55 protein-coding genes and 1 riboswitch (2 of these 56 running past the window's edge) are annotated in these 54964 nt (G+C 72.2%); of the genes, 31 read left to right on the top strand and 24 right to left on the bottom strand.

Annotated elements, in window-relative coordinates:
• The 5 genes from GPA10_RS02230 to GPA10_RS02210 all read left to right on the top strand — a co-directional run.
• A protein-coding gene (locus tag GPA10_RS02230) for an aldehyde dehydrogenase family protein (protein WP_157163962.1) crosses the window boundary here: on the top strand, positions 1-912 show its 3' portion. It extends 618 nt beyond the left edge of the window; the window shows 912 of its 1530 coding nt (coding positions 619-1530); its start codon lies off the left edge, out of view; it ends in the stop codon at positions 910-912.
• Between the two features lie 148 nt (positions 913-1060).
• Positions 1061-2596, top strand: coding sequence for a GMC family oxidoreductase (locus GPA10_RS02225; RefSeq protein WP_157163961.1), 1536 nt, complete (start codon positions 1061-1063; stop codon positions 2594-2596).
• On the top strand, positions 2593-3702 hold the full coding sequence (locus GPA10_RS02220) for a quaternary amine ABC transporter ATP-binding protein (RefSeq protein ID WP_058848204.1): 1110 nt from the start codon (positions 2593-2595) through the stop codon (positions 3700-3702). Before GPA10_RS02225 ends, GPA10_RS02220 begins: the two co-directional genes overlap by 4 nt.
• Positions 3702-5669 (top strand): ABC transporter permease, encoded by a 1968-nt coding sequence (locus tag GPA10_RS02215; protein ID WP_157163960.1) that lies wholly within the window; start codon positions 3702-3704, stop codon positions 5667-5669. Before GPA10_RS02220 ends, GPA10_RS02215 begins: the two co-directional genes overlap by 1 nt.
• 1 nt (position 5670) lies before the next feature.
• Positions 5671-6636, top strand: coding sequence for an ABC transporter substrate-binding protein (locus tag GPA10_RS02210; protein WP_157163959.1), 966 nt, complete (start codon positions 5671-5673; stop codon positions 6634-6636).
• 92 nt (positions 6637-6728) lie between these two features.
• Here the strand turns inward: GPA10_RS02210 and GPA10_RS02205 are convergent, their stop codons facing one another.
• Both GPA10_RS02205 and GPA10_RS02200 read right to left on the bottom strand, forming a co-directional pair.
• Entirely contained in the window at positions 6729-7463 is a 735-nt protein-coding gene (locus tag GPA10_RS02205) for an isocitrate lyase/PEP mutase family protein (protein ID WP_343040208.1), read from the bottom strand.
• Entirely contained in the window at positions 7460-8032 is a 573-nt protein-coding gene (locus GPA10_RS02200) for a carboxymuconolactone decarboxylase family protein (RefSeq protein ID WP_157163958.1), read from the bottom strand. The genes GPA10_RS02205 and GPA10_RS02200 overlap by 4 nt, the downstream gene beginning before the upstream one ends.
• Before the next feature lie 47 nt (positions 8033-8079).
• Here GPA10_RS02200 and pdxR point away from each other — a divergent pair, with 47 nt between their 5' ends.
• Positions 8080-9507 carry a MocR-like pyridoxine biosynthesis transcription factor PdxR gene (gene pdxR, locus GPA10_RS02195; RefSeq protein WP_157163957.1) on the top strand — a complete coding sequence of 476 codons (1428 nt, stop codon included), beginning with the start codon at positions 8080-8082 and terminating at the stop codon, positions 9505-9507.
• Positions 9508-9614: 107 nt separating this feature from the next.
• Here pdxR and GPA10_RS02190 read toward each other — a convergent pair whose 3' ends face one another.
• On the bottom strand, positions 9615-10370 hold the full coding sequence (locus tag GPA10_RS02190; protein WP_157163956.1) for an SDR family oxidoreductase: 756 nt from the start codon (positions 10368-10370) through the stop codon (positions 9615-9617).
• A gap of 89 nt (positions 10371-10459) precedes the next feature.
• Here GPA10_RS02190 and GPA10_RS02185 point away from each other — a divergent pair, with 89 nt between their 5' ends.
• From GPA10_RS02185 to GPA10_RS02165, 5 genes are all read left to right on the top strand, one after another.
• On the top strand, positions 10460-10933 hold the full coding sequence (locus tag GPA10_RS02185; protein ID WP_058848210.1) for an RrF2 family transcriptional regulator: 474 nt from the start codon (positions 10460-10462) through the stop codon (positions 10931-10933).
• A 318-nt stretch (positions 10934-11251) separates the two neighbouring features.
• Positions 11252-11629: a hypothetical protein gene (locus GPA10_RS02180; RefSeq protein ID WP_343040205.1), complete on the top strand. Its 378-nt coding sequence runs from the start codon at positions 11252-11254 to the stop codon at positions 11627-11629.
• A gap of 25 nt (positions 11630-11654) precedes the next feature.
• Entirely contained in the window at positions 11655-12848 is a 1194-nt protein-coding gene (locus GPA10_RS02175) for a glutathionylspermidine synthase family protein (protein ID WP_157163955.1), read from the top strand.
• Positions 12849-12954: 106 nt separating this feature from the next.
• Positions 12955-13593, top strand: coding sequence for a hypothetical protein (locus GPA10_RS02170; RefSeq protein WP_157163954.1), 639 nt, complete (start codon positions 12955-12957; stop codon positions 13591-13593).
• 131 nt (positions 13594-13724) lie between these two features.
• On the top strand, positions 13725-14681 hold the full coding sequence (locus tag GPA10_RS02165; RefSeq protein ID WP_343040203.1) for a LysR family transcriptional regulator: 957 nt from the start codon (positions 13725-13727) through the stop codon (positions 14679-14681).
• Here GPA10_RS02165 and GPA10_RS02160 read toward each other — a convergent pair.
• The 5 genes from GPA10_RS02160 to GPA10_RS02140 form a co-directional block, all read right to left on the bottom strand.
• A complete protein-coding gene (locus tag GPA10_RS02160) occupies positions 14669-15028 on the bottom strand; it encodes a hypothetical protein (protein WP_157163953.1) in 360 nt (119 codons plus the stop codon). The genes GPA10_RS02165 and GPA10_RS02160 overlap by 13 nt on opposite strands.
• Before the next feature lie 126 nt (positions 15029-15154).
• Positions 15155-15700 (bottom strand): Uma2 family endonuclease, encoded by a 546-nt coding sequence (locus GPA10_RS02155; RefSeq protein WP_157163952.1) that lies wholly within the window; start codon positions 15698-15700, stop codon positions 15155-15157.
• An 80-nt stretch (positions 15701-15780) separates the two neighbouring features.
• Positions 15781-16062 carry a DUF397 domain-containing protein gene (locus GPA10_RS02150; protein ID WP_157163951.1) on the bottom strand — a complete coding sequence of 94 codons (282 nt, stop codon included), beginning with the start codon at positions 16060-16062 and terminating at the stop codon, positions 15781-15783.
• Between the two features lie 57 nt (positions 16063-16119).
• On the bottom strand, positions 16120-16398 hold the full coding sequence (locus tag GPA10_RS02145; RefSeq protein WP_157163950.1) for a DUF397 domain-containing protein: 279 nt from the start codon (positions 16396-16398) through the stop codon (positions 16120-16122).
• Complete coding sequence (locus tag GPA10_RS02140; RefSeq protein WP_157163949.1) at positions 16395-17234, bottom strand: helix-turn-helix domain-containing protein; 840 nt, start codon at positions 17232-17234, stop codon at positions 16395-16397. The genes GPA10_RS02145 and GPA10_RS02140 overlap by 4 nt, the downstream gene beginning before the upstream one ends.
• A 124-nt stretch (positions 17235-17358) precedes the next feature.
• Here GPA10_RS02140 and GPA10_RS02135 point away from each other — a divergent pair, with 124 nt between their 5' ends.
• Positions 17359-17787: an ATP-binding protein gene (locus GPA10_RS02135; RefSeq protein WP_425505641.1), complete on the top strand. Its 429-nt coding sequence runs from the start codon at positions 17359-17361 to the stop codon at positions 17785-17787.
• A 72-nt stretch (positions 17788-17859) separates the two neighbouring features.
• Here GPA10_RS02135 and GPA10_RS02130 read toward each other — a convergent pair whose 3' ends face one another.
• On the bottom strand, positions 17860-18261 hold the full coding sequence (locus GPA10_RS02130) for a hypothetical protein (protein ID WP_157163948.1): 402 nt from the start codon (positions 18259-18261) through the stop codon (positions 17860-17862).
• 223 nt (positions 18262-18484) lie between these two features.
• Here GPA10_RS02130 and GPA10_RS02125 point away from each other — a divergent pair, with 223 nt between their 5' ends.
• Positions 18485-18832, top strand: a complete 348-nt coding sequence (locus GPA10_RS02125) for a hypothetical protein (protein ID WP_157163947.1) — start codon at positions 18485-18487, stop codon at positions 18830-18832.
• 49 nt (positions 18833-18881) lie between these two features.
• Here GPA10_RS02125 and GPA10_RS02120 read toward each other — a convergent pair whose 3' ends face one another.
• The 3 genes from GPA10_RS02120 to GPA10_RS02110 form a co-directional block, all read right to left on the bottom strand.
• Positions 18882-19748, bottom strand: a complete 867-nt coding sequence (locus tag GPA10_RS02120; RefSeq protein WP_157163946.1) for a polysaccharide deacetylase family protein — start codon at positions 19746-19748, stop codon at positions 18882-18884.
• A gap of 71 nt (positions 19749-19819) precedes the next feature.
• Complete coding sequence (locus GPA10_RS02115) at positions 19820-20413, bottom strand: NAD(P)H oxidoreductase (protein WP_058848221.1); 594 nt, start codon at positions 20411-20413, stop codon at positions 19820-19822.
• Complete coding sequence (locus GPA10_RS02110; RefSeq protein WP_157163945.1) at positions 20413-21432, bottom strand: NADP-dependent oxidoreductase; 1020 nt, start codon at positions 21430-21432, stop codon at positions 20413-20415. The genes GPA10_RS02115 and GPA10_RS02110 overlap by 1 nt, the downstream gene beginning before the upstream one ends.
• A 158-nt stretch (positions 21433-21590) precedes the next feature.
• Here GPA10_RS02110 and GPA10_RS43295 point away from each other — a divergent pair, with 158 nt between their 5' ends.
• A complete protein-coding gene (locus GPA10_RS43295) occupies positions 21591-25052 on the top strand; it encodes an AfsR/SARP family transcriptional regulator (RefSeq protein ID WP_157163944.1) in 3462 nt (1153 codons plus the stop codon).
• Here GPA10_RS43295 and rocD read toward each other — a convergent pair.
• Positions 25049-26251 (bottom strand): ornithine--oxo-acid transaminase, encoded by a 1203-nt coding sequence (rocD, locus tag GPA10_RS02100; RefSeq protein ID WP_343040202.1) that lies wholly within the window; start codon positions 26249-26251, stop codon positions 25049-25051. The two genes, GPA10_RS43295 and rocD, sit on opposite strands and share 4 nt — an antisense overlap.
• Before the next feature lie 100 nt (positions 26252-26351).
• A riboswitch (ZMP/ZTP riboswitch) is annotated at positions 26352-26442 on the top strand.
• A 41-nt stretch (positions 26443-26483) separates the two neighbouring features.
• Here rocD and GPA10_RS02095 point away from each other — a divergent pair.
• From GPA10_RS02095 to GPA10_RS02080, 4 genes are all read left to right on the top strand, one after another.
• A complete protein-coding gene (locus GPA10_RS02095) occupies positions 26484-27752 on the top strand; it encodes a serine hydroxymethyltransferase (RefSeq protein WP_157163943.1) in 1269 nt (422 codons plus the stop codon).
• 144 nt (positions 27753-27896) lie between these two features.
• Positions 27897-28910, top strand: a complete 1014-nt coding sequence (gene trpS, locus GPA10_RS02090; protein ID WP_157163942.1) for a tryptophan--tRNA ligase — start codon at positions 27897-27899, stop codon at positions 28908-28910.
• A gap of 110 nt (positions 28911-29020) precedes the next feature.
• Entirely contained in the window at positions 29021-29602 is a 582-nt protein-coding gene (locus GPA10_RS02085; RefSeq protein ID WP_058848226.1) for a 2'-5' RNA ligase family protein, read from the top strand.
• A gap of 64 nt (positions 29603-29666) precedes the next feature.
• The gene (locus GPA10_RS02080; protein ID WP_157163941.1) at positions 29667-30851 is read left to right on the top strand and encodes a hypothetical protein; all 1185 of its coding nucleotides are present in this window, start codon (positions 29667-29669) and stop codon (positions 30849-30851) included.
• A 49-nt stretch (positions 30852-30900) separates the two neighbouring features.
• Here the strand turns inward: GPA10_RS02080 and dprE2 are convergent, their stop codons facing one another.
• Positions 30901-31656 (bottom strand): decaprenylphospho-beta-D-erythro-pentofuranosid-2-ulose 2-reductase, encoded by a 756-nt coding sequence (gene dprE2 / locus GPA10_RS02075; protein ID WP_157163940.1) that lies wholly within the window; start codon positions 31654-31656, stop codon positions 30901-30903.
• A gap of 8 nt (positions 31657-31664) precedes the next feature.
• Positions 31665-33032 carry a decaprenylphosphoryl-beta-D-ribose oxidase gene (gene dprE1, locus GPA10_RS02070; RefSeq protein ID WP_157163939.1) on the bottom strand — a complete coding sequence of 456 codons (1368 nt, stop codon included), beginning with the start codon at positions 33030-33032 and terminating at the stop codon, positions 31665-31667.
• A gap of 143 nt (positions 33033-33175) precedes the next feature.
• Between dprE1 and GPA10_RS02065 the strand changes: the two genes are divergently transcribed.
• From GPA10_RS02065 to GPA10_RS02050, 4 genes are read left to right on the top strand one after another with little or no spacing between them, the layout of a single operon-like run.
• Positions 33176-33718 carry a phosphatase PAP2 family protein gene (locus tag GPA10_RS02065; protein WP_157164199.1) on the top strand — a complete coding sequence of 181 codons (543 nt, stop codon included), beginning with the start codon at positions 33176-33178 and terminating at the stop codon, positions 33716-33718.
• Complete coding sequence (locus GPA10_RS02060) at positions 33711-34691, top strand: decaprenyl-phosphate phosphoribosyltransferase (protein WP_157163938.1); 981 nt, start codon at positions 33711-33713, stop codon at positions 34689-34691. The genes GPA10_RS02065 and GPA10_RS02060 overlap by 8 nt, the downstream gene beginning before the upstream one ends.
• A gap of 5 nt (positions 34692-34696) precedes the next feature.
• Complete coding sequence (locus GPA10_RS02055; RefSeq protein WP_157163937.1) at positions 34697-35179, top strand: GtrA family protein; 483 nt, start codon at positions 34697-34699, stop codon at positions 35177-35179.
• Positions 35167-36159 carry a YihY/virulence factor BrkB family protein gene (locus GPA10_RS02050; RefSeq protein WP_058848232.1) on the top strand — a complete coding sequence of 331 codons (993 nt, stop codon included), beginning with the start codon at positions 35167-35169 and terminating at the stop codon, positions 36157-36159. The genes GPA10_RS02055 and GPA10_RS02050 overlap by 13 nt, the downstream gene beginning before the upstream one ends.
• Here the strand turns inward: GPA10_RS02050 and GPA10_RS02045 are convergent.
• Positions 36128-37369: a D-alanyl-D-alanine carboxypeptidase family protein gene (locus tag GPA10_RS02045; protein WP_058848357.1), complete on the bottom strand. Its 1242-nt coding sequence runs from the start codon at positions 37367-37369 to the stop codon at positions 36128-36130. The genes GPA10_RS02050 and GPA10_RS02045 overlap by 32 nt on opposite strands.
• 115 nt (positions 37370-37484) lie before the next feature.
• Here GPA10_RS02045 and GPA10_RS42145 point away from each other — a divergent pair, with 115 nt between their 5' ends.
• Complete coding sequence (locus GPA10_RS42145; protein WP_058848233.1) at positions 37485-37727, top strand: SCO4848 family membrane protein; 243 nt, start codon at positions 37485-37487, stop codon at positions 37725-37727.
• Between the two features lie 2 nt (positions 37728-37729).
• Complete coding sequence (locus GPA10_RS02035; protein ID WP_157163936.1) at positions 37730-39004, top strand: metallophosphoesterase; 1275 nt, start codon at positions 37730-37732, stop codon at positions 39002-39004.
• On the opposite strand, the gene GPA10_RS02030 is transcribed toward GPA10_RS02035, so the two are convergent.
• Both GPA10_RS02030 and GPA10_RS02025 read right to left on the bottom strand, forming a co-directional pair.
• On the bottom strand, positions 38970-40493 hold the full coding sequence (locus GPA10_RS02030) for a sensor histidine kinase (RefSeq protein WP_246258718.1): 1524 nt from the start codon (positions 40491-40493) through the stop codon (positions 38970-38972). The two genes, GPA10_RS02035 and GPA10_RS02030, sit on opposite strands and share 35 nt — an antisense overlap.
• Before the next feature lie 77 nt (positions 40494-40570).
• On the bottom strand, positions 40571-41326 hold the full coding sequence (locus GPA10_RS02025) for a response regulator transcription factor (protein WP_157163934.1): 756 nt from the start codon (positions 41324-41326) through the stop codon (positions 40571-40573).
• 219 nt (positions 41327-41545) lie between these two features.
• On the opposite strand from GPA10_RS02025, the gene GPA10_RS02020 reads away from it, so the two are divergent.
• Both GPA10_RS02020 and GPA10_RS02015 read left to right on the top strand, forming a co-directional pair.
• The gene (locus GPA10_RS02020) at positions 41546-42268 is read left to right on the top strand and encodes a carboxypeptidase-like regulatory domain-containing protein (protein WP_246258615.1); all 723 of its coding nucleotides are present in this window, start codon (positions 41546-41548) and stop codon (positions 42266-42268) included.
• Between the two features lie 332 nt (positions 42269-42600).
• The gene (locus tag GPA10_RS02015) at positions 42601-42819 is read left to right on the top strand and encodes a hypothetical protein (RefSeq protein WP_157163933.1); all 219 of its coding nucleotides are present in this window, start codon (positions 42601-42603) and stop codon (positions 42817-42819) included.
• 87 nt (positions 42820-42906) lie between these two features.
• Here GPA10_RS02015 and GPA10_RS02010 read toward each other — a convergent pair whose 3' ends face one another.
• The gene (locus tag GPA10_RS02010; protein ID WP_157163932.1) at positions 42907-43323 is read right to left on the bottom strand and encodes a VOC family protein; all 417 of its coding nucleotides are present in this window, start codon (positions 43321-43323) and stop codon (positions 42907-42909) included.
• A gap of 114 nt (positions 43324-43437) precedes the next feature.
• Here GPA10_RS02010 and GPA10_RS02005 point away from each other — a divergent pair, with 114 nt between their 5' ends.
• Positions 43438-43776, top strand: a complete 339-nt coding sequence (locus GPA10_RS02005; RefSeq protein ID WP_157163931.1) for a cupin domain-containing protein — start codon at positions 43438-43440, stop codon at positions 43774-43776.
• A 17-nt stretch (positions 43777-43793) separates the two neighbouring features.
• Here GPA10_RS02005 and GPA10_RS02000 read toward each other — a convergent pair whose 3' ends face one another.
• Entirely contained in the window at positions 43794-44819 is a 1026-nt protein-coding gene (locus tag GPA10_RS02000) for a tellurite resistance/C4-dicarboxylate transporter family protein (RefSeq protein ID WP_343040201.1), read from the bottom strand.
• 79 nt (positions 44820-44898) lie between these two features.
• On the opposite strand from GPA10_RS02000, the gene GPA10_RS01995 reads away from it, so the two are divergent.
• From GPA10_RS01995 to narI, 4 genes are read left to right on the top strand one after another with little or no spacing between them, the layout of a single operon-like run.
• Entirely contained in the window at positions 44899-48585 is a 3687-nt protein-coding gene (locus GPA10_RS01995; RefSeq protein ID WP_157163930.1) for a nitrate reductase subunit alpha, read from the top strand.
• A gap of 2 nt (positions 48586-48587) precedes the next feature.
• Positions 48588-50294 carry a nitrate reductase subunit beta gene (narH, locus tag GPA10_RS01990; protein WP_157163929.1) on the top strand — a complete coding sequence of 569 codons (1707 nt, stop codon included), beginning with the start codon at positions 48588-48590 and terminating at the stop codon, positions 50292-50294.
• Positions 50291-50899, top strand: coding sequence for a nitrate reductase molybdenum cofactor assembly chaperone (gene narJ / locus GPA10_RS01985; RefSeq protein ID WP_157163928.1), 609 nt, complete (start codon positions 50291-50293; stop codon positions 50897-50899). The genes narH and narJ overlap by 4 nt, the downstream gene beginning before the upstream one ends.
• On the top strand, positions 50899-51615 hold the full coding sequence (gene narI, locus GPA10_RS01980) for a respiratory nitrate reductase subunit gamma (RefSeq protein ID WP_157163927.1): 717 nt from the start codon (positions 50899-50901) through the stop codon (positions 51613-51615). The genes narJ and narI overlap by 1 nt, the downstream gene beginning before the upstream one ends.
• A gap of 3 nt (positions 51616-51618) precedes the next feature.
• Here narI and GPA10_RS01975 read toward each other — a convergent pair whose 3' ends face one another.
• From GPA10_RS01975 to GPA10_RS01960, 4 genes are all read right to left on the bottom strand, one after another.
• Complete coding sequence (locus GPA10_RS01975; RefSeq protein ID WP_157163926.1) at positions 51619-52227, bottom strand: Uma2 family endonuclease; 609 nt, start codon at positions 52225-52227, stop codon at positions 51619-51621.
• A gap of 152 nt (positions 52228-52379) precedes the next feature.
• On the bottom strand, positions 52380-53141 hold the full coding sequence (locus GPA10_RS01970) for a succinate dehydrogenase iron-sulfur subunit (protein WP_157163925.1): 762 nt from the start codon (positions 53139-53141) through the stop codon (positions 52380-52382).
• Positions 53141-54904 carry a succinate dehydrogenase flavoprotein subunit gene (gene sdhA, locus GPA10_RS01965; protein WP_058848246.1) on the bottom strand — a complete coding sequence of 588 codons (1764 nt, stop codon included), beginning with the start codon at positions 54902-54904 and terminating at the stop codon, positions 53141-53143. Before sdhA ends, GPA10_RS01970 begins: the two co-directional genes overlap by 1 nt.
• 23 nt (positions 54905-54927) lie before the next feature.
• A protein-coding gene (locus GPA10_RS01960) for a succinate dehydrogenase hydrophobic membrane anchor subunit (protein WP_058848247.1) crosses the window boundary here: on the bottom strand, positions 54928-54964 show its 3' end. The gene runs 458 nt beyond the window's last position; the window shows 37 of its 495 coding nt (coding positions 459-495); its start codon lies off the right edge, out of view; the stop codon is at positions 54928-54930.

Below are 54964 nucleotides of genomic sequence, written 5' to 3'. Positions count from 1 at the left end.
CTGCCCGAGGGTGTCGCCAACATCGTCACGGGCCCCGGCCACACGGTCGGCGCCCGCCTCGCCGACCACCCCGGCGTCGACCTCGTCTCCTTCACGGGCGGGCTCGTCTCCGGCACCAAGGTCGCCCAGGCCGCCGCCCTCGGCGTGAAGAAGGTCGCCCTGGAACTCGGCGGCAAGAACCCGAACGTCGTCTTCGCGGACGCCTGCGCCACCGACGAGGGCTTCGACACCGCCGTCGACCAGGCACTGAACGCCGCCTTCATCCACAGCGGACAGGTCTGCTCCGCCGGTGGCCGCCTCATCGTCGAGGAGTCGGTGCGTGAGCGCTTCGTCGCCGAGCTGGTCCGGCGCGCCGAGCGGATCCGCCTCGGCCGCGGCACCGAGGACGGCGTCGAGTGCGGCCCGCTCGTGTCGGAGGAGCAGCGCGAGAAGACCGAGGGATACGTCGCCTCCGCGCTGGCGGAGGGCGCCGTGCTGCGGTGCGGCGGCAAGCGGCCCGAGCCCACCGACGCGCGCCCCGCCACCGGCTACTTCTACGAGCCGACGGTCCTCGACCAGTGCCACCGCGGGATGAGGGTCGTCCGCGAGGAGGTCTTCGGTCCTGTTCTGACCGTGGAGACCTTCCGCACCGAGGACGAGGCCGTCGCCCTCGCCAACGACACCGAGTACGGGCTCGCGGGCGCCGTGTGGACCGCCGACTCCGGCCGCGGCCGCCGCATGGCCCGCCGGCTGCGCCACGGCACCGTCTGGATCAACGACTTCCACCCCTACCTGCCGCAGGCCGAGTGGGGCGGCTTCGGCAAGAGCGGCGTCGGCCGCGAGCTGGGCCCCGCGGGGCTCGCCGAGTACCGCGAGGCCAAGCACATCTACCAGAACCTGGCGCCGCAGCCGGTCCGCTGGTTCGCCGGCTGACCACCGGAACCACGCAACGAGACGCGCGGGGCGGGACACACCGCCCCGCGCGCGCCACGTTCCGAGCACCCCCCCCGCGCACTCCCGCACCCCCGCTCATTACGCGCGAGCACCTTGCACGACCTCGCAGGAAGAGGAGCACCCACGCATGTCTGACCAGACCGAGTTCGACTACGTCATCGTCGGCGGCGGCACCGCAGGATCGGTGATCGCGTCCCGCCTCACCGAGAACCCGGACGTCTCCGTCGCCGTCATCGAGGGCGGCCCCAGCGACATCGACCGGGACGACGTCCTGACGCTGCGCCGCTGGCTCGGCCTCCTCGGCGGCGAACTCGACTACGGCTACACCACCACCGAGCAGCCGCGCGGCAACTCGCACATCCTGCACAGCCGCGCCAAGGTCCTCGGCGGCTGCTCCTCGCACAACACGCTGATCTCCTTCAAGCCGCTGCCGTCCGACTGGGACGAGTGGGAGGAGGCAGGTGCCACCGGCTGGAACGCCGCGTCCATGGACCCCTACTTCGGCAAGCTGCGCAACAACGTCGTGCGCGTCGCGAAGAAGGACCAGAACCAGATCGCCACCGACTGGGTCGAGGCCGTCAAGTCCGCCCTGGACGTCCCCGAGGTCGTCGGCTTCAACGACCGGCCCTTCGAGGAGGGCGTCGGCTTCTTCGACCTGGCGTACCACCCGGAGAACAACAAGCGTTCCTCCGCGTCCGTCGCCTATCTGCACCCCCACATGGAAGCCGGTGACCGCCCCAACCTCCACCTCTTCCTGGAGACGTGGGCGTACAGGCTCCAGTTCGAGGGCAAGACCGCGCGCGGCGTCCACGTCCGCGCCAAGGACGGCGCGGAGCGGCTGCTGACCGCCCGCCGCGAGGTGCTCGTCTGCGCGGGCGCCGTCGACACGCCCCGCCTCCTGATGCACTCCGGCGTCGGCCCGGCGGGGGACCTCGAAGCCCTCGGCATCCCGGTCGTGCAGGACCTGCCGGGCGTCGGCGAGAACCTCATCGACCACCCCGAGTCGGTCATCGTCTGGGAGACGAACGGGCCGATCCCCGGCAACTCCGCGATGGACTCCGACGCGGGCCTCTTCGTGAAGCGGGACCCCGGCCACAAGGGCCCGGACCTGATGTTCCACTTCTACCAGATCCCCTTCACCGACAACCCGGAGCGGCTCGGCTACGAACGCCCCGAGCACGGTGTGTCGATGACGCCGAACATCCCCAAGTCCCGTGCCCGCGGCCGCCTCTACCTCACCTCCGCGGACCCCGAGGTCAAGCCCGCCATCGACTTCAGGTACTTCGAGGACGAAGGCGACTACGACGGGCGGACGCTCGTCGACGGCATCAAGCTGGCCCGCAAGGTCGCCGAGGCCGAGCCGTTCAGGAAGTGGCTCAAGCGCGAGGTGTTCCCCGGCCCGGAGGTCACCGACGACGCCGAGATCGGCGAACTGGTCCGCAAGGCCGCGCACACCGTCTACCACCCCGCGGGAACCTGCCGAATGGGTGCTTCCGGTGATGGACTCGCGGTGGTCGACCCCGAGTTGAGGATCCGGGGCCTGGAAGGAATCCGTATCGCGGACGCATCCGTCTTCCCGACGATGCCCGCCGTGAACCCGATGATCGGAGTGCTCATGGTCGGGGAGAAATGTGCCGAGATGCTTGGGGGTGACGGCCGATGAGCGCAGCCGTGGTGACGACGGAGGACAAGAGCGGGACGACCGGCGAGGGCCCCGTCTTCGCGGTGTCGAACCTCTGGAAGGTCTTCGGCCCCAAAGCTGATCGAATACCGGGCGACAGCGAGCTGACCGCCCTCGACCCGGCCGAGCTGCGCGAGCGCACCGGCTGCACCGCCGCCGTGCGGGATGTCTCCTTCGAGGTGAACAAGGGCGAGGTCTTCGTCGTCATGGGCCTGTCGGGCTCCGGCAAGTCCACGCTCGTACGCTGTCTGACCCGGCTGATCGAGCCGACCTCGGGCAGCCTCGCCATCGACGGTGAGGACGTCCTCGCCATGGACAAGGCCCGCCTGCGCGAACTGCGCAGGCACCGCGCCGCCATGGTCTTCCAGCACTTCGGCCTCCTGCCGCACCGCTCGGTCCTCGACAACGTCGCGTACGGCCTGGAGATCCAGGGCGTCGGCAGGGCCGAGCGCCGCGCCAAGGCCCTCGCAGTGGTCGAGAAGGTCGGCCTCGAAGGCCTGGAGCAGCGCAGGCCGGGCCAGCTCTCCGGTGGCCAGCAGCAGCGCGTCGGCCTGGCCCGCGCCCTCGCCGTCGATCCCGAAGTCCTCCTGTTCGACGAGCCGTTCAGCGCCCTCGACCCGCTGATCCGCCGCGACATGCAGGAGGAAGTCGTCCGGCTGCACCGTGAGGAGGGCCGCACGATGGTCTTCATCACCCACGACCTCAGCGAGGCCCTCAAGCTCGGCGACCGCATCGCCCTGATGCGCGACGGCCGTGTCGTCCAGCTCGGCACCCCCGAGGAGATCGTCGGCTCCCCGGCCGACGACTACGTCCGTGACTTCGTCCGCGACGTGGCCCGCGCCGACGTGATGAGCGTCCGCAGCGCGATGCGCCCCGTGGGCGAGGGCGAGGACACCCCGGGCGCCGCCCTCGCGCCCGACGCCAAGGTCGCCGAGGCCATCGAGGCCGTCGCCCGCTCCGGCTACCCGGTGCGCGTCATGGACGGCAAGCGCTGCCTGGGCGTGGTGGACCACGCGGGGCTGCTCGCGGTGGTCGCGGGCACGGACCCCGCAAGGCCCGCGTCCGCGCCGGGCGAGGTGGTCGCCTGATGGCCACCGCCACCGCTTCCACGCCCGCACGAGATACGGGAATCGGCGCGCTCCTGCGCCACCGCGCCGTCGGCAAGCTCCTGCTGCTCGCCGTCGCCGCGGCGGTCCTCGTGCCGATCGTCGACGCCAGGTGGGCCTCCGGCGCCTGGCCGGACGCCCTCACCGTCGACCTGACCGAGCCGCTGGGGAAGACCACCGACTGGATCATCGACAACCGCGACAGCCACTGGCTGTTCACCCACTTCCTCGGGCACGTCTCCAACGCCATCGTGCTGTCCGTGCGCGGCGTCTACCTCGTGCTGCTCGCCGCGGGCTGGGCCGGGGTGACCGTCGGCGCCGGCCTCGTCGCCTGGCGCGTCGCGGGTGTGCGGCTCGCGGTCCTCGCGTCGTCCGCGTTCGCCGTCTGCGGTCTGCTCGGCATGTGGGTGCCGACCATGCAGACGCTCGCCCTGATGATCGTGGCGGTCCTCGCCTCGGTCGTGATCGGCCTGCTCCTCGGCCTCGCGGGCGGCCTCAACGACCGGATCTTCCGCATCCTGCGCCCGGTCCTCGACACCATGCAGGTGCTGCCCGCGTACGCGTATCTGCTGCCGTTCGCCCTCGTCTTCGGCATGGGCGTGCCCGCGGCCATCATCGCGACGGTGGTGTACGCGGCTCCGCCCATGGCCCGGCTCACCGCGCTCGGCCTGCGCGGCGCCGACGGCGGCGTGATGGAGGCGGTGACCTCGCTGGGCGCGACCGGACGCCAGCGCCTGCTGTCCGCGCGTCTGCCCCTCGCGCTCAAGGAACTCCTGCTCGGCGTCAACCAGACCATCATGATGGCCCTTTCCATGGCCGTCATCGCCTCCGTCATCGGCGCGGGCGGCCTCGGCGACCGCGTCTACCAGGCCCTGTCCACCGTCGACGTGGGCCAGGCGCTCGCCGCCGGTATCCCCATCGTGCTGCTCGCCGTGGTCCTCGACCGTGTCACCGGTGCCGCCGGTGAGCGCGCCGGCGCCCCCGCGGACGACCGCTCGCCGCTGCGCGGCCGGCGCGGCTGGTCCTTCGCCGCCGCGGTGACCGTCGTGGCCGCGCTCGCCGCCCGCTTCGCGGACCGTGTGGACTGGCCGGTCGACTGGGTCGTCGACATCGCCCCGTCCGTCAACACCGCCAAGGAGTGGATGGTCGACCACATCTACACCGGTGTGCCCGTCGTCGGCGGCACCGCCGACTGGGCGGCGAACTTCACCACGTGGGTCCTCAACCCGGTCCGCGACGGCCTCCAGGGCCTGCCCTGGTGGTCGGTCCTCCTCGTCGTCGCCGCGCTCGCCTGGGTGATCGGCACCTGGCAGACCGCGCTGACCGCCGTCGCGGCGATGGCCGCCATCGGTGTCCTCGGGGTGTGGAACAAGTCCCTCGACACGCTCGCGCAGGTCCTCGCCGGTGTCGCCGTGACGCTGGTGCTCGGCTTCGCGATCGGTGTCGCCGCGTCCCGCAGCAAGCGCCTCGAACGCCTGCTCCGCCCGGTGCTCGACGTCTTCCAGACGATGCCGCAGTTCGTGTACCTGATCCCGGTCGTCGCCCTCTTCGGCATCGGCCGTGCCCCCGCGGTCGCCGCGGCCGTCGTCTACGCGCTGCCCGCCGTCGTCCGCATCACCACGCAGGGCCTGCGCCAGGTCGACGCCGCCGCGATGGAGTCCTCGCGCTCGCTCGGCGCGACCAGCTGGCAGCAGCTGCGCCAGGTCCAGCTGCCCCTCGCCCGGCCCGCCCTGATGCTCGCCCTCAACCAGGGCGTCGTCCTGGTCCTCGCCGTCGTCGTCATCGGCGGTCTCGTCGGCGGTGGCGCGCTCGGCTACGACGTCGTGTTCGGCATCGCGCAGGGCGACCTGGCGACGGGCCTGGTGGCCGGTGTCGCGATCGTCTGCCTCGGCCTGATGCTGGACCGCGTCACGCAGCCCACGGCGCGCCGCGCGAAGAAGGGAGCCTGACATGCGAGCCCGCACCCGTGTCACGAGTGCCGTCACGGCCGGCGTCGCGCTCCTCGCGCTCTCCGGCTGCGGCGCCGCCGACATGACCAAGCAGGCGTCGCCGTACGCGAACGCCGCCGGAGCCAGGACCGTGACCCTCTCGGTCCAGTCCTGGGTGGGCGCGCAGGCGGACGTCGCCGTCGCCGAGTACCTGCTCAAGAACGAGCTGGGCTACCGCGTCGACAAGGTCCAGATCGACGAGGTGCCCGCCTGGGACGCCCTCAGCCAGGGCCGCGTCGACGCGATCATGGAGGACTGGGGCCACCCCGAGCAGGAGCAGCGGTACGTCAAGGACAAGAAGACGATCGTCCCCGGCGGCGACGTCGGCGTGACCGGGCACATCGGCTGGTACGTCCCCACGTACTTCGCCGAGAAGCACCCGGACGTCACGGACTGGAGGAACCTCAACAAGTACGCCGACCGGTTCCGCACCTCCGAGAGCGGCAGCAAGGGCCAGCTCATGGACGGCTCCCCGTCGTACGTGACCAACGACAAGGCGCTGGTCGCGAACCTGGACCTGGACTACGAGGTCGTCTTCGCCGGTTCCGAGGCCGCCCAGATCACCCAGATCGAACAGTTCGCCAAGCAGAAGAAGCCCTTCCTCACCTACTGGTACAAGCCCCAGTGGCTGTTCGAGAAGGTCCCCATGACGGAGGTGAAGCTCCCCGCCTACAAGGAGGGCTGCGACGCCGACCCTGCCAAGATCAAGTGTGCCTATCCGCACACGCCGCTCCAGAAGTACTTCAACGCCGACTTCGCGAAGAACGGCGGGAAGGCCGCGGAGTTCCTCCGGAAGTTCAGGTGGTCCGAGGCCGACCAGAACGAGGTCTCGCTCATGATCGCCGACAAGAAGATGTCGCCGGACGACGCGGCGAAGAAGTGGATCGACTCGAACGAGTCGAAGTGGAGGGCGTGGCTGCCCGAGTAGCAGCCCCCGTCGGCGCTGCGCGCCTCGTCCTCGAACGCCGGACGGGCTGAGAATTCAGTCCCTCCGGCGTTCGAGGAGCGGAGCCCCGGGTCCTACCTCAGCCCCTCCGCGATCCCCTTCAGCGCCGCCATCGCCCGATGGTGCAGCCCAGGGCCGAAAGTGACCCGTGACGCCCCCAGTTCCCCGAGCTCCTCGGGCGACGGCCCGTCCGGCAGATGCACCACGTTGAGGGGCGCGTCGATCGCGTCCCGCAGCGCGGGGATCACGTCGACCGGCGCCAGGATGACGTACACGCAGTCCGCCCCGGCCGCGAGATAGAGCCGGGCCCGCCGCACGGTCTCGTCCAGGTCCGCCACCCCGCGCACATACGTGTCGACGCGCGCGTTGACGAACAGCTCACCCCCGGCGACCTCCCGCACCGCGGCGAGGAAGTCGGCCTGCTCCCGGGCGTCCTTGAGGTTCCCCACGGATGTGCCCTCGCGCCCCCAGGAGTCCTCCAGGTTGCACCCGACGACCCCGGCGTCGAGCAGCCGCCCCACCAGCTGCCGCGCCGGAAGCCCGTACCCGTCCTCGACGTCCGCGCTGACCGGCACCGACACGGCCCGCGCGATCCGCCCCACGGCCTCGAACATCTCCCGGGGCGGCACGGACCCGTCGGCGTACCCGAGACAGGCGGCGACGCCCGCGCTCGGCGTGGCCAGCGCGGGGAACCCGGCCTCCTCGAAGACGCGGGCGCTGGACGCGTCCCACGGTCCGGGCAGGACGAGCGGATCGCCGGGCGCCCGGTCCCGGTGCAGCGCGCCGAACGCCGCGGCCGTGCCGGTCACTCGGCGGGCCGGTGCGCGGTCGAGCCCGGCGTGTAGTGGCCCGGCACCATGCGGGAGGTCACCGCGAACCGGTTCCAGCCGTTGATGAGGGTGATCGCCGCGATCAGGTGCGCCAGCTCGGTGTCGTCGAAGTGCTTCGCGGCCCGCTCGTACACGTCGTCGGGCACGAAGCCGTCGGTGAGGACGGTGACGGCCTCGGTCAGCTCGATGGCCGCGATCTCCTTGGCCGTGTAGAAGTGCTTGGACTCCTCCCAGGCGCTGAGCTGCACGATCCGCTCGACGCTCTCGCCCGCCGCGAGGGCGTCCTTGGAGTGCATGTCGATGCAGAACGCGCAGTGGTTGATCTGCGAGGCCCGCAGCTGCACCAGTTCGAAGACGACCGGGTCGACGCCCTTCTTCGCGGCGGTGGCGAGCCGGATCATGGCCTTGTACGCCTCCGGGGCGTGCCGGGCGATGTCGAGACGGGGCTGGTGCTCGGGAAGGCGCTCGTCGTCGCGGACCGTGCCGCTCCCGGTGCCGCTCCCTGTGCCGCGCACAGTGCTTTCGGTGCCGCTGTCGGTGTTCGTCATGCGTACGACGCTACGACCCGATTAGCCCAGGGGTATGGTCCATTCCCATGGAGGATTCCTGGGCCACTCTGGGTGTGGACCTGCACCTGGAGACCCCGGCCGCGGCGGCTTCCGGCGGCCCGCGTTCCGGTGGCCCGCGTTCCGGTGTCCGCAAGGGCCTCACCGACGCCCTGCGCGAGGCGGTGCGCGGGGGCCGCCTCGCTCCCGGCATCCGGCTGCCGTCGTCCCGCACCCTCGCCAAGGACCTCGGCGTCGCGCGCAACACCGTCGCCGACGCGTACGCGGACCTGGTCGCCGAGGGCTGGCTGACGGCGCGGCAGGGCTCCGGCACGCGGGTCGCCGAGCGTGCCGTGCCGGGTCCGGTGGCGCCCGCGCGCCCGCGCCGGACGGGCGGGGCACCGGCGTACGACCTGATGGCGGGCACCCCGGACGTGGCGTCGTTCCCGCGTGCGGAGTGGCTGAGGTCGGCCCGGCGCGCGCTCGCCGCCGCGCCCGCCGACGCCCTCGGCTACGGCGACCCGCGGGGCCGCGTCGAGCTGCGCACCGCGCTCGCCGCGTACCTCGCGCGCGCCCGCGGCGTCCACGCCGACCCCGACCGGATCGTCGTCGTGCCCGGCATCGCCCACGGCCTGAGCCTCCTCGGCACCCTCCTGCACGAGCAGGGCCTCGGGCGGATCGCCGTGGAGTCGTACGGCCTCGATCTGCACTGGGAGCGCCTGGCCCGCGCGGGCCTGCGCACCGTTCCGCTCGCCGTCGACGACTGCGGTGCCCGCACGGACGGCCTCACCGGCCACGGGGCGGCCCTGCTGACTCCCGCGCACCAGTTCCCCCTGGGGGTGCCGCTGCACCCCGACCGGCGGGCGGCGGCCGTCGACTGGGCGCGCCGTGCGGGCGGTCTGATCCTGGAGGACGACTACGACGGGGAGTTCCGGTACGACCGGCAGCCGGTCGGCGCGCTCCAGGGCCTCGACCCCGACCGGGTGATCTACCTGGGCACGGCCAGCAAGTCCCTGGCGCCCGGCCTGCGGCTCGCCTGGATGGTGCTGCCCGCCGCCCTGGCCCTCGATGCCGCCGAGCTCAAGGACGCCCTCGGGGCGGCCAGCAGCGCGCTCGACCAGGTGACGCTCGCGGAGTTCATGACGTCCGGCGCGTACGACCGTCATGTCCGGGCCGCCCGGCTGCGCTACCGGCGGCGGCGCGACCAGCTCGTCGCCGCCCTCGCCGAGCGAGCGCCCGAGGTCCGCGTCACCGGCATCGCGGCCGGGCTGCACGCCGTCCTCGGGCTCCCGCCCGGCAGCGAGCAGACGGTGGTCCAGGCCGCCCACTGGCAGCGCCTGGCCCTCCAGGGAGTGTCCCGCTTCCGGCATCCCGGGGCGACGGACCCGCTTCTGGACGCGCTGGTGGTCGGTTACGGCACGCCGTCGGACCATATGTGGGGGGCGGCGCTGGAGGCTTTGTGCAGGGCGCTGCCTTGAGGGTTCGGTCCGCGGTATCCAGCCCGCCCTCGCAATACCCAGCCCGCCCCGGCGAAGTTTTCAGCCCGTCCGGCGTTTGAGGACGAGGCGCGAAGCGCCGACAGGCCCTAGGGGCGCCCCTGCGAGGCCAGCCACTCCTCGAACGAGGTGGGCATGATCCGGGCGCCCGCGCCAGGAAGAAGGACGGGACCCGCCATCGAGGTCCCGAAGATCCCCTCCCAGGTGGGCACCAGCTCGACCTCCCCCTCCCTGCCCTGCGCGAGGAGCGTGCGACGCGCCATGTCGACGAGGTCCTGCGGACCTGGCCCGGCGACGTCGGCGTACCGCCCCTGCGGGTCGCCCACGGCGACCTCCGCCAGGACGGCGGCGACGTCCTCGGGCGCGACGGGCTGCACGAGCAGCGGCGCGATCGTGGCCCGCCCGTTCCGCTCGGTCCAGCCCGTCACCATCGCGGCGAAGTCGTGGAACTGCGTGGCCGGGACGATGCTCCACGGCACGGGGCCCTCGCCGACGAGGCGTTCCTGCTCGCGTTTGCCCGCGTAGTGGGCGTTGCCGTCGACGCGGTGGATTCCGACGATGGAAAGCAGGACGTGGTGGCGGACCCCGGCCCGTGCGCCGGCGGCCAGCAGGTTCCGGGTGGTCGTACCGAAGTACGCCACCGTCTCCTTCGGGTCGGTGGCCTTGCAGTTGGTGCTGTCGACGACCGCGTCGACCCCGGTCAGCGCCGCGTCGAGGCCCTCGCCGGTCATGAGGTCCACGCCGAGCGAGCGGCTGACGCGGACGGTCTCGTGTCCGTCCTTCTCGAGCGCGGCGACGGTACGGGCTCCGATGTTGCCGGTGGCCCCGGCGACGGCGATGCGCATGGCGATGCCTCTTCTCTCGACGTGTGCTGAACGCCAAGGACGCTATCTCGGACTAAATAGATCCGCAATATCCAAGATAAGCTGATGGCATGAAACTGCCTGTGAGCACGGAGTGGGTACTGCACTGCGCCACGTCGCTGGCCCAGTTGGAGCCCGGGGCCACCGCGTCCGCCGCGCAGCTCGCGCGGTACTACGACCTGCCGCAGGCGTATCTCGCGAAGCAGCTCCAGCCGCTGGTGAAGGCGGGCGTCCTCGCCGCGACGACCGGCCCACGGGGTGGTTTCCGCCTCGCCCGGCAGGCGGCCGAGATCACGATGCTCGATGTCGTCGAGGCCGTGGACGGTGCGTCGTCCCCGTACGAGTGCCGCGAGATCCGGCAGCAGGGGCGCGGGGCGCTCCCCCCTGAGGAGTGCCGGACGCCCTGCCTCATCGCCGCGAAGATGGCCGACGCGCACGCGGCCTGGCGCGGCAGTCTGGGGGGCGTGTCGCTGGCCGACCTGCTGGGTGAACTGCCGTCGTGGGTGCCCCGGCGGACCCGGCAACGCCTGACGGGAACCGGCTGATCGGTTGCGGCTGCGGCGCCTTCAGGCCCTCCCGGCCTCCGGGGCCTCCCGCCGAGCCGAGTGCGCAAAGCGTCCCAAGAGTCACGAAGCGGCCTTGGGGGAGGGGGTGCGAGGGAGACCGGCGGGGCCGCCCCTAAGGTGGGTCGCTGATCGCGTACGTACAAGTACGTGGCCGACGAGCGCGTGGCCGACGAGTACGTGGCCGACGTACGACACGGGGGAGTGTCACCAGGCATGGCAGAGGGACAGGCAGAGGTACAAGCAGAGGTACAAGCAGAGGTACAAGCAGAGGTACAGGCAGGGGCACGGAAGGACCCGGTGCCGGTGCGTCGGCGGCGGGTGCGGTCCAGCACCGTCGTCCTCGGATCCATGGGCGTGCTCGCGGCGGCCCTCACGTCCTGCGGCTCCGAGCCCGACAAGCGCTGTGTCGACCGGGACAGTTACGACGTGCTGACCGGCTACAAGATCGTGAACGGCAAGCTGTGCGGGACCGGTGGCTCCTCGTCCACGTCCCGCAAGGGCGGCGGTCACGGCACCGGCAGCACAGGCAGCACCGGCACTTCCGGCGGGCGGGTCGACGCCGCCTGGTACTACGACCCCGACGTCTCCGGCCGCTACGCCGACGACGGCACCTTCAGCCGCAGCGAAGCCGTGGACCGCGACGGCTTCGGCTGCTCGGGCTCCGGCGGCGGCTGACCGGCCCGGTACGGAAGAGCGCGCCATGGAACGCCGCACCACCACCCCGCGCCCCGGCTGGCAGCAGACGGTCGAGGAGCAGGGCCTCATCTACCCGCTGACCCGCCACCCCGACGGCGAACTGCGCCCGTACTGGGACGAGTCCGCGTACTACGTCTTCTCCCTGCCCGAGGTCGAGGCCCTGGAGGAGGTCGTCGAGGAGCTCCACACCATGTGCCTGGCCGCGGCGGCGCACATCGTCGAGCACGACCGCCTCGCCGACCTCGGCATCACGGAACCGCACCTCGCTTCCCTGGTGACGGAGGCGTGGCGCCGCAGGGACGAACTCCCCTCCCTGTACGGCCGGTTCGACCTGCGGTACGACGGCAGCGGGGCGCCCGCCAAGCTCCTCGAATACAACGCCGACACCCCGACCTCCCTCGTGGAGGCGGCGAGCCCGCAGTGGTTCTGGATGGAGGAGCGCTTCCCGGGCGCCGACCAGTGGAACTCCCTCCACGAGCGCCTCGTCGACGCCTGGCGGAAGCAGGCCCCGCTGCTGCCGCCCGGCAGCCCCCTCTACTTCGCGCACTCCGCGGGCGACGAACTCGGCGAGGACCTGATGACGGTCGCGTATCTGCGCGAGACCGCCGACCAGGCGGGCCTCGCCACGGACGCCATCTCCGTGGAGGACATCGGCTGGGACCGCCTCTCGCGCCGCTTCGTCGACAAGAAGCTCCGCTTCATCCGCTCCTGCTTCAAGCTGTACCCCTGGGAGTGGCTGACGACGGACCGCTTCGCGCCGTACGTCCTGGAGACCCTCGACAACGGCGGCGGTACGGGGACGACGCTGTGGATCGAGCCCGCCTGGAAGATGCTGCTCTCCAACAAGGCGCTCCTCGCGGTGCTGTGGGAGCTGTACCCCGGGCACCCGAACCTCCTCGCCGCCCACCTCGACGGGCCGCGCGACCTCGCCACGACCACCGGGTACGTGGCGAAGCCGCTGCTCGGCAGGGAGGGCGCGGGCGTGACGGTCCACGAGCCGGGCCTCCCGCCCTCCGGGCCGCCCCGCCGGGAACCCTGCTGCTACCAGGAGCTGGCGCCCCTGCCCGACTTCGACGGCAACCGTGTCGTGCTCGGCGCGTGGGTCGTCGAGGACGAGGCGGCGGGGCTCGGCATCCGGGAGTCGTCGGGGCTCGTGACGGACGAGTACGCGCGGTTCCTGCCGCACGTGATCCTCTGACGCCCGGCCGCTCCTTCCGCGCGCCGCCCCCCTGGGAACCAACCACCCCCCCACACACACCCAGAACCAACCCCCCCCACACCCAGAACACAGGATCAGGAAACAGATGAGCAGCACTCAGCGCACGACCCAGTACCGTCGGCGCCTCGGCCTCGTGGCCGTCGCCGGCCTCACCGCCGTCTGTCTCGCCGCGTGCGGCAGCGGCTCCGGCAAGAAGAGCAGGTCCCACGGGTCCGGCGGAGCCGCGGGCGCGTCGGAGTCGAGCGCGGCGCCGAAGGGCCTCAAGCTCGGGCAGGCCGGCCCGGTGCAGGAGATCAGCAAGTACAAGAAGACCGGCGAGTTCTCCCTCACGCCGACGAAGGTCGCCCTCGGCAAGCCGGAGGACCTCGACGAGCTGAACGACAAGAAGAAGTACAAGGATCTGAAGGTCGCCTGGATCTACGTCAAGGCCCAGCACGTCGGCGGCTCCGCCGTGAAGGAGCCGACGGTGATGAGCGACGTGAGCGGTGAGACGTCCGCCGGCAGGCCCGCGACGAAGTTCATCCTCATCGGCGACCTCTCCAGCCGCCCCACCGACTGCGTCGGCAACGACGGCCGGAAGAGCCTGGAGGGCGACGACATCTGGAAGAAGGGCGAGACGCGCACGGTGTGCGAGCCGTACCTGATCCCGGCGGACGCGACGCTCAAGGCGGTGACGTACTCGCAGGGGTTCTACAAGGAGCCGATCAAGTGGGCGGTGCGCTAGCGCCGCCTTCAGGCCCTGCCGCCAGGCCTTGTGACCACCGCAATCCAAGCCGCGGAGCGCGAGGCCCGGCAAACAACAGGTGAGCACGAACGCACAACCAGCGGTTGTGCGGAGGGAGCTAGGCTTGCGGTGTGGATCTCAACGCCGTACGCACCTTCGTCGCCACCGCCGACACCGGGCAGTTCCAGGAGGCCGCCGTCGAACTGGGCGTCACCCAGCAGGCCGTGTCCAAGCGGGTGGCCGCACTGGAGAAGGACCTCGGGGTGCGGCTGTTCGACCGCACACCCCGGGGCGCGCGGATCACCATCGACGGGCAGGCGTTCCTGCCGCACGCCCGCGCGCTGCTCCTGGCCGAGGAGCGCGCGATGGCGTCCGTGCAGCCGGGGAGCCGGGCGCTGCGCGTCGACGTGGTGGGCCGCAGGGTCGCCACGGCCGGGCTGCTGCGGGACTTCCACCGGGCGCACCCGGAGACCGACCTTGACGTCGTGACCCTCTTCGGCGTCGACGCGGCGGTCGCCGCGCTCCAGTCGGGGGCGATCGACGCGACGTTCCGTGCGGTCACCATGCCGGGCAGTGAGCTGCCCGACGACATCGAGGCGGTACCCGTACTCGACGAGCCGATGAGCCTGTTCACCGGCCCGGCCCACGAGTTCGCGGGGGCCCGCTCGATCACCCCGGCGCAGCTCGCCGGGCACCGGATCTGGATGCCGGGCAACACGTCCGGGACGGAGTGGGCGGCGTACTACGACGAGTTCGCCGCCGTGTTCGGCTTCACCGTCGACGTCGTCGGCCCGAGCCCGCACTTCGGCATCGAGTCGCTGCTCGACACGATCGCGGACTCGGCGACCCTGTCCACGTTCCTGAGCGACCGCACCCCACTGGTGTGGCCCGCGGGCCATGACCTGCGCCTGATCCCCCTACGGAACCCGACGCCCGTCTACCCGCACTGTCTGCTCTGGCACAAGGACAACGCGCACCCCGGCGTCGCCGCGCTGCGCGAGCACCTCCTCGCCGCCCGGCGGGACCGCGCGGCCGGGGAGCCCGCGGAGACCTGGCGCCCGTCCTGGGCCACGTATCAGCCCAGGTAGCAGGCCGAGACGTAGCCGACCACACCCGTCCGCTTGTTCTGCACCAGCTGCCACGCCACCGTGTTGCTGCCGTCCGGACACTGCACGCGCGGGCCCGGGTCGGCCTGGTACCAGTACGCGCAGTCGCCCTGGTTCGCCCAGCCGACGTGGCTGCCGCCGGGGCGGTTGCGCATGTGGATGGCGGTGCCCCTGAAGTCGGTGTGGGGGCCGCCGGTCTCGCACGCGGCGAGGCGGGTGGCGGGAGCCTCGGGGGTCGTCGGGGTCGCGCTCGCGTGCCCCGCCGTGAAGGGGGTCAGGAGCAGGGCGGCACCCGCCAGGGCCGTGGCCGCAGTCGTTCGCTTCATCATGAACGCAACGGTCCCGAACGAGGCAGGGCGCCGACAAGGCGCCACGACCCGCACCTGCCTACGCGTGGGAGTGACCCACCCCGCCGCACGCCCCCTTCCGTCCACGGTCGCGCCCCCTGCCCGGGTTCAGGGCACGAGCCCGTCGAGGTCGATGTCGACGGGGAAGGGGACCGCGGTCGCCAACCGGCTCCGGTGGATGCCGGTGGCCACGTAGGCGCTGGTCATGACGTCGAGCTCGTAGGTGTGGACGGACGGGGAGCCGGCCTCGTCCTCGATGCGCCAGAAGTGCGGGATCTTGGCCTGCGCGTACTTGAAGGGCTTCAGGGACCGGTCGCGGTCGGCGGACTCCTCCGAGACGACCTCGATGACCAGGGTGACGTCCTCGGGCGCGTACCACGTGCGGTCCGGGTCGTACGGGGCGGTGGTGACCAGGATGTCCGGCTCGGGGCGGCTCTTCTTGTCGAGGCGGACGGTCATCTCCCGCTCGGCCTCCGAACCGGCGGGTGCCGCCTGCCGCAGGGCGAACGTCAGGTTCTCCACAAGCCGCGAGTGCCAGGACCGCTGCGGTGCCCTGAAGATCAGGGCTCCGTCGATGAGTTCGGTGTGCCGTGGAGCCCGGGGGAGGTGGTCGAGGTCGTCGGCTTCCCAGCCGCTCGGTCTGGGCGGAGCCATCCAGCCAGGGGGGCCGGTGGTCACGGTTCCCTCCGGGCGCGTCACTGTGCGGTGGCGGTGTGCCCCGCCCGTGCGTTCGCTTACTTCGCGTGACGGGCTATGAAGTCCGCCCAGGCGGTGGGCGTGAGGGTGAGGCGGGGGCCGTCGGGGTTCTTGGAGTCGCGGATGTGGACGGTGGAGGGGGTTGGGGCCACCTCGACGCACTCGGGACCGTCGCCCGTGCTGTGGGTGCTCTTGTGCCAGCCCACTTCCACGCACTCGGGGCCGTCGGCGGTGCTGTAACTGCTCTTGCGCCAGGCCACCTCGACGCATGACGGCCCGTCGGCCGTGCTGTAGCTGCTCTTGATCCACTCCAGCGTCATTGCTGCCCTTTCATCTTGTCGATGAGGCACTGTGACTCCTCTGGTGCGTGCGGGAAGCTATTTCACGTGTTCGAGGAAGCTGACCCAGGAGCTGGCTGTGACGGTGAGGTGGCGGGCCTCAGGGGTCTTCGAGTCGCGTATGCAGACGCTGCTGAGGGTTGTGGCGACTTCAAGGCAGGCCGGGCCGTCGTCCGTGCTGTGACTGCTCTTGCGCCAGCCCACTTCTACGCAGTCGGGACCATCGTCCGAGCTGTAACTGCTCTTGCGCCAGGCCACCTCGACGCAGTCCGCTCCGTCGGCCGTGCTGTAGCTGCTCTTGAACCACTCCGGTGTCATGCCTCTCCCCGCAGTTTGTCGATAAAAGCGAGCGACTCCCGAGGCCTGAGGGCCTGCGCCCGGATCATGCCATAGCGCACGTCGAGGATCTGGACCTCTTTCGGGTCGGAGATCACCCGGCTGGTGAGCTGGGCTTCGCTGTGCGCGACTGTGCTGCCGTCCTTCAGCTTGAACAGCTTGAACGGCCCACTCAGGCCTGCGTTCTCTTCCAGATCCAGGGGGAGGACTTGGAGATTCACATTGCGCAACCGGGCGAGCTGCAACAGGTGTTCGAGCTGTGCTTGCCTGACCATTGTGCCCCCGAGGGTGCGTCGGAGAGTCGACTCGCACTGGACGAAGCTGAATACGGGCGACGACTTCGACGCGTCGATGATCGCAGTCCGTGCCATCCGTGCTGCCAGGCGTGTGTCCAACTCGTCCTGAGAGAAGGGCGGTCGTCGACACCCAAACACCGCTGCCGCGTAGCCGGGGGTTTGCAGTAGCCCTTCGATGACGGAGTTGTTGTAGGCGCACACCTCGACGGACCTGGCTTCCAGCTTGGCCAAGTCCCGGACGCGCCGGGGGTACCGGGCCCTCTCCGCGTCAGGCTTGAACGACCGCAGCTGACCCCCCGCCCCCAACACCTCATCGGCCCGGTCCAAGAACTCAGGGCGAGGAATCCGCGCCCCGCGCTCCACCTTGTGGATCAGATTCTCCCCGTACCCCATCCGCTCACCGAACTGCACGGCCCGCAGCCCCGCCGCCTCCCGCCAGAACTTGATCTGCCGACCGATCAGCGCAGCGACCGCGCTCGACTCGTCGTCGGCGTCAACCTCCCAGCCGATGTCGTCGTCCATAGTCACGGCGGACCTCCCCAGGACACGGGTACGGCCGGTACGAGTCGGCTCAGGACCGTACAGTCACCGTACGCACAGGCATCATCACTGTTCAGGCTAAGCGCCAGCGACCACGCTGAGTCACGTGAAATCAGAAATCACCCGAACCGTGCGTTCCGCAGGAATTGAGCTGCGCTGCAGCACCCAGTTGCCCTCCACGTGGAGGGGAGCTCGCAGGGCGAGGCAGCTCGCGGTGGAACAGCTTCGTGACTGGGAGGTGCCGTGCGAGGACGCGGAGCAGATCGTCGCCGAGTTGGCGGCCAACGCCGTCGCGTACGGCAAGGTTCCCGTGCGGGACTTCCGGCTGACGCTCACCGCGAGGGTGGGCGGCGTGCTGCGGATCGAGGTCGCTGACACGCGGGGTGACCGGCTGCCCGTCGTGCGGGAGCCGGACGAGGGGGCCGAGTCGGGCCGGGGGCTCGTGATCGTTGCCGCGCTGGCCGACCGGTGGGGCGTGGAGCAGGGGCCACAACCGCTCAAGACGGTGTGGGCGGAGCTGGACGGCGAGCGGTGACGGCACGGCTGGACGGCGGAGCCCAGAAGGGGAGGAGGCCCCGCCGCCGGTCTGACGGGCAGCAGCGTGGTGCTAGCCGAACTGCACGCTGTGCGGGAGGGCGCCGGTGAAAGTGGCGGACTGGCCGGGGCGCAGGGTGCGGCGGGGCTCCTCGCAGCCGTGGTCCGAGTAGATGGTGGCGCGGGTGTCGGTCTGGTTGGAGGCCTTCGTGGCGCCGCCCTGGACCAGGAGCCGGCACTCGCCGTTGGCGGGGTTGTCCATCTCCAGGTCGCCCGCGTCGCGCGAGGTGTAGAAGAACGTTCCGGTCGCGGCGGCGTGGGCGCTGCTGGCGGGCAGGGCCGTGAAGACGGCCAGCGCGGCAGCGGCGGCCAGGGCCGCGCGAGCCAGGCGGGGCGATGCCCTGCCTGTGGCGGTGGCCGTGCCGGTGGTGGTGGGCCTGCCCGGGGCGGTGGTCGTGCGTGCGGTGGTGGTCATGCGTGCCACCGTCGCGGACCGGTGGTCGCGGGTGCCAGGGCGCACGGACGCTCGGGACGGGGGAGGTGAGGCGGGCCGCGGGGTGCGCGGCACGCCCCCGCCCCGCACGAGCCCCTGGCGCACCCCGTCAGCTCCCTCATCCGGGTGAGTACGGCATATGGGGACATGGGGGCGGGAAGCTCAAGGCCTGTTGTTCTCCGCTCTCTGCGAAAGGACCGCGCGCATGCGCATCCGCACCGGCCTGGTCGCCACCGTCGGCGCCCTGATCCTCCTCGTCGGACTGTCCGCGTCGGCCTTCGCGGCCGAGGGGCAGTTCCAGTACACGTACAGCGGGCTCGACGGCCGCCCGCAGGTCGCCGTGCTCGACGACCCGCGGACCTGGGTGTGCCACACGCTGCCGGAGGTCGGGGACCCGGGGTCCAGTTCCCCGGCGCACTCGCCGCGCAACAGGACCGACGACCGCGCCAGGGTCTTCACGGAGCCGGGCTGCACGGGCGATTCGTTCGTCCTGCGGCCGCACACCGGCTACGGCAGCGAACGCCTCAAGCTCCGTTCGGTGGTGTTCTTCTGAGGGGTGTACTCCTGAGGGGTGTTTCCCTGATGTGCGCGGAGTACGGGCTTCATCCGCGTTGTGCTCGGTACGCGTCCGCGATCTCGTCCGACGTCGTCACCCACACGGACGGGTGGCCGACCACGTACTCCAGGGCCTGGTCCAGGTACTTCGCGCGGAACGCCTGACCGATGACGAAGGGGTGCAGGGCCAGCGGCAGCACGCGTCCGCTGCCGTCGGCCTCTGCTTCCGCCGCCAACTGGTCGACCTGGTCCTTCAGTATCCGGACGAAGTCCGGGCCCGAGGTGGCCTTGCCGACGAACAGGGTGATGTCGTTCAGCTCCACCGAGTACGGGACGCTCAGCAGGCCCGGCACATGGGTGGGGAAGGGCTGGTCGTCCGCCGTCCAGTCGAGGACGTAGTCGAGGCCGAGCTCCCGCACCAGGCGAGGGGTGTGGAAGGTCTCCGTGAGCCCCGGCCCCATCCAGCCGCGCGGGCGCACCCCGGTCGTCCGCTCGATCGTCCCCACCACGTCCTTGAGGTACGCCCGCTCCTCGTCCTCCGTCATGTCCGCCTGGAAGGTCGAGTTGTTCTTGCCGTGCGCGAGCCACGCCCAACCCCGCTCCCGCCCCGCCTCGATTATCTGCGGATACCGCTCACCAACATCCGCGTTAAGTAGAACGCTCGCTTTAATCCCGTGCTGGTCCAGTGTCCTCAGCGTGCGCCAGAAGCCGACCCGCGCCCCGTAGTCCCGCCAGCCGTAGTTGAGCGGGTCCGGGGTGAGGTGCGAGGTGCCCGCGAAGATGCTGGTCGCGGGCTTGTCGACCTCGAAGTGCTCCACGTTCAGACCGACGTAGAAGGCGACCCGCTTGCCCTCCGGCCAGCGGATCGGCTCCCGGCCGACGATGGGGCTGTAGTCGTAGAGCTCGTTGTCCATGACGCTCACCTCGTACGAAGTCGTGTGCGGCCGAATACGGACATGATCGAACCTTCACACTGGTGTGAGGGTCAAGCGGGGCTGCCGGTCACTTCGTCGAGCGCCCCGTCGAGGACCTTGAACGCCCCCTCGCCCACGCTCAGCGCCTCGTACACGTACCGCACCACCACCCGCTCCGCCCGCATCCCGCAGAACTGGGAGACGCCCTTGCGGAACACCCGCGTCACCACGTCCTCCCAGCCGAGCTCGGCGAACTGCGCCTCGTCGTAGCTGACCAGGCCGAGCCACAGCATCCGCTTGTCGACCAGCAGCTTGTCCTCGCGGCCGTACGCGAAGCCGTTGTTCCACACCCGGTCGATCCAGCCCTTGAGGAGCGCGGGAAGGCCGAACCACCACAGCGGGAAGACGACCACGATCACGTCCGCGTCCGCCACGCGCCGCATGTGCGCCCGGACTTCGGGCGAGTACTCCTTGTGCGGGTCGTCCCAGTCCGGTTCGTCGGCCGGTGTCATCCGGGGGTCGAAGCCCTCGGCCTCCAGGTCCAGGAGGTCGACGGCGTGGCCCGCCGCCGTCAGGCGGTCACGGGCGTGCCGGGCCAGCTGGGCGGTCAGCGAGTCGGACCGGGGGTGGCCCGTGACCAGCAGGACCTTCAGCCTCGCCGCCATCACTTCGCCCCGTCCACGAGCTTGACCAGCATCTTGCCGGTGTTGGCGCCGCGCAGGACGCCGAGGAGGGCGTCCGGTGCCGCGGTGATGCCCTCGACGACGGTCTGCTCGGTGCGCAGCGTCCCGGCCGCGATCATGGCTGACGCCGTCGCGATCCACTCCGGGAACAGGTCGAGATGGCTGGTGACGAGCATGCCGCGCAGGGTCGCCTCCTGCTTCGCGGCCTGAAGGAGGTTGTTCGGGCCGGGCACGGGCGCGGTGGCGTTGTACTCGCCGAGCCCGCCGACCAGCGCGATGCGCCCGTTGCGGCGGATGGCGCCGATCCCGGCCTGGAGGTGGCCGCCGCCGACGTTGTCGAAGTAGACGTCGATGCCGTCGGGCGCCGCCTGCGCGAGCTGCTCGTCGAGCGCGCCCTGACGGTAGTCGAGCGCCGCGTCGTACCCGAACGTGTCAAGCAGCTTCTTCGTCTTCCCGGGGCCGCCCGCCGAACCGATCACCCGGGACGCGCCGAGCGCCCGCGCCACCTGGCCCGCCACACTGCCGACCGCGCCCGCCGCCGCCGACACGAACACCACGTCCCCCTCGCGGACCGGGGCGATCCGCTTCAGTGTCGCGTACGCCGTGAGGCCCGTGGCCCCTAGCGGTCCCATATATGCCGAGGCGGGTGCGGCCGTCGTGTCGATCACCGTGACGTCGGCGGCGTCGAGCACCGCGTACTCCCGCCAGCCGGCGAAGTGCGAGACGCTCGCGCCCACCGGCACGTCCGGCGAGCCCGACGCGACGACCTCGCCGACGGCGCTGCCCTCCAGGGGCGCGCCGAGCTCGAACGGCGCGATGTAGGAGGGGACGTCGTCCATGCGGCCCCGCATGTACGGGTCCACGGACATCCAGGTGTTGCGGACCAGGACCCGACCGTCGGCCACGGTGTCCGGGACCTCGGTGGTGACCAGTTCGAAGTCGGAGGGGGAGGGGAAGCCGACCGGGCGGGCGGCGAGACGGTATTCGCGTGAGCTTGGCATGTCGTGTTCCTCGGCTGGTGCGCTCGTACCGCGTTCCCGCGGCCTGACGAGGAACAAGGTGCCGCAGGCCGCGCACGGATCACCGACGGACCACTGACGGTCCACGCACGACGCGCTGTGCGCGGCTCCGACGGCGCGGGTCCGATTACGGTGGCCCCATGCGATTCGAGGTGCTCGGCCCACTCACGGTGCGTACGGACGACGGAACGCCCGTCCCCGTACCGGAGGCGAAGGTGCGCACCCTCCTGGCCGCCCTGCTCGTCCGCGCTCCCCATCCCGCGCCGGTGGACGCCCTGGTCGAGGACCTGTGGGGCGGTACGCGGGTCCCGGCCAACCCCGCCAACTCCCTCCAGACCAAGGTCTCCCAGCTGCGCCGCGCCCTCGCCGTCGAACCGGGCGGCCGGGACCTCGTGACATACGGCCCGGCGGGCTACGCCCTGCGGATCGCCGCCGACGCCACCGACGCGGCCCGCTTCACGACCGCCCTGACTTCCGCCGCGTACGAGAGCGTCGCTGCGGACGGCGGCGTGACCGCGTACGACGGCGCCACCGCGGACCCCCGCGCCCGCGCCGCCCTCCTCACCGACGCGCTCGCCCTGTGGCGGGGCCCCGCCTACGCCGACTTCCGCGACGCGGACTTCGCACGGACCGCCGCCGCCCGCCTGGAGGAGCAGCACCTCACCGCCCACGAGACGCTCGCCGAACTCCGCCTCGGCCTCGGGGAACACGCCGCCCTCGCCGACGGACTCGCCGGCCTGGTGGCCCGCCACCCGCTGCGCGAGCGGCTGCGCGCGGCCCATCTGCGCGCGCTGTACGGGGCGGGGCGGCCGAGCGAGGCCCTCGCCGCGTACGAGGACCTGCGCGTCCGCCTCGCCGACGAACTCGGCACCGACCCCGGCCCCGAACTCACCGCCCTGCACGGGGCGATGCTCCGTCAGGACGCGGGCCTGGAGCCGCGCCCGACGGCGCTGACAACTCCTCCGCTGCCCGTGGCGCCCGTGGCGCCCGTGGTGCCTGCCGTCGCCGAACCCCCGCGCACCAATCTCCCCGCCCCTGTCTCCGGACTCGTCGGCCGCGCCGACGCCGTCATCCGCGTACGCGAACTCGCGCGCCGCGAACGCCTGGTGACCCTCACCGGCCCCGGGGGCGTCGGCAAGACCCGCCTCGCCCTGGAGGCGGCGGCGGGCCTCGCCGAGGACTTCCCGGACGGGGTGTGGCTGGTGGAGCTGGCGGGGACGACGGGGGAGGGGGTGGCGGAGGCCGTGGCAGTCGCGTTGGGCATCCGGGAGGATGGTTCAGCCCGTCCGGCGTTCGAGGACGAGGCCGAAGGCCGACAGGGGGGCCCGGGGACGCAGCCCCCGGTTTCGGGGAGGGGCAGGCCCGGTGAGCCCCCGGCGGGGCTCACCACCACAGGCGAGCCGCCCCCCACCGCAGGGCTCACCCGAACCCTCGCCCCCCACCACGCCCTGCTCCTCCTGGACAACTGCGAACACGTCCTGGACGCCACCGCCCCCCTCGTCGCCCACCTCCTCCGCCACGCCCCCCACCTGCACATCCTCGCGACCAGCCAGGAACCCCTCGCCCTGACGGGCGAGACCCTGGAGGCCGTCGCGCCCCTCGGAGAGGACGAGGCGGTGCGCCTGTTCGCCGAGCGCGCCGCGGCCACCGCACCCGGCTTCGCCCTCGACGACGGCAACCGCGAGGCCGTCGCGCTCATCTGCCGCCGCCTGGACGGCATACCCCTCGCCGTCGAACTGGCGGCGACCCGCGTCCGCGCCCTCGGTGTGCACGACCTCGCGGACCGGCTGCACGACCGCTTCCGCCTCCTCAACCAGGTGCGGCGCGACGCCCCGGCCCGGCAGCGCACCCTCCGGGCGATGATCGACTGGAGCTGGGAGCTGCTCGGCCCGCAGGAGAGGCGCGCGCTGCGCCGACTCGCCGTCTTCCGGGGCGGCTTCACGCTGGAGAGCGCGGAGGAGGTACTGGGGCCCGCGCGGGATCCGGGACCCGCCCGGGAGCCGCGGCCCGCCCGTGCGGCGGAGCCGGACGCCGAAGACGTCCTCGACCTCGTCGCACGCCTGGTCGACCGCTCCCTGCTCGCCACCGCCCCCCAGACGCAGGGCGCGCCGCTCCGCCACCGCCTGCTGGAGTCCGTCGCCGAGTACAGCCTCGAACGGCTCGGTGAGGCGGGCGAGTCGAAGGAACTCGCGCGCCGGCACGCCCTGCACTACGCCGAGCTCGCCGAGCGGGCCGCCCCCGCCCTGCACGGCCGCGACCAGCGACGCTGGCTGCACCGACTCGACGCCGAGACCGTGAACCTGCGCGCCGCCCTCGACTGGGCCGCCGCCGACGGGGACGCCGCGCTTGCGCTGCGCCTCGTCAACGCCCAGACCTGGTACTGGTACCTGCGGGGCCGCCTCACCGAAGCCATCCGCTCCCTGGTCCTCGCCCTGGACCTCGGCACCGACGCCCCGGCCCCGGCCACCGCCCGAGCCTCCGCCGCCACCGCCCGCGGTGCCTTCTCCCTGCTCGTCGGCGAGGACGAGTGCGCGTACGGGGCCGTCTGCGCCCAGGACACCAGCGGCGCGAACGCCCGCTCCCGCTGGCTCCTCGCCTTCGCGCGCTGCGGCCACGACCGGTCGCCGGAGGAGGCGCGGCGCATCGACGGGCTGCTCGCCGAGTTCCGCGCGCAGGGCGACCGCTGGGGCGAGGCCGCCGCGCTCGCCACCCGCTCGGTCCGCGCCCTGTACGGCGGCAACCTCGTGGGCCTGCGCAGCGACGCCGAGCGCAGCGCCGCGCTCTACGAGGAACTCGGCGACCGCTGGGGGCAGTTCCAGTCCGCGGAACTGCTCGGCGTGCTCGCCGAGATCACCGCCGACTACGACGAGGCCGCCCGGTTGCAGCGCGACGGCATGCGCGGCGCCGAGGAGCTGGAACTGTGGACCGAGGTCTCCTTCCGGCTCTCCCGGCTCGGCCGCATCGCGCTGCTCACCGGCGAACCCGGCCGCGCCGACGAGTACCACGAGCGGGCCGCCCGCCTGGCCGTGCAGCAGTCGCACCGGCCCGCGCAGCAGTTCGCCGAGACGGGCCTCGCCCTCGGTGCCCGCCGCCGCGGCGACCTGGACACCGCCGAGCGCCTGCTACTGCCCTGGCTGGACTTCAACCGGCGCTTCGGCATCGCCTCCGGCGCCGCGCTCGTCCTCGCCCAGCTCGGGTACGTCGCCGAGCAGCGCGGCGACGCCGCGCGCGCGGAGTCCCTGCACCGGGAGGGCCTCGACGCGGCCCGGGGCACCGGCGACAACCGGGCCGTGGCTCTGGCCCTCGAAGGCCTGGCGGGCGCCCGCTCCCTGGCGGGCGACCACCTGGCCGCCGCCGCGCTCCTCGGCGAGGCCGCCGCGCTGCGCCGGGCCGAGGGCGCCCCGCTGCCCCCGGCCGAACGCACCGACGTGGACCGCGCCACCGCCCGCTCCCGCACGGCCGTCGGCCCGACCGCGTTCCAAACGGCGTACGACACGGCGTACGAGAAGACGTACGGGACGACGGAGACGCCGTACGAGAAGACGTACGAGAAGACGTACGAGAAGACGGAGACGCCGTACGAGAAGGCCTACGGCGGTTAGCCGAGCACCGCCCGGAGCTGGTCCAGGCCCCAGTCCAGATCCTCCTTGCTGATCACCAGCGGCGGCGCGATCCGGATCGTCGAACCGTGGGTGTCCTTCACCAGGACCCCGCGGTCGAGGAGCTTCTCGGAGATCTCCCGGCCGGTGCCGTGCGCCGGGTCGACGTCGACGCCCGCCCACAGGCCGCGCCCCCGGACCCCGGTGACCTTGCCCGTGCCCACGAGCAGGTTCAGCTCCGCGTGCAGATGGTCGCCCAGCTCCGTGGCGCGCTGCTGGAACTCGCCGGACTCCAGCATGGCGACGACTTCGAGGCCCACCGCGCACGCCAGCGGATTGCCGCCGAACGTCGACCCGTGCTCGCCCGGCCTGAACACCCCGAGCACGCCGGTGTCCGCCACCACCGCCGACACCGGCACCACACCGCCGCCCAGTGCCTTGCCGAGCAGGTACACGTCCGGCACCACGCCCTCGTGCTCGCACGCGAACGTCCGGCCGGTCCGGCCGAGCCCCGACTGGATCTCGTCCGCGACGAACAGGACGTTCCGGTCGCGGGTCAGCTCCCGTACGCCGGAGAGATAGCCGGGCGGGGGCACGAGGACGCCCGCCTCGCCCTGGATCGGCTCCAGGAGCACCGCCACCGTGTCGTCCGTGACCGCCTCGCGCAGCGCCGCGAGGTCGCCGTACGGCACGATGTCGAAGCCCGGCGTGTACGGGCCGTAGTCCGCGCGGGCCTCGGGGTCCGTGGAGAAGCTGACGACGGTCGTCGTACGGCCGTGGAAGTTGTCCCTGGCCACCACGATCCTGGCGCGGCCGTCCGGCACGCCCTTGACGCGGTACCCCCACTTCCTGGCGGTCTTCACGGCCGTCTCCACGGCCTCCGCGCCCGTGTTCATCGGCAGCACCATCTCCTTGCCGCACAGCTCCGCGAGGCGCGCACAGAACTCCGCGAAGCGGTCGTGGTGGAATGCGCGGGACGTGAGCGTCACCCGGTCGAGCTGTCTCTTCGCCGCGTCGATCAGGCGCGGGTTGCCGTGCCCGAAGTTGAGCGCCGAGTACCCGGCGAGCATGTCGAGGTACCTGCGGCCCTCGACGTCCGTCATCCACGCGCCCTGCGCGGAGGCGACGACGAGCGGCAGGGGGTGGTAGTTGTGCGCGCTGTGCGCTTCGGCCGAGGCGATGAGTTCTTCCGTAGCAGTCACGGGTTCTCCGTTTCTCGCGGTGCCGGGGTCTCCCTCCCCATCGTCACTCGCATTCTGGACGAAGGAAGCCGCCGGAGCGGCGTGACCGTTAACCTGGCCCAGACAGCACGGCGACTGGCGCACAGGGAATCGACCCTGAGGGAGCCGTGCGAGGCAACACCTTCGAGGTGCCGCCCGCCTGGGCACCCCGGGACCCGACCGGACACCATCACCGCTCGCCCCGGAGGACGCCATGAGCCGTTCCCAGCACCCCGCCCTCACCGCCGCCGACCCCGAACTCGCCGCCCTCGTCGACGCCGAGGAGCAGCTCCAGGCCGACACGCTCCGCCTGATCCCCAGCGAGAACTACGTCTCCGCCGCCGTCCTCGAAGCCTCCGGCACCGTCCTGCAGAACAAGTACAGCGAGGGCTATCCGGGCCGCCGCTACTACGAGGGCCAGCAGAACATCGACCAGGTCGAGCGCCTCGCCGCAGGCCGCGCCAAGGCCCTCTTCGGCACCGACCACGCCAACGTCCAGCCCTACTCCGGCTCCCCGGCCAATCTCGCCGTCTATCTGGCCTTCGCCGAGCCCGGCGACACGGTGATGGGGATGGCCCTGCCCATGGGCGGCCATCTCACCCACGGCTGGGGCGTCTCGGCCACCGGCAAGTGGTTCCGCGGTGTGCAGTACGGAGTGCGGCGGGACACCGGCCTCATCGACTTCGACGCGGTACGGGAACTCGCCCTCGCGGAGCGGCCGAAGCTGATCTTCTGCGGGGGCACCGCGCTGCCCCGCACCATCGACTTCGCCGCCTTCGCCGAGATCGCCCGGGAGGCGGGGGCCGTCCTGGTCGCCGACATCGCCCACATCGCGGGCCTGGTCGCCGGGGGCGCCCACCCCTCGCCGGTGCCGTACGCCGACGTGGTCTCCACGACCACCCACAAGACGCTGCGCGGGCCGCGCGGTGCGATGCTCCTGGCCCGCGAGGAGCACGCCAAGGCCATCGACAAGGCCGTCTTCCCCGGACTCCAGGGCGGCCCCCACAACCAGACCACCGCCGCCATCGCCGTCGCCCTGCACGAAGCGGCGCAGCCCGCCTTCCGCGACTACGCGGGCGCCGTCGTCGCCAACGCCAAGGCCCTCGCCGAGGCTTTGCTCGCCCGCGGCTTCGACCTGGTCTCCGGCGGTACCGACAACCATCTGATCCTGATGGACCTCACCCCCAAGGAGGTCCCCGGCAAGATCGCCGCGAAGGCCCTCGACCGGGCCGGGATCGTCGTCAACCACAACACCGTCCCCTACGACCAGCGGAAGCCGTTCGACCCCTCAGGCGTCCGCATCGGCACCCCCTCCCTCACCTCCCGCGGCCTCGGCGCCGCCCATATGGACACCGTCGCCGACTGGATCGACCGCGCGGTCCGCGCTGCGGGAACCGGCGACGAGGACGCCCTGCGCAAGATCCGCGCCGAGGTGACCGACCTGATGTCCGCCTTCCCGGCCCCCGGGCTGCCGGTGGACTGACCCTTACCGGGGGCCCGGCGGCGCCCGCACGGCCGCCGGGCCGCTCCCCGCACTGTGTTCCTCGTCTCATCGGCGACGGCGGAACCCGCCGCCGCACACGCACCAGTTCCCGACCAACGGGCGGTACCTGAGAGAATGCTGAGCATGGCCTCTGATCGTCCTCGCGTCCTCTCCGGGATCCAGCCCACCGCAGGCTCGTTCCACCTCGGCAACTACCTGGGTGCCGTCCGTCAGTGGGTGGCGCTCCAGGAGTCGCACGACGCCTTCTACATGGTCGTGGACCTGCACGCGATCACGGTCCCGCAGGACCCCGCCGAGCTGCGCGCGAACACGCGCCTGGCCGCGGCGCAGCTCCTCGCCGCGGGGCTCGACCCGGACCGCTGCACGCTGTTCGTGCAGAGCCACGTGCCGGAGCACGCCCAGCTCGCCTGGGTGATGAACTGCCTCACCGGGTTCGGCGAGGCCAGCCGCATGACGCAGTTCAAGGACAAGTCCGCCAAGCAGGGCGCCGACCGCGCCTCCGTGGGCCTGTTCACGTACCCGGTGCTCCAGGTCGCGGACATCCTGCTGTACCAGGCGAACGAGGTGCCGGTCGGTGAGGACCAGCGCCAGCACATCGAGCTGACCCGCGACCTCGCCGAGCGTTTCAACGGCCGCTTCGGCGAGACGTTCAAGGTCCCGGCGCCGTACATCCTCAAGGAGACGGCGAAGATCTACGATCTCCAGGACCCGGCGATCAAGATGAGCAAGTCGGCGTCCACGCCGAAGGGCCTGATCAACCTGCTCGACGAGCCGAAGGCCACCGCGAAGAAGGTCAAGAGCGCCGTCACCGACACCGACACGGTGATCAAGTACGACCCCGCGGAGAAGCCGGGAGTCAGCAATCTGCTCAGCATCTACTCCACGCTCACCGGCACCGGTATCGCGGAACTGGAGCAGAAGTACACCGGCAAGGGCTACGGTGCGCTGAAGACCGACCTCGCCGAGGTCATGGTCGAGTTCGTCACCCCGTTCCGCGACCGCACCCAGGAATATCTGGACGACCCGGAGACGCTGGACTCGATCCTGGCCAAGGGCGCGGAGAAGGCGCGTGCGGTGGCGGCGGAGACCCTGGCGCAGGCGTACGACAGGGTGGGCTTCCTGCCCGCCAAGCACTGAGCCCGACCGGGGCCGACCGAAAGCGCCACCCGGAGCAGCAGCACTCGCCGTGCGCCACGGCGCACGCCGCCGCCCTTGACCGCCCACCTGCACGACGACAGGAGTACGACGTGGGGACCGTAACGATCGGTGTCTCGATCGCGGTCCCGGAGCCACACGGCAGCCTGCTCCAGGAGCTGCGCGCCGGCTTCGGGGACCCGGCCGCGCACGGCATCCCCACGCACGTCACGCTGCTGCCGCCGACCGAGGTGGACTCCGGAGCACTGTCCGTGATCGAGCAGCACCTGTCCGCGGTCGCGGCCGCGGGCAGGCCGTTCCCGATGCGGCTCTCCGGCACCGGCACCTTCCGGCCCCTGTCGCCGGTGGTCTTCGTGCAGGTCGTCGAGGGCGGCTCGGCCTGCTCCTGGCTCCAGGAACGCGTCCGCGACTCCTCGGGACCGCTCGTGCGCGAACTGCAGTTCCCGTACCACCCGCATGTCACGGTCGCCCACGGCATCGCCGAGGAGGCCATGGACCGGGCGTACGAGGAGCTGTCGGAGTACGAGGCCGCGTGGCCCTGCACGGGCTTCGCGCTGTACGAGCAGGGGCCCGACGCCGTCTGGCGCAAGCTGCGCGAGTTCGCCTTCGGCGGCTCGACGGTGCCCCCGCAGGCGGGCGCCCCGACGACGCGGGGTACGCTGCCCGCCCGCTGACCGGGCCCCGGAGCGCCCGGCGGGGAAGCCGAGCCGGGGGTGACGGATGAGGACGCGAGCCGGGGTGCGACGTGCCGTGCTCGGCGCGGTCGCGGGAGCGCTGCTGCTGTCCGGGTGCGGAACCGGCGGGGGCGGCGGCGGGGACTCCGCGCGGCCCGGCCCGAAGGGGTCCGCGGCCGGCAAGGGCGGGTCCTGGAAGATCGTGCACGTCGACCGGAAGGCCGACAGCGAACTGCGGGGCGTGGCCGCTCCCGCCGCCGACGACATCTGGGCCACGGGCACCGTGCGCGCGCACGGGGACGACTATCTGCTGCGGTACGACGGCAGCTCCTGGCGGCGGTCCCCGCTGCCCGCGGAGCTCGGCGGGAGCGTCACGCAGACCCGCCTGGAGGCGACGGGCGCCCGCAACGTCTGGCTCGTCGGCATGGACTCCGCGCAGGGCGGCCCCCGCTTCGCGCGCTGGGACGGCAGCCGCTGGCACGGCGTCCCGCAGCCGCCGATCGAGGCCGCCGTCGACGTCGAGGTCCTCGCGGCGGACGACGTCTGGGCCCTGGAGGGCGAGCGCGCGGCGCACTGGGACGGCTCCCGCTGGACCCTCACCCGGCTGCCCGGCACCGCCAAGGCCGTCGACGGGACCTCGGGGAGCGTTCTGTGGGCCGTCGGATTCCGCGACAGCGGGCCCGGAGTGGGCGGCGCCGGGGGCGAGTTGACGCAGACCGCCGCGGCGCGCTGGGACGCCCGCGCGGGCGCCTGGGAGCCCACGCCGACGCCCGCCCACCGCTTCGCCGACCCGGTCCCGCCGGAGGCCGGTGCCTCGCTCGACGGGGTGCTCGCGGTGTCGGAGGACGAGGTGTGGGCGTACGGCACGCACGGCTACAACCACGGCGAGACCGAGAACGAGCCGCCCGAGGAGCACATCCTGCTCCGCTGGGACGGCACCCGCTGGCGGCAGCAGCCCGGCGCGGGCACCGACCCCTGTCTGTCGGGGACACCCGTCGCGCACGACGGCGCGGGCGGCATCCTCTTCGAACGCCACCGCTACCGCGCCCCCGACGGGGCCTGCTCCCGCATTCCCTTCGAGAAGCTGCCCGCCACCGGCGAGATCACCGCGCGCGGCAAGCAGCAGCTCTGGTTCGACCAGGTGGCGCGGGTGCCCGGCAGCAAGCGGTTCGTGGGGGCGGGTCAGGTGTCCGTGATGCAGAGCGGGAATCCGCTGACGATGGCCGCGGTGGCGGTGTGGGAGCCCTGAGCCCCGCAGCCGGGCGGGGCGGTCGGCGACGGGCGGGCCGCGCCGGGGTTCACACCGGCAGGCGGCGGAACACCGGGCGTGGCACGTGCCGCAGCGCCGACATCACCACGCGCAGCGTGCCCGGCACCCACACCGTCTCCGAGCGGCGGCGCAGCCCCGTCTCGATGGCCTCGGCCACCGCGCCGGGCGTCGTCGCCAGGGGCGCCTCCTGAAGGCCCGCCGTCATCTTCGACCGTACGAAGCCGGGGCGCACGACCATGACGTGCACGCCGGTGCCGTGCAGGGCGTCACCCAGGCCCTGGGCGAAGGCGTCGAGTCCCGCCTTGCTGGAGCCGTAGATGAAGTTGGAGCGGCGGGCGCGCTCACCGGCGACGGAGGAGAGCACGACGAGGGAGCCGTGGCCCTGCGACTGGAGCGCGCGGGCGCAGACCAGGCCCGCCGAGACGGCGCCGGTGTAGTTCGTCTGGGCGACGCGGACCGCGGCGAGCGGGTCGTCCTCGTCGCGGGCCTGGTCGCCGAGGATGCCGAAGGCGAGCAGCACCATGTCGATGTCGCCCTCCTGGAAGAGCTTGCCGAGGACGGTGGCGTGCGATTCGGAGTCCAGGGCGTCGAAGGGCACCGTGCGGACGTCGGCGCCCATGTCGCGGAGCTGCTCCGCGGCCTTCTCCAGGGCGGGGGACGGCCGTCCCGCGAGGTGGACGGTGCGGGTGCGGCGGGCCACCAGGCGGCGGGCCGTGGCCAGGGCGATCTCGGACGTGCCGCCGAGGATCAGCAGGGACTGGGGGGTGCCGAAGGCGTCTTTCATGGGGGTCCTTACAGGTGGAGGCGGCGCGACAGGTCCGAGCGGAACAGGGAGCCCGGGTCCAGGTCCTGGCGCAGCGCGCGGAAGTCCTGGAGCCGGGGGTACATCGCGGCGAGCGTCTCGGGGCGGAGCCGGGAGTCCTTGGCGAGGTAGACGCGGCCCCCCGCGGCGGCGACCTCGTCGTCGAGTCCGTCGAGGAGCGTGCCGAGCCCGGGGAGGTTCGCCGGGATGTCGAGGGCCAGGGTCCAGCCGGGCATGGGGAAGGACAGCCAGCCGGGTCCCGCGTCACCGAAGCGCTTCAGCACGGCGAGGAAGGACGGGCACCGGTGCGCGGAGATGCGGTGCACGACGCGGCGCAGGGTCTCCTCCGCGCCGTGGCCGACGACGAACTGGTACTGCACGAAGCCGCCGCGGCCGTACACGCGGTTCCAGTGCGGGACGCCGTCCAGGGGGTGGAAGAAGGCGGAGAGTTTCTGGAGCTCGCCGGTGCGGGAGCGCGGCGCCTTGCGGTACCACAGCTCGTTGAAGAGGCCGACGGTGCGGCGGCCGAGCAGCCCTTCGGGTACGAAGCGGGGCGCGGGCGGCAGTTGCCGGGGCCGGAAGGCGAGGGGGGCGGTGCGCGCGCGGGCGGGCAGGGCGGCGAGGGGCGCGTGGTCGCCGCGGGTGAGGACGGCGCGGCCGGTCGCGGCGCCGCGGGCGAGGAGGTCGATCCACGCGACGGAGTAGCGGTAGCGGTGGTCGGTCGCGGTGAGGCGGGCCATCAGGTCGTCGAGGTCGGTGGCGCGCTCGGTGTCGACGGCCATCAGGGACGTCTCGACGGGGTGCAGCTTCAGGGTGGCGGCGAGGATCACGCCGGTGAGGCCCATGCCGCCGGCGGTGGCGTCGAAGAGCGGGCTGCCCGGCCCGACGGTGCGCACGGTGCCGTCGGCGGTGAGCAGGTCGAGGGAGAGCACGTGGCGGGCGAAGGAGCCGGAGACGTGGTGGTTCTTGCCGTGGATGTCGGCGCCGACGGCCCCGCCGACGGTGACGTAGCGGGTGCCGGGCGTCACGGGCACGAACCAGCCGAGCGGCAGCAGGACGTCCATCAGGCGGTGCAGGGACACGCCCGCGTCGCACACGACGGTGCCCGCGTCCGCGTCGATGGCGTGCACGCGGTCCAGGCCCGTCATGTCCAGGACGGCGCCGCCCGCGTTCTGCGCGGCGTCCCCGTAGGCGCGTCCGAGCCCCCGCGCGATGCCGCCGCGCTCCGCGCAGCCGCGCAGCGCGGCCGCCGCCTCCTCGGGTGACCGGGGCCGCACCAGGCGGGCGGTGCTGGGCGCGGTGCGTCCCCACCCCGACACGGACACGAATTCAGGGGCGGGGGCAGGGGTGGCTGACATGGAAGTGACCGTATCGCCCATGTAAGGGGGCTAAAGAGCGGTTGCTCACCTCACTCCTTCTTCTCACCGAAATGGGTGATTGAGGGAGTGTCATCAAAGATTGTCGTAGTTATTGCGCCTCTTCCTAGAAGAGTTGTTATGTGATGAATCGTAAGTGCTCGAAGAGCAGGGGCTACCTCCGCGCCGCCGACCACCGGCTGCTCTCGGCGCTGCGCGACTGCGGCGCCGACCCGCGGGTGGCCGCGGCGGCCCGCGCGCTGTCCCGCGGCGGCGAGCACGGCGCCCTCTGGCTGGCCGCGGGCCTCGCCGGTGCGGTACTCGACCGGGAGCGGCGCGCGCACTGGCTGCGCGGCACCGCGCTCACCGCCGCCGCGCACCTGGCCAGCATGGGCGTGAAACGCGTCGTGCGGCGCCCGCGCCCCGGCCACGTCGAACCCCTGGTGCGCACCGCGGGACGCCACTCCTTCCCGAGTTCGCACGCCACGTCGGCGACCGCGGCCGCGCTCGTGTACGGCGCGCTCCGCCCCGCCTGCGCCCGGTTCGTGCCACCGCTGGCCGCCGCGATGTGCGTGTCCCGCATGGTCGTCGGCGTCCACTACCCGTCGGACGTCGCGGCGGGCGCGGCCCTCGGCGCGTTCGCCGCCCGTGCGGCCACCCCCTGGATCGGAGGCTTCACCGATGGCTGACCGCACCGCCGTACTGGACCGGAAAGAGGCGCCCGCCGCGCCCCGGCTCCCGAGAACCGGCCCCGGGGCGCTGCCCCTGGGCCTCCTGAGGACCGCACGGCCCCGCCAGTGGGTCAAGAACGTCCTGGTCGTCGCCGCCCCCGCGGCCGCGGGCGAACTCTTCTCGCGTCATGCCCTCGCCCAAGTCGGCTTGGTCTTCTGCCTGTTCACCGCCGCCGCGGCCGCCGTCTACCTCATCAACGACGCCCGCGACGCCGAGGCGGACCGCGCCCACCCCACCAAGTGCCGCCGCCCCGTCGCCGCGGGCCAGGTACCGGTGCCCCTCGCGTACGCCGCGGGCGGGCTCCTCGCCGTCCTCGCGCCCGCCGCCGCGGCCGTTCTGTGCACCCCACTGACGGCCGCGCTCCTGGCCGCGTACGTGGTGATGCAGCTCGCGTACTGCGTCAGCCTCAAGCATGTGCTCGTCGTCGACCTCGCCGTCGTCACCACCGGGTTCCTGATGCGGGCGATGATCGGCGGCGTGGCCCTCGGCATCCCCCTGTCCCGCTGGTTCCTGATCACCACCGGGTTCGGGGCGCTTTTCATGGTCTCCGCCAAGCGCTACTCCGAGGCCGTGCAGATGACCGAGGCCGCGCGGGCCGCCGGGCAGACCGAGCGGCTCGGCGCCACCCGCGCCCTGCTCACCTCGTACACCACCGGCTATCTGCGCTTCGTGTGGCAGCTCGCGGCCGGGGTCGCCGTGCTCGCGTACTGCCTGTGGGCGATGGAGAGCGGCGCCGCCGCGGGCACCGGGCTGCTGCCGTGGCGGCAGCTGTCGATGGTCGCCTTCATCCTCGCGATCCTGCGGTACGCCGTCTTCGCCGACCGCGGCACGGCGGGCGAGCCGGAGGACGTGGTCCTGCGGGACCGCGCCCTCGCGCTGATCGGCCTGGTGTGGCTCGCCATGTACGGATGCGCGGTCGCCGACTGGTGAGGGCGATGGGACGGCTGCGGGGGCTCGGGCCCGAACTGACCGGCTTCGCCGTCGTCGGTCTGTGCGCGTACGCCGCCGACCTCGGGCTCTTCGTCTGGCTGCGCGGCCCCGCGGGCCTGGACCCGCTGACCGCCAAGGCCCTGTCGTTCGTGGCGGGCTGCACGGTGGCCTACACGGGTAACGCGCTCGGCACCTACCGCCGGTCGGCGGCGGCCGGGCCGCCCGGCGGGGCGTCGCGGCTGCGGCAGTACGGGATCTTCTTCGCCGTCAATGTCGCGGGCGCGCTCGTCCAACTCCTGTGCCTGGCCGTCTCGCACTACGGCCTCGGCTTCACCTCGGCGCGCGCCGACGCGGTGTCCGGGGCGGGAATCGGCATGGCACTGGCCACCGTGCTGCGATTCTGGGGTACTCGGACCTTGGTGTTCCGTTCTCGGAGCGCACCGACCGGACAGGTGAGGCAGGCGGGACGGGTGACATGGACTGGTTGAAGAAGCTCCCCGGCATCGGGCCGTACGTCGAGCGGCTGATGCGCACCCACGCGTGGCACTCCTACGAACGCCTCGACCAGGTCCACTGGACCCGGCTCGCCGCCGCGATGACGTTCATCAGCTTCGTGGCCCTCTTCCCGCTGATCACCGTGGCCGCGGCCATCGCCGCGGCCACGCTGTCCGAGAGCCAGGTGCAGAGCGTCAAGGACAAGATCTCCGAGCAGGTGCCCGGGATCTCCGACCAGCTCGACCTCGACTCCCTGATCGCGAACGCGGGCACCGTCGGGGTCGTCGCGGGCGCGCTCCTGCTGTTCACCGGCATCGGCTGGGTGGGCTCGATGCGGGAGTGCCTGCGCGCGGTCTGGGAGCTGGAGGACACCGACGAGAACCCCGTACTGCGCAAGGTCAAGGACGCCGGGGTGCTCGCCGGACTCGGCGGCGCGGGACTCGCCTCGCTCGCCGCCTCCACCGCGGCGTCCACCGCCGTCGGCCGCACCGCCGACCTCCTCGGCGTCGACGAGAACGGCGCGGGCGGCGTGCTCCTGCAGATCTTCGCCTTCGCCATCGCCGTCCTCGCGGACTTCCTGCTCCTGCTGTACGTCCTCACGCTGCTGCCCGGCGTGGAGCCGCCCCGGCGCGCGCTCATGGTCGCCGCGGTCCTCGGCGCCGTCGGCTTCGAACTCCTGAAGCTGCTCCTCGGCGGCTATATGAAGGGCGTCGCGGCGAAGAGCATGTACGGCGCCTTCGGCGTGCCCGTCGCGCTGCTCCTGTGGATCAACTTCACCGCGAAGCTGCTGCTGTTCTGCGCGGCGTGGACGGCGACACCGTCGAAGACCGTCACGGAGGGCTCCCCGGAGTCCGGGACGGCCGGGGAGCCCGAGGCGGCCGAGGAGCCCGCACGGCCCGGCGGAGCAGCACGCCCCGGCGGGGCCACGCGGGCACCGGACGCTACTGGCGGCGCAGCGGCCAGCGGCGGTTGAGCAGGAACAGACCGCCCGCGATCACCGCGAGCACCCCGGCGGCGATGCCGAAGGCCGTGCCCATGCCGCTGCCGCTGCCCGAGTCCTTCTCGGTGGCCTTCGCGACGCCCTCGGCGCCGCCCGCCTGGCCGCCCTTGCCCGGCGCGCCCTGGCCGGTCTTCGCGCCCTTCGGGGCGACCAGCTCACCGACCGGCTCGACCTTGTCGGCGGCGGCGAAACCCCAGTCGAGGAGGCGGGCGCTCTCCTTGTAGACGGCGTGGGGCTCGTCGGAGCCCGGGTTCATCACGGTGACGAGCAGGACCTTGCCGTCGCGCTCGGCGACACCGGTGAAGGTGTTGCCCGCGTTGGTCGTCGAGCCGTTCTTGACGCCCGCGATGCCCTTGTACTGCTCGACGCCGTCGGTTCCCGTGAGGAGCCGGTTGGTGTTCTGCATGCCGAACGACTCGCGCTTCGACTTGCCCTTGTCCTTGCCCTTCTTGATCTTCTTCGTCTCGCCGGGGAACTGCGCGGTGGCCGTCGCGCAGTACTCCCGGAAGTCCTTCTTCTGCAACCCCGAGCGGGCGAACAGGGTCAGGTCGTACGCCGACGACACCTGGCCCTTCTCGTCGTAGCCGTCGGGCGTGACGACACGCGTGTCCAGGGCCTGGAGGTCCTCGGCGTGCTCCTGCATGTCCTTCACGGTCTGCGGCACGCCGCCGTTCATGGCGGACAGCACGTGCACGGCGTCGTTGCCGGACCGGAGGAAGACGCCGAGCCACAGGTCGTGGACCGAGTACGTCTCGTTCTCCTTCACCCCGACCAGGCTGCTGCCCGCACCGATGCCCGCCAGGTCCGCCGGCTGGACCTTGCGCTGCTGCGTCTTCGGGAACTTCGGCAGGACCGTGTCCGCGAACAGCATCTTCAGGGTGCTCGCCGGGGCCAGGCGCCAGTGCGCGTTGTGCGCCGCGAGCACCTCGCCGGTCTCGGCGTCCGACACCATCCAGGAGCGCGCCGAGAGCTCCTTCGGCAGCACCGGCGCACCCGCCTTCAGGTCCACCTGGGTACCGGGCTGACCGAGGCGCGCACCGCCGACGGTCGACATCGACGCGGGCGGTTTCGGCTTGTCGTCCTTGCCGCCCGGCTTGTCGTCGGCGAGGGCGGGGCCGGTGGCCGACAGGGAGAGCAAGGTCGCGGAGGCGACGAGCAGGGCGGTCTTCTTCAACGCTGGCACGGACGAGAACGTACAGGGGCGCCCCGCGCCGCCCTCCGCCGAGGTCACCCTTGCCGCGGTCCGGCGCTCCGCACCCCGAAGGCGGTCCGTGAGGGCGGCTCGCGATACTGAGGACATGAAGCTCAGCCGCCCCGTCTCCTGGTTCCTGCTCGCCTTCGGCGTGTGGAGCTGGTTCATCTGGATCACTTTCGTCAAGAACCTGTGGAAGGACGGCAGCGGGCTCGCCTTCGACGACGCGGGCGATCCGACCGGGTACTTCTGGGTGCACCTGACGCTCGCCGTTGTCTCCTTTGTCTTGGGGACGGTGGTAGGAAGCATCGGGTTGCGTGGCGTCCGCGCACTGCGCAGAACCTCATAGCCATGGGTGTCGTCATCGGGGTGCTCGTCGGGGCAGGAGTGCTTGCCCTCCTTGCCGGTCTGCTCTGGTACGTGTGGCGGCGCACGGTCCGTGACACCACCCGCCCCCGCTCCCGCGCCCGCCGGGCGGGCACGGCCGTCTTCTTCACGGGCCCGGTCCTGGCGTTCGCCGCCCTCGGCGCGGAGCGTGGCGGCGCCCCGTTCCTCCTCCAGCAGATCCTGGCGTGGCCGGGTTTCCTGTGGCTGGCGTTCGCGCTGTATCTGTTGGTGGGGCTGCTGGTGGGGGAGGCCGTGCGCCCCCTGCTGGGGCGGTGGCTCGCGCGCCGCGAGCGCCCTTCGGATGCGTCGGAGGAGCGAGTTCCGGCCCGTCCGGCGTTTGAGGACGAGGCCCGCAGGGCCGATGAGGCGGGGAAAGGGGCGCAGCCCCAGCAGGCCGGGACGGGCGGCCGGGACGTGACCCGGCGCCTCTTCGTGTCCCGCGCGGTCGCCGTGACAGCGGCAACGGCGGCGGCAGCCACGGTCGGCCACGGAACGTACGGAGTCCTGCGCGGCCCCAGGATCAAGCGTGTCGCCGTCCCGCTGGCGAAGCTGCCGCGCGCGGCACACGGCTTCCGGATCGCCGTGGTCAGCGACATCCACCTGGGCCCGGTCCTCGGCGAGGGCTTCGCCCGCCGCGTGGTGGACACCATCAACTCCACCCAGCCCGACCTGATCGCCGTCGTGGGCGACCTGGTGGACGGCAGCGTCGCCGACCTCGCCCCGGCGGCCCGCCCGCTCGCGCACCTTCGGGCACGGCACGGTGCCTATTTCGTCACCGGCAACCACGAGTACTTCTCCGGCGCCGAGCAGTGGGTCGACCATGTGCGCTCGCTCGGCCTGCGCCCCCTGGAGAACGCCCGTACCGAACTGCCGTACTTCGACCTCGCCGGGGTCAACGACGTACAGGGCGAGGACGAGGGCGAGGGCCCCGACTTCGTGAAGGCGCTCGGCGACCGCGACCGGACCCGGGCGTCGGTGCTCATGGCCCACCAGCCCGTGGTCATCCACGACGCCGTGGAACACGGCGTCGACCTGCAGCTCTCCGGCCACACCCACGGCGGCCAGCTCTGGCCCAACAACTTCGTCGCCGACCTCGCCAACCCGACCCTCGCGGGCCTCGAACGCTACGGAGACACCCAGCTGTACGTGACGCGCGGCGCCGGCGCCTGGGGCCCGCCCGTGCGGGTGGGCGCGCCGTCCGACATCACGGTGGTGGAGCTGGCGTCGCTGCGGGCGTGAGGGGCCCGGACGGGAACCGCGGCGCGGACCACGGCGGCTCCAGGGGGTGCGGGGGAGCGGCCGGCCGCGGCGGGGCGGGCACCCTGGGCAGCGTCACGAGGACGGTGAGGCCCTCGTCCGGGGCGGTGCTGACCTCGACCCGCCCGCAGTGCGCCGCCACCACGCCCTGCACGATGGCCATGCCGAGCCCGCTGCCCGCGCCCCGCCCGGACCGGAAGAACCGGTCGAAGACCCGGGCCGCGTCCTCGGGGGCGAGCCCCGGACCGTCGTCGGCGACCGTCAGGCGCACCGTGTCCCCGCACCGGTCGAGGCCGAGCCGGACCGGCGTGTCGGCGGGCGTGTGCGTACGGACGTTGGCGAGCAGGTTCGCGAGCACCTTGCGCAGCTGCTGCTCGTCCGCCTGGACGAGGATCGCGCCGTCCGCGGACACCGTGAGCGGCCGGTCCGGCTCCTGGGCGCGCAGGTCGTCCGCCGCGTCCCGCACCAGACGGCTCAGGTCCACGGAGCGGAAGCGCAGCTCCGGCTGCTGGTCCAGGCGGGCCAGGGTGAGCAACTCCGCCACGAGGTGGCTCATGCGGTCGGTCTCGGCGTGCACCCGCCCCCAGGCCCGGGTACGGGACTCCGGGGTGTCCAGCATCCCCCGGTCGTACAGCTGGAGGTAGCCGCGGATCGCCGACAGCGGGGTGCGCAGCTCGTGCGAGGCGTCCGCGACGAACTGCCGCAGCTGCGCCTCGCTGCGCTCCCGGGTGACGAAGGCCGTCTCGACCTGCTGGAGCATGGAGTTGAGGGCCAGGCGCAACTGCTCGGTCTCCATGACCGCGGCCCTGCTCGCCGGCACCCGCCGCTTCAGGTCGCCGTCGGCGATCGCGGAGGCCGTCTCGACCATGTCCTCCAGGGGGCGCAGACGCTGATGCGCGGCGATCATCGTGAGGACCGCGAGCAGGGCGAGGAGCAGCGCGCCGAAGGCCAGGTCCAGCTTGAGCGCCTTGGCCACGCTCGACTGGACGGTCTCCGTCGACGCCGCCATGACCACCACCGAACCGTCGGCGAGCCGGGCCGCGACACCGCGGTAGGAGTCGCCGTTCAACGTCAGGCCCTGCGGTGACGTGTGCCGGGCCAGCTCCGTCGCGTCGTCCACCGCCTCGGCGAGGGCGAGCTGGCGTGCCGTCGTCGGCAGCGGGCCGATGCCGACGGGTTCGCCGTCCCGGTCCACGGCGACGAACACGGACTCCGCGGCCGGGAGTTCCTCGTTGGCCTTGATGGCCTCCGGCGATATCTGGTCCAGGGAGCCGAGGTCGGCGAGGCTGCGCAGGTCGTCGAGGACCAGGCCGCTCTGCCGCATCGCCGTGCGGGAGGAGGTCAGTTCGCTGTCGACGTTCTCCAGGAGGTAGTGCCGCATGCCCATCAGGCTCACGGCGGTCGCCGCCACGACGCCGAGGGCCAGGAGCGCCACGTTCACGAGGGTGAGCTTGGCGCGCAGCGAGTTCATGCCGAACCGGCCGCGCCTGCCGCGGCCGCCGGTGCCGCCGGTGCCGCGGGGCTCCGGGCCTGGCCTGTCGCGGAGCCTCATGCCGTACTTCCCGCGAGCCCGTATCCGACGCCGCGCCGCGTCGTGATCAGCGGCGGCCCCACCTGGTCGAGCTTGCGCCGCAGATAGCTGATGTAGGTCTCCACGACCGTCGACTCCGCGCTGTGCTCGATGTTCCACACATGGCGCAGGAGTTGCTCCTTGGGAACGACCCGGCCGCCGTTGCGGACCAGGAAGCGGAGGAGCGCGTACTCGGTCGGGGTCAGCTGCACCGTGCCGCCCTCGCGCCGCACCACGTACGTCGTCTCGTCCAGCTCCAGGTCGCCGTAGCGCAGCGGCGGGCGCTGCGGCAGCACGTCGTGCGGGCGCACCCGGCGGAGCACCGCGCCGATACGGGCGACGACCTCGTCGATGTTGAACGGCTTGGTGATGTAGTCGTCGCCGAAGCCGAGGGCGCCCACCACCTCGGCGGGCGCGTCCCTGGCGGTGAGGAAGACCAGCGCGAGGTCGGGCATCCGGGTCCGCAGCTCCTGGCCGAGGGCCCGCCCGTCGCCGTCCGGCAGCATCACGTCGAGCAGGGCGCAGTCCGGCCGGGTCCGCGAGGCCATCGCGAGGGCCTCGCGGACCGTGCCCGCGGTCATCACGTCGAAGTGGTGGAAGCGCAGGGTGATGGCGAGGACGTCGGCGATGCTCGGCTCGTCCTCGACGACGAGGACGGTCGCGCGCCCGCGGCCGTCGTCGGGCCCGGCGGCCGGGCCCGCGGCGGCTTGTGTTCCCGGGTGACCTTCGTTCATGACCCCAGTATCCGCACCGCCCGCGCGCGAAGTGCGCGGCCGCCCTTTGGAGTTCCTTGAGAATCACGGCCGAAAGATGTCGTTCGCGCGGTGCTCGTCCGATGCTGGGAGCAGACGCGGCGACCGACTGCCGAACACGGGCAGACGCGGCGACCGACTGTCCAACACGAGCAGACGCGGCGACCGCCTGCCGAGGACTCACGGCCGAGGAGCGACGACATGGCGGAACGGGACAGGGGGAGTCGGCGGCACCGGCTCCGCACCGCTGTCCTGTCACGCCTGGCGGGCCTCCTGCACCGCGCCCGGAGGGCGGGCCGCCGGTCCCCGGCCGGGCCCGAGCGCCACGCGCCCCGTCCCGCCGCCGTACCCGAGCCGGCCGAGCCCCCGGGCCGGGCGGTGCTGGACGCCGGGCCCCCGGCCCCGGAGGAGCTGGAGGCCCTGGTCGCCGCGGCCCTCAACACCCCGCGGCCACCGGTCGCACCGCCCTCGGCCGCCGGCACCGCCGAGACTCCGCCCGCCTCCGACGCCTGCGACCCGGAACCCCCGTCCGGGCCCGTGGACGTCGGACGGCGGGCGGCCCACGACGCCTGTGCCGCACGGGCCGCGCGCGACGCCCGCCTCGCCCGGGAAGCCCACGCGCAGGGCCGGGCCCACGGCCCGTACGCCTCCGTCGTGCACGGCTTCATCGTCACGCCCGACGGCGAGCCCCTGCACAGCGTGACCGTCACCCTGCTGGCCCGGGGCGGTCGGCGGCTGGACCGTGTCTCGTCCCTGGCCGACGGCTCCTACATCCTCGCGGCCCCCGCCCCCGGCGTGTACGTCCTCGCGGCGACGGCACCGGGCCATGCCGCGAGGGCCCGCCACATCATGCTCGGCGACGGCCCGCTGACCTACGACCTGGAACTGGTCGAGACCGTCGGTGGCGGCGTGAGAACGCGGTGAGCCGACGCGCGCGTCGCCCCCGGTGACGTGCGCGGGAACCCTGGCCCGGGAGCGGAGCTGCACCCGCCCCCGGCCCTGCTGCCGGGACACCCGCGAGCCCAGCCCCCATGCCCAGGGGACTGCGAGCGAGCCGACCGGCACAGCGGTGGCCGCCCTTCCACAGGGGCGGCCACCGCTGCGTGGACGGTGCGGCGCGTCCGCCTCCGCCCCGCCCGCCGGCGTTGCTTCTCGCACGCCCGACTCGGCGCTCACATACAACCTTTGGCTGTGACCGAAGGTCCGTACGCGAGGATGTTCTGTCCGGTCGCGGGTGGGTGCAGGGGGCTTCGCAGGTGGATCTCAGGTCCGAGGAGTACGAGGAGTCCGCGGAGTTCGCGAGGTTCGAGAAGGAGGTCACGGGGTTCGCGCCGGAGGCCGTCGTCACGTTGGACGCGGCGGACGAGGCGCGCCTCGTGGGGGAAGTACCGGGCCGGCGGGTGGTGATGGCCGGGGCCGGGGTGGTGTTCCTGGTGGGCTGCGCGGTGGTGGTGGCGCGGGTGGTGCTCGGGTGAGGGTGCGCCCGGCTCGGGGCTCGGTGCCGGGACGGGGCCCGGTACCTGGAGGGGGCCCGGTGCCGGGGTGACGGCGTGCGCGCTCCGTCAGGCGCGGCCCAGCTCCGGGCGCTTGGAGTAGTCCGTGAAGCCGACGACGTTCCCCCACGGGTCGGCGATCTCCACCGTCCAGCCGGTCGCCACCGAGTGCGGCTCCGCCAGGACGGGGATGCCCGCTGCCGCCAGGGACCTGGCCTTCGCGCGGGCGTCCGGCACCTCAAGCCAGACGCGGGGCGTCGGCCACGGCGGCGGGCGGCGGCCGATGCCGTCCTCCACGCGCAGCAGCACTCCGGGCGTCTCCGGGCCCACCTTGAGGATGGCGAGGCCCGCCTCGTCCAGGCGGCGGGTGACCGGGAAGCCGGCGCGCTCGTAGAAGCCGACCGACTCGTCGAGGTCGCCCACGGGGAACAACGCGTTGTCGAAACCGAGCAGATCACACGTGACTGACACCTGATTGTCTGACATAACGTCAGAATACGGGTCGGGTTCCGCTTCGAGGCCGCGTCAATGCCGTACGGCGCGTTTCGCGCCGGGGAGCCTGGTACCCGTCGGACTCCGCCTACGTCTGGAGCGCACGCCATGCCCGAGACCACTCAGGACCTCACCGCCCTCGCGGACGACCACCTGAACGCCGCCCGGGCCGACGCCCATGGCCGCAGTGCCCGGTTGCTCGTCCACGACGGCCCTCTGCGCCAGAGCGTCATCGCCCTGACCTCGGGCTCCGCACTCGACGACCACGTCACTCCCCCCGCGGCGAGCCTCCAGGTCCTGCGGGGAAAGGTCCGCCTGACCACCGAGGCGGGCGGGGAGCACCTGCTCGCGGCGGGGGAGCTGTGGGCCGTGCCGAAGGAGCGGCACGGGTTGCTGGCGGTGGAGGACGCGGTGGTCCTGCTGACGGCGGTGACGGCGACGGCGTGAGCGGGCTTGCGGCTTTTTCAGCCCCTCCTGCGTTTGAGGAGCGGGGTCTGGGGCGGAGCCCCAGGATCGGAGAAGGGGCGGGTCTGGGGCGCCGCGCGAGGCCCACCCGCCCGCGCCCAGGCAAACCCCACCCACACCAGCCCCCACACCCCCACGGCCACCCACAGCAACACCCGCCCCAGCGTCCGCAGCCACGGCACATCCGTCACCGCCCCGGTGGACAGCGCCGCCACGGCCGTCATGCCGAGGGGGAACACGGTGGCCCAGCGGCGGACGTCGTAATAGGGCCGCGGCCGTGCCGCCTCGGCGGCGGCGAGGACCGCGTACCAGGCGAGCGCGAGGGCGAGCAGGACGTAGGTGAGGTTGCGCAGGAACGCGTGGCCCGTGCCCGTGTACAGCGGTGACGCCGTCAGTTTGGACGCGGCCAGGGCCGAGATGGCGAGCGCGCCGCCCGCCACCCACTGGTCGCCCGCGCCGGTCCACACCTGCCGGAAGTCGAAGCGGCGCAGGGCGTCCGCGTACAGCAGCAGGCCGAGGGCGAAGCACGCCAGCGCCGCGTCCCCGAGCCAGTCGCCCTTCCCCGCGAGGGACAGGGTGGAGGCGAGGACGGCCAGGCCCTGCGTCGCCACGCACACCAGGAACACCCCGCCCGGCATGCCGTGCCGCAGCCAGTGCCGGACGACGGCGAGGAGCAGGCCCGGCCAGACGAGGACGGCGATCACGAGCAGGGCGATCGCCGGCCACTGCCGGCCGAGGAGTGAGAAGCGGGTGCCGACGACGGTCGTCGCCGCCACCGCGGTGAGCGCGGGCGGCGTGACCGCCGCCGCCGTCCAGCGCGAGCGATCGCGCGCCAGGAGGTCGACGAAGTCCGCAGCGAGCACCACCCACAGCACGCAGGCCACGGCCAGGAAGATCTCCGACAGGATGTCGTGGCCCGTCAGGTACAGGCCCACCGAGATGATGCCGGTGGCCATGACGCAGGCCCCGGCGGCGGGAGTCACCTCGTCCCGCCATGCCCGTTCGTTCCGCAGTGTCCGTCCCACAAGGCCATGAGACCGCACCGGGCGGGGCGCCACCACTCGGCCTAAGCCAGGCTTGCGGCCCCGGCGGCCCGCGCGTCGTATGGACGGTGTGAACCCCACCGAACCGGCTGCCCTGCTCCTGAAGTCCGGCCGCTTTCTGCGCCGGGGCGAGGCCGCGCCCGACCTGCACAGCGTCCGGATCGAGGGCGGGCGGGAAGGGGACGTCTTCTACCGGGACCGGTGGAGCCACGACAAGGTCGTGCACTCCACCCACGGCGTGAACTGCACCGGCTCCTGCCGCTGGAAGGTGTACGTCAAGGACGGCGTCATCACCTGGGAGACCCAGGCCACCGACTATCCGACGACGGGCCCCGACCGGCCCGAGTACGAGCCCCGCGGCTGCCCCCGCGGCGCCGCCTTCTCCTGGTACACCTACTCGCCGACCCGGGTCCGCCACCCGTACGTCCGCGGGGTCCTCCTGGACATGTACCGGGAGGCGAAGGGGCGCCTCAAGGATCCCGTCCTCGCCTGGGCGGACGTCCAGGGCGACCCCGAGCGGCGCCGCGCCTACCAGCGGGCCCGCGGCAAGGGCGGGCTCACCCGCGCCACCTGGGACGAGGCCGTGGAGATCATCGCGGCCGCGCATGTGCACACCATCAAGACCTACGGCCCCGACCGGGTCGCCGGGTTCTCGCCCATTCCCGCCATGTCCATGGTGTCGCACGCGGCCGGTGCCCGCTTCATGTCGCTGATCGGCGCGCCCATGCTGTCGTTCTACGACTGGTACGCGGACCTGCCGGTCGCCTCGCCGCAGGTCTTCGGCGACCAGACGGACGTACCGGAGTCCGGGGACTGGTGGGACGCCGCGTATCTGATGATGTGGGGCTCGAACGTGCCCGTCACGCGGACGCCCGACGCGCACTGGATGGCCGAGGCCCGCTACCGGGGCCAGAAGGTCGTGGTCGTCGCGCCCGACTACGCCGACAACGCCAAGTTCGCCGACGAGTGGCTGCACCCCCACCCCGGCACCGACGGCGCCCTCGCCCTCGCCATGGGGCACGTGATCCTGCGCGAGTGCTTCGTCGAGCGGCGGGTCCCGTTCTTCGACGACTACGTACGCCGCTTCACCGATCTGCCGTTCCTCGTCACCCTCACCGAGCGCGACGGCGCGTACGTACCCGCGAAGTTCCTGCGCGCCACCGACCTCGGCGACACCGGGGAAGGCGCCGAGTGGAAGACCGTCGTGCTCGACGAGGGCAGCGGGCAGCCCGTCGTACCCGGCGGCTCGCTCGGCTTCCGCTGGACCGAGTCCGGCAAGGGCAAGTGGAACCTCGACCTGGGGGAGGTGCGGCCCCGGCTCTCCCTGTACGAGGAGGACGCCCGAGGCGTGGAAGTGCTGCTTCCGCGCTTCGACACCGAGGGTGGCGCGCACGGGCAGGGGCGGGGCGAGGTGCTGCGGCGCGGGGTGCCCGCCGTGCGGCTCGCCGGGCCCGGCAGTCCGCTGGTCACCACTGTCTTCGACCTGCTGCTCGCGCAGTACGGTGTGGGGCGCGAGGGGATGGTGGGGGACTGGCCCTCCTCGTACGACGACGCCTCCTCGCCCGGCACCCCCGCCTGGCAGGAGGCGCACACGTCCGTGCCCGCCGCCCAGTGCGCCCGTATCGCCCGGGAGTTCGCGGCGACGGCGGAGAGGTCCCGCGGCCGGTGCATGATCCTCATGGGCGCCGGGACCAACCACTGGTTCCACTCGGAGACCATCTACCGCACCTTCCTCGCCCTGCTCCAGCTCACCGGCTGCCAGGGCCGCAACGGCGGCGGCTGGGCGCACTACGTCGGCCAGGAGAAGTGCCGCCCCGCCACCGGCTGGGCCACCCTTGCGGGCGCCGGTGACTGGTCCCGGCCGCCCCGGCAGATGATCGGCGCCGCGTACTGGTTCCTGCACACCGACCAGTGGCGCTACGACCGGTTCGGCGCCGACGTGCTCGCCTCGCCGCTCGGCGAGGGCCGGTTCGCGGGGATGGCGGCGGCGGACTGCCTCGCGCAGGCCACCCGGGCGGGCTGGATGCCGTCGTACCCGACGTTCGACCGCAATCCGCTGGAGCTGGGGGAGGGGGACGACCCGGTGGGGTCGGCCGTCCGGCAACTGCGCTCCGGTGAGCTGAAGTTCGCCGGTGAGGATCCCGACGCGCCCGAGAACTGGCCGCGCGTGCTCACGCTCTGGCGCGCCAATCTGCTCGGCTCATCGGCCAAGGGCGCCGAGTACTTCACCAAGCATCTGCTCGGGACGCACTCCTCGCTGCGCGCCGAGGAGGCACCGCCCGAGGTCCGGCCCCGGGACGTGGTCTGGCACGAGCGGGCCCCGGAGGGAAAGCTCGACCTGCTCCTGTCCCTGGACTTCCGCATGACGTCCTCGACGCTGCTCTCCGACATCACCTTGCCCGCCGCCACCTGGTACGAGAAGCACGACCTGTCGACCACCGACATGCACCCCTTCGTGCACGCCTTCACCCCGGCCGTCGACCCGCCCTGGGGGGCCCGTACCGACTTCGACGCGTTCCGCGCCATCGCCGACCGGCTCAGCGAACTCGCCGCCCGTCACCTCGGCACCCGCAAGGACCTGGTGGCGACGGCTCTCCAGCACGACACCCCGGGCGAGATCGCGCAGCCCGGCGGGGTGGCCCTGGACTGGCGGCGCGGCGAGTGCGAGCCCGTGCCGGGCAGGACCATGCCCGCCCTCACCGTCGTCGAACGGGACTACACCGCGATCGGCGCGAAGTTCGCCGCCCTCGGCCCGCTGGTGGAGAAGCTCGGCCTGCCCGCCAAGGGCATCGCGCTGCGCCCCGACGAGGAGGTGGAGGCGCTGCGGGCCCTCAACGGCGTGGTCAGAAAAGGCCCCGCGGCCGGGCGGCCCCGGCTCGACACCGCCGTGAAGGCCGCCAACACCATCCTCGCCCTGTCCGGCACCACCAACGGGCGCCTCGCCACCCAGGGCTTCCACACCCTCGAAGCCCGCACCGGGCAGGAGATGGCGCACCTCGCCGCCGAGCACGAGGGCAAGCGGATCTCGTACGCCGACACGCAGGCCGCACCCGTCCCCGTGATCACCTCCCCGGAGTGGTCGGGCAGCGAGTCCGGCGGGCGCCGCTACACCGCTTTCACCCTCAACACCGAGCACCTCAAGCCCTGGCACACCCTCACCGGGCGCCAGCACTTCTTCCTCGACCACGACTGGATCCACGAACTCGGCGAGGCGCTGCCCGTGTACCGGCCGCCGCTCGACATGCACCGCCTGTTCGGAGAGCCGCGCATCGGCGCCGACGGGGAACGGGAGGTGACGGTCCGCTACCTCACCCCGCACAACAAGTGGTCCATCCACTCCGAGTACCAGGACAACCTCTTCATGCTGTCGCTGTCCCGGGGCGGCCAGGTCATCTGGATGTCCCCGGACGACGCGGCGGCCATCGGCGTACGCGACAACGACTGGATCGAGGCCGTCAACCGCAACGGCGTGGTGGCCGCGCGGGCCGTCGTCTCGCACCGCATGCCGGCCGGCACCGTCTACATGCACCACGCGCAGGAGCGCACGGTGAACGTCCCCAGGACGGAGACCACCGGCCGCCGCGGCGGCATCCACAACTCCCTGACCCGGCTGCTCCTCAAGCCGTCCCACCTCATCGGCGGCTACGCGCAGCTCTCCTGGGCCTTCAACTACCTGGGCCCCACCGGCAACCAGCGCGACGAGGTCACGGTCGTGCGGCGCAGGACCGAGCAGGAGGTGACGTACTAGCCATGCGGGTACTCGCTCAGATCGCGATGGTCATGAACCTCGACAAGTGCATCGGCTGCCACACCTGCTCGGTGACCTGCAAACAGACGTGGACCAACCGCTCCGGCGTGGAGTACGTCTGGTTCAACAACGTCGAGACCCGCCCCGGGCAGGGCTACCCGCGCCGCTACGAGGACCAGGAGAAGTGGCGCGGCGGCTGGGAGCTGAACCGGCGCGGCGCCCTGAAGCTGAAGTCCGGCGGGCGCTTCCACGCCCTCGCCACGATCTTCTCCAACCCGGTCCTGCCCGGCATCAAGGACTACTACGAGCCCTGGACGTACGAGTACAAGAACCTCACCGACGCCCCCCTCGGCGACGACTACCCGGTCGCCGAGCCCCGCTCCCTGATCTCCGGCAAGCCCATGAAGATCGAGTGGAGCTCCAACTGGGACGACAACCTCGGCGGCGGAGCGCAGAGCGTCGCCGCCGACCCGATGGTGGCACAGGCCGAGGAACGCGCCCGGGAGACCGCCGACCGGGCCGCCGTGCAGGTCAAGGCCGCCTTCGAGCAGACCTTCATGTTCTATCTGCCGCGCATCTGCGAGCACTGCCTGAACCCGGCGTGCGTGGCGGCCTGCCCGTCGGGGGCGATGTACAAGCGCTCCGAGGACGGCATCGTCCTCGTCGACCAGGACCAGTGCCGCGGCTGGCGCAAGTGCGTGACCGGCTGCCCGTACAAGAAGGTCTACTTCAACCACCGCACCGGCAAGGCCGAGAAGTGCACGCTCTGCTACCCGCGCCTGGAGGTGGGCCTGCCGACGGTCTGCTCCGAGACCTGCGTGGGCAGGCTGCGGTACCTGGGCGTGGTCCTGTACGACGCGGACAAGGTGACGGCGGCGGCGTCCGTGCCCGACGAGAAGGACCTGTACGAGGCCCAGCTGGGCATCCTCCTCGACCCGGCCGATCCCGAGGTGCGCCGGGCCGCCGAGCGCGACGGCATCCCGCACGACTGGATCGAGGCGGCCCGCCGCTCACCCGTGCACGCCCTCGTCTCCACCTACCGGGTGGCGCTGCCGCTGCACCCGGAGTACCGCACCCTGCCGATGGTCTGGTACGTCCCGCCGCTGTCCCCGGTCGTGGACGCGCTCAGCGGCACCGGCCACGACGGCGAGGACGCGGGCAACCTCTTCGGCGCCATCGACACCCTGCGCATCCCCCTCGCATACCTGGCGGAGCTGTTCACGGCGGGCGAAGTGGGGCCGGTGCGGGCGGCTCTGGAACGCCTCGCGGCGATGCGCTCGTACATGCGGGAGGTGAACCTGGCGGGTTCGGACAACAACCTGGCGGGCCCGGACAGTCCCGACGACCTCCCCGACGCCTCGATCCCCGCCCGCGTCGGCATGACCCCCGACGGCATCGAGGACATGTACCGCCTCCTCGCCCTCGCCAAGTACGACGAGCGCTACGTCATCCCGACGGCGGCGCTCGGTGACGCCCGGCGCCTGGAGGAGTCCGCGGTGCCCGACGGCTGCGGCCTCGACCGGCCCGGCGGCCCCGGGATGGTCCCGCCGAACCCCGGCCCGTTCGGGGACGACTCCGGGAGGTACGGGGAGCTGCCGCTCGTCACGATCGAGAACTTCCACGCGTCGCGCCGCCGCCAGACGGCGGACGACATGCCCGCCATCGGCTCCGGCGAAGCCGTCGGCTCCGGCGAGGAGGAGGAACGATGACCGAACCCGCCGTGCTGTACCAAGGGGCCGCGCACTGTCTGTGCTACCCCGACGCCGAGGTCCGCGAGCGCCTTCCCCTGGTGCGGGCCGCGGTACCCGAACTGCACCCGTTCCTGGACGAGTTCGAGCCGTGGTCGGCGACCGCCGCCGCCGAGCACTACGTCCGCGTCTTCGACTTCAAGAACCGGCACAGCCTGTATCTGAGCTGGTGGCTGGACGGCGACACCCGCCGCCGGGGCGCGTCCCTCGTCGCCTTCAAGGAGACGTACCGCGCCTACGGCCTCTCCGTCACCGGCGAGGAACTGCCCGACTTCCTGCCCGCCGTCCTGGAGTTCACCTCCCGCACCGGCAACCGGGACCTCCTCGCAGCCCACCGCGCGGGCCTCGAACTGCTGCGCCTCGCCCTCACCGACGACGGCACGCCCTACGCGGCGATCCTCGACGCGGTGTGCGGGACCCTGCCGGGGCCGACCCCGAGGGACCGCCTCGAAGCACGGGCCCTGGCGCGGACCGGGCCGCGCACCGAGACCGTCGGCATCGACTCCCCGCCCGGATACGGTTCCTCGCCAGGGTACGGCGCTCCGCGCGGGCTCGGGGACCGCTGATGCACCTCTTCCTCTGGGGCGTGCTGCCCTACCTGGCCGCGGTCCTCCTCGTCGCCGGCACCGTCTGGCGCTACCGCTACGACAAGTTCGGCTGGACCACCCGCTCGTCCCAGATCTACGAGTCCCGCCTCCTGAACATCGCGTCCCCCGCCTTCCACTACGGGATCCTCTTCGTCCTCGTCGGCCACCTCATGGGCCTGTTCGTCCCGGCGTCCTGGACCGAAGGCGTGGGCCTGGACGAGCACGCCTACCACCTGTTCTCCCTCTTCGGCGGGACCGCGGCGGGAGCCCTCGCGGTCGCGGGCATCGCCGTCCTCGTCTACCGCCGCCGCACCAACACCCCGGTCTTCCGCGCCACCACCCGCAACGACAAGCTCATGTACGCGGTGCTGCTCGCAGCGATCATCATGGGCATGTGGGCCAAGCTGGCCCACTCCACCCTCAGCAAGGGCTACGACTACCGCGAGACCATCGCCCCCTGGTCCCGCTCCCTCTTCACCCTCCAGCCCAAGGTCTCCCTGATGGAGGGCGTCCCCCTCACCTTCCAGATCCACGCCGTCATCGGCCTGCTCCTGTTCGCCCTGGTGCCGTTCACGCGGCTGATCCATATGTTCAGCGCGCCGGTGCAGTATCTGTTCCGGCCTTATGTGGTGTACCGGAGCAGGGGGGCCGGGCCTCGGCGGGAGCGGCGGGGGTGGGAGCGGGTGGATTCGTAGGCGTCAGTCGGCCTTGGGCCTGCCCGCTTCCAGGATGGCCGCCACGTCCAGGGACACCTTGGCGCCGATCGAGTCGGGGAGCGTGACCGTCTGGCCGGGCGCGTGGACCTGGTGGCTGGCGTAGCCGTCGGCGGTCGGTTCGGTGAGGACGTGGAGGCGCTGATGCTTGCGGTCCACGATGACGTAGACGGGGATCTTGGCTTCCCCGTACGCGGCGACCTTCGTGCGGAGGTCCGTCTGGTAGTTGCTGGAGGTGACCTCCAGGATCAGGCGGACGACTGCGGGGTCGTGGCACCCGCTCTCGATGCAGTGATCCCGGTAGTCGGCGTCCACGACAGCCATGTCAGGGATCGCGTGGTCCTCGGCACCGGTGGGCAGCCAGACACCGAAACACTGGATGATCCGTGTTTCCGTGCCGTGGAGTCCTGCTGAGAGAAACGGCAGCATGAGGTCTGTCAGGACTTCGCCGTGGGGGCCGTCAGGAGCTGGGGACACGAGGATCTGGCCTCCGATGATCTCGACGCGGTGGCCCGGCAGGCTGTCTCTGATGCGATTGGCCTCTGCGATCAGCGGCCGGTCGCCGTGCGGCTGCTCGACGGATGCTGCGGACATCGCGTGCCTCCTGGGGGCTGGTATCGAGAACATCATCGTAGGACGAGTCACGTCCTCGTGTCCGGCACCGACCCGTTCAGCAGAACGAGTGAGGGCCCCACCCCCGGCGCGAAACCGGAAGCGGGACCCTCACCCAGGCGGAGCCGGAAAGCCTAGAAGCGGCGCGTGATCAGCGCTCGCTTCACCTCCTGGATCGCCTTGGTGACCTCGATGCCGCGCGGGCACGCGTCGGTGCAGTTGAACGTGGTGCGGCAGCGCCACACGCCGTCCTTGTCGTTCAGGATCTCCAGGCGCTGCTCACCGGCCTCGTCGCGCGAGTCGAAGATGAAGCGGTGGGCGTTGACGATCGCGGCCGGGCCGAAGTACTGGCCGTCGTTCCAGAACACCGGGCAGGACGACGTGCACGCGGCGCACAGGATGCACTTCGTGGTGTCGTCGAAGCGCTCGCGGTCCTCGGCGGACTGGAGGCGCTCCCGGGTCGGCTCGTTGCCCGTGGTGACCAGGAACGGCATCACGTCGCGGTAGGCCTGGAAGAACGGGTCCATGTCCACGACGAGGTCCTTCAGGACCGTGAGGCCCTTGATGGGCTCGACCGTGATCGGCTTGGCCGGGTTGATGTCCTTGATCAGGGTCTTGCAGGCCAGGCGGTTCTTGCCGTTGATGCGCATGGCGTCGGAGCCGCAGATGCCGTGCGCGCAGGAGCGGCGGAACGTCAGCGAGCCGTCCAGATCCCACTTGATCTTGTGGAGACCGTCCAGGACGCGTTCCTTGGGGTCGATCTCCAGCTGGAAGTCTTCCCAGGTCGCGTCCGCCGAGACCTCCGGGTTGAAGCGGCGGATCCGGAAGGTGACGGTGATGAGGTGGGACGCGGCCGCGGCGTCCGCCTCGACCTTGTCCATCGTCGGAGTTGCCATCAGTACTTACGCTCCATCGGCTGGTAGCGGGTCTGGACGACCGGCTTGTAGTCGAGGCGGATCGAGTCAGTTGCTGAATCGCCCTCGCCGGTGACCTCGCGGTACGCCATGGTGTGGCGCATGAAGTTGACGTCGTCGCGGTTCGGGTAGTCCTCGCGGTAGTGGCCGCCGCGGGACTCCTTGCGGGCGAGCGCCGACACCGCCATGACCTCGGCGAGGTCGAGCAGGTTGCCCAGCTCGACGGCCTCCAGGAGGTCGGTGTTGAAGCGCCTGCCCTTGTCCTGCACCGAGACGTTCTTGTACCGCTCGCGCAGCTCGGCGATCTTCTCCACGGCCGTCTTGATGGTCTGCTCCGTACGGAAGACCATGACGTTGGCGTCCATCGTCTCCTGGAGCTCCCGGCGGATCTCCGCGACCCGCTCGGTGCCCGTGGAGTCGCGCAGCTGCTCCACCAGGGAGACCACGAGCTCCGCCGGGTTCTCCGGCAGCTCCACGAAGTCGGCCTTCGCCGAGTACTCCGCGGCGGCGATGCCCGCGCGGCGGCCGAAGACGTTGATGTCCAGGAGCGAGTTGGTGCCGAGGCGGTTGGCGCCGTGCACCGACACGCAGGCGACCTCACCGGCGGCGTACAGACCCGGGACGACGGTGGTGTTGTCGCTGAGGACCTCACCCTCGACGTTCGTCGGGATGCCGCCCATGGCGTAGTGCGCGGTCGGCTGGATCGGGATCGGGTCCGTGTAGGGCTCGATGCCGAGGTAGGTGCGCGCGAACTCGGTGATGTCCGGGAGCTTCGCGTCCAGCTGCTCCGGCGGCAGGTGCGTCAGGTCGAGGTAGACGTGGTCGCCCTCGGGACCGCAGCCGCGGCCCTCACGGATCTCCGTGTAGATGGAGCGGGACACGACGTCACGGGACGCGAGGTCCTTCATGACCGGCGCGTACTTCTCCATGAAGCGCTCGCCGTCCTTGTTGCGCAGGATGCCGCCCTCACCGCGGGCGCCCTCCGTGAGCAGGATGCCCATCCGCCAGATGCCGGTCGGGTGGAACTGGAAGAACTCCATGTCCTCCAGCGGCAGACCGCGCCGGTAGCAGGCCGCCTGGCCGTCACCGGTGAGGGTGTGCGCGTTCGACGTCACCTTGAAGAACTTGCCGGTGCCGCCGGACGCGTAGATCACGGCCTTTGCCTGGAAGACGTGGATCTCACCGGTGGCGAGCTCGTAGGCGACGACGCCCGCGCTCTTCTTGACGCCGTTCTCCTCCACGATGAGCTGGTCGAGGACGTAGAACTCGTTGAAGAACTCCACACCCTCCTTGACGCAGTTCTGGTAGAGGGTCTGGAGGATCATGTGGCCCGTGCGGTCCGCGGCGTAGCAGGAGCGGCGCACCGGCGCCTCGCCGTGGTTGCGGGAGTGCCCGCCGAAGCGGCGCTGGTCGATGGTGCCGTCCGGGGTGCGGTTGAACGGCAGGCCCATCTTCTCCAGGTCGAGGACCGCGTCGATGGCCTCCTTCGCCAGGATCTCGGCGGCGTCCTGGTCGACCAGGTAGTCGCCGCCCTTGATCGTGTCGAAGGTGTGCCACTCCCAGTTGTCCTCCTCCACGTTGGCGAGCGCGGCGGCCATGCCGCCCTGCGCCGCGCCCGTGTGGGACCGCGTGGGGTAGAGCTTGGTGAGCACGGCGGTGCGGCTGCGCTTCGTCGCCTCGATGGCGGCGCGCATGCCCGCGCCGCCCGCGCCGACGATGACGGTGTCGTACTTGTGGATCTTCATGAGTGGTTGCCTCAGCCCCGTGCCTAGCGGATGTTCGGGTCGAAGGTGAAGATCACCAGC

The sequence above is a fragment of the Streptomyces typhae genome (assembly GCF_009755605.1).
In the GTDB taxonomy this organism is placed as follows: domain Bacteria; phylum Actinomycetota; class Actinomycetes; order Streptomycetales; family Streptomycetaceae; genus Streptomyces; species Streptomyces typhae.
This window is presented reverse-complemented; position numbering and strand designations above follow the sequence as displayed.

Bases quoted from the DNA above. Each gene is read 5' to 3' on its own strand.
- GPA10_RS02225 (WP_157163961.1), top strand. From the start codon at position 1,061: ATGTCTGACCAGACCGAGTTCGACTACGTCATCGTCGGCGGCGGCACC.
- GPA10_RS02220 (WP_058848204.1), top strand. From the start codon at position 2,593: ATGAGCGCAGCCGTGGTGACGACGGAGGACAAGAGCGGGACGACCGGC.
- GPA10_RS02215 (WP_157163960.1), top strand. From the start codon at position 3,702: ATGGCCACCGCCACCGCTTCCACGCCCGCACGAGATACGGGAATCGGC.
- GPA10_RS02210 (WP_157163959.1), top strand. From the start codon at position 5,671: ATGCGAGCCCGCACCCGTGTCACGAGTGCCGTCACGGCCGGCGTCGCG.
- GPA10_RS02200 (WP_157163958.1), bottom strand. From the start codon at position 8,032: ATGACGAACACCGACAGCGGCACCGAAAGCACTGTGCGCGGCACAGGG.
- pdxR (WP_157163957.1), top strand. From the start codon at position 8,080: ATGGAGGATTCCTGGGCCACTCTGGGTGTGGACCTGCACCTGGAGACC.
- GPA10_RS02190 (WP_157163956.1), bottom strand. From the start codon at position 10,370: ATGCGCATCGCCGTCGCCGGGGCCACCGGCAACATCGGAGCCCGTACC.
- GPA10_RS02185 (WP_058848210.1), top strand. From the start codon at position 10,460: ATGAAACTGCCTGTGAGCACGGAGTGGGTACTGCACTGCGCCACGTCG.
- GPA10_RS02175 (WP_157163955.1), top strand. From the start codon at position 11,655: ATGGAACGCCGCACCACCACCCCGCGCCCCGGCTGGCAGCAGACGGTC.
- GPA10_RS02170 (WP_157163954.1), top strand. From the start codon at position 12,955: ATGAGCAGCACTCAGCGCACGACCCAGTACCGTCGGCGCCTCGGCCTC.
- GPA10_RS02160 (WP_157163953.1), bottom strand. From the start codon at position 15,028: ATGATGAAGCGAACGACTGCGGCCACGGCCCTGGCGGGTGCCGCCCTG.
- GPA10_RS02155 (WP_157163952.1), bottom strand. From the start codon at position 15,700: ATGGCTCCGCCCAGACCGAGCGGCTGGGAAGCCGACGACCTCGACCAC.
- GPA10_RS02150 (WP_157163951.1), bottom strand. From the start codon at position 16,062: ATGACGCTGGAGTGGATCAAGAGCAGCTACAGCACGGCCGACGGGCCG.
- GPA10_RS02145 (WP_157163950.1), bottom strand. From the start codon at position 16,398: ATGACACCGGAGTGGTTCAAGAGCAGCTACAGCACGGCCGACGGAGCG.
- GPA10_RS02140 (WP_157163949.1), bottom strand. From the start codon at position 17,234: ATGGACGACGACATCGGCTGGGAGGTTGACGCCGACGACGAGTCGAGC.
- GPA10_RS02130 (WP_157163948.1), bottom strand. From the start codon at position 18,261: ATGACCACCACCGCACGCACGACCACCGCCCCGGGCAGGCCCACCACC.
- GPA10_RS02125 (WP_157163947.1), top strand. From the start codon at position 18,485: ATGCGCATCCGCACCGGCCTGGTCGCCACCGTCGGCGCCCTGATCCTC.
- GPA10_RS02120 (WP_157163946.1), bottom strand. From the start codon at position 19,748: ATGGACAACGAGCTCTACGACTACAGCCCCATCGTCGGCCGGGAGCCG.
- GPA10_RS02115 (WP_058848221.1), bottom strand. From the start codon at position 20,413: ATGGCGGCGAGGCTGAAGGTCCTGCTGGTCACGGGCCACCCCCGGTCC.
- GPA10_RS02110 (WP_157163945.1), bottom strand. From the start codon at position 21,432: ATGCCAAGCTCACGCGAATACCGTCTCGCCGCCCGCCCGGTCGGCTTC.
- GPA10_RS43295 (WP_157163944.1), top strand. From the start codon at position 21,591: ATGCGATTCGAGGTGCTCGGCCCACTCACGGTGCGTACGGACGACGGA.
- GPA10_RS02095 (WP_157163943.1), top strand. From the start codon at position 26,484: ATGAGCCGTTCCCAGCACCCCGCCCTCACCGCCGCCGACCCCGAACTC.
- trpS (WP_157163942.1), top strand. From the start codon at position 27,897: ATGGCCTCTGATCGTCCTCGCGTCCTCTCCGGGATCCAGCCCACCGCA.
- dprE2 (WP_157163940.1), bottom strand. From the start codon at position 31,656: ATGAAAGACGCCTTCGGCACCCCCCAGTCCCTGCTGATCCTCGGCGGC.
- dprE1 (WP_157163939.1), bottom strand. From the start codon at position 33,032: ATGTCAGCCACCCCTGCCCCCGCCCCTGAATTCGTGTCCGTGTCGGGG.
- GPA10_RS02065 (WP_157164199.1), top strand. From the start codon at position 33,176: ATGAATCGTAAGTGCTCGAAGAGCAGGGGCTACCTCCGCGCCGCCGAC.
- GPA10_RS02060 (WP_157163938.1), top strand. From the start codon at position 33,711: ATGGCTGACCGCACCGCCGTACTGGACCGGAAAGAGGCGCCCGCCGCG.
- GPA10_RS02055 (WP_157163937.1), top strand. From the start codon at position 34,697: ATGGGACGGCTGCGGGGGCTCGGGCCCGAACTGACCGGCTTCGCCGTC.
- GPA10_RS02050 (WP_058848232.1), top strand. From the start codon at position 35,167: ATGGACTGGTTGAAGAAGCTCCCCGGCATCGGGCCGTACGTCGAGCGG.
- GPA10_RS42145 (WP_058848233.1), top strand. From the start codon at position 37,485: ATGAAGCTCAGCCGCCCCGTCTCCTGGTTCCTGCTCGCCTTCGGCGTG.
- GPA10_RS02035 (WP_157163936.1), top strand. From the start codon at position 37,730: ATGGGTGTCGTCATCGGGGTGCTCGTCGGGGCAGGAGTGCTTGCCCTC.
- GPA10_RS02030 (WP_246258718.1), bottom strand. From the start codon at position 40,493: ATGAACTCGCTGCGCGCCAAGCTCACCCTCGTGAACGTGGCGCTCCTG.
- GPA10_RS02025 (WP_157163934.1), bottom strand. From the start codon at position 41,326: ATGAACGAAGGTCACCCGGGAACACAAGCCGCCGCGGGCCCGGCCGCC.
- GPA10_RS02020 (WP_246258615.1), top strand. From the start codon at position 41,546: ATGGCGGAACGGGACAGGGGGAGTCGGCGGCACCGGCTCCGCACCGCT.
- GPA10_RS02010 (WP_157163932.1), bottom strand. From the start codon at position 43,323: ATGTCAGACAATCAGGTGTCAGTCACGTGTGATCTGCTCGGTTTCGAC.
- GPA10_RS02005 (WP_157163931.1), top strand. From the start codon at position 43,438: ATGCCCGAGACCACTCAGGACCTCACCGCCCTCGCGGACGACCACCTG.
- GPA10_RS01995 (WP_157163930.1), top strand. From the start codon at position 44,899: ATGGACGGTGTGAACCCCACCGAACCGGCTGCCCTGCTCCTGAAGTCC.
- narH (WP_157163929.1), top strand. From the start codon at position 48,588: ATGCGGGTACTCGCTCAGATCGCGATGGTCATGAACCTCGACAAGTGC.
- narJ (WP_157163928.1), top strand. From the start codon at position 50,291: ATGACCGAACCCGCCGTGCTGTACCAAGGGGCCGCGCACTGTCTGTGC.
- narI (WP_157163927.1), top strand. From the start codon at position 50,899: ATGCACCTCTTCCTCTGGGGCGTGCTGCCCTACCTGGCCGCGGTCCTC.
- GPA10_RS01975 (WP_157163926.1), bottom strand. From the start codon at position 52,227: ATGTCCGCAGCATCCGTCGAGCAGCCGCACGGCGACCGGCCGCTGATC.
- GPA10_RS01970 (WP_157163925.1), bottom strand. From the start codon at position 53,141: ATGGCAACTCCGACGATGGACAAGGTCGAGGCGGACGCCGCGGCCGCG.
- sdhA (WP_058848246.1), bottom strand. From the start codon at position 54,904: ATGAAGATCCACAAGTACGACACCGTCATCGTCGGCGCGGGCGGCGCG.